This window comes from Streptomyces sp. PH9007 (assembly GCF_059813725.1).
On record NZ_CM187440.1, the window covers coordinates 284512 to 342182 of the forward strand.

The 57671-nt window shown below is 75.1% G+C and carries 20 protein-coding genes and 2 pseudogenes (2 of these 22 only partly in view); 13 read left to right on the top strand and 9 right to left on the bottom strand.

Annotation, left to right across the window (positions count from 1 at the left end):
* Positions 1–2264 carry the 3' portion of a helix-turn-helix transcriptional regulator gene (locus tag ACTFAP_RS01240; RefSeq protein WP_451749253.1) on the top strand. 562 nt of this gene lie to the left of the window's left edge, so only the last 2264 of its 2826 coding nucleotides appear in the window; the start codon falls outside the window, past its left edge; it ends in the stop codon at positions 2262–2264.
* Positions 2265–2303: 39 nt separating this feature from the next.
* Here ACTFAP_RS01240 and ACTFAP_RS01245 read toward each other — a convergent pair.
* From ACTFAP_RS01245 to ACTFAP_RS01260, 4 genes and pseudogenes are all read right to left on the bottom strand, one after another.
* Positions 2304–19889, bottom strand: a pseudogene (locus ACTFAP_RS01245) (type I polyketide synthase); the annotation flags it as partial.
* Between the two features lie 194 nt (positions 19890–20083).
* Positions 20084–20509 (bottom strand): hypothetical protein, encoded by a 426-nt coding sequence (locus tag ACTFAP_RS01250; protein WP_500467998.1) that lies wholly within the window; start codon positions 20507–20509, stop codon positions 20084–20086.
* 133 nt (positions 20510–20642) lie between these two features.
* On the bottom strand, positions 20643–21842 hold the full coding sequence (locus ACTFAP_RS01255; protein ID WP_400011220.1) for an FAD-dependent oxidoreductase: 1200 nt from the start codon (positions 21840–21842) through the stop codon (positions 20643–20645).
* A gap of 53 nt (positions 21843–21895) precedes the next feature.
* Positions 21896–38632: pseudogene (locus ACTFAP_RS01260) on the bottom strand (SDR family NAD(P)-dependent oxidoreductase); the annotation flags it as partial.
* 343 nt (positions 38633–38975) lie between these two features.
* On the opposite strand from ACTFAP_RS01260, the gene ACTFAP_RS01265 reads away from it, so the two are divergent.
* Positions 38976–39809, top strand: coding sequence for an SAM-dependent methyltransferase (locus tag ACTFAP_RS01265; RefSeq protein WP_400011224.1), 834 nt, complete (start codon positions 38976–38978; stop codon positions 39807–39809).
* Between the two features lie 36 nt (positions 39810–39845).
* A complete protein-coding gene (locus ACTFAP_RS01270; RefSeq protein WP_495683167.1) occupies positions 39846–41030 on the top strand; it encodes a cytochrome P450 in 1185 nt (394 codons plus the stop codon).
* Positions 41031–41079: 49 nt separating this feature from the next.
* On the opposite strand, the gene ACTFAP_RS01275 is transcribed toward ACTFAP_RS01270, so the two are convergent.
* Positions 41080–41601 (bottom strand): hypothetical protein, encoded by a 522-nt coding sequence (locus tag ACTFAP_RS01275; RefSeq protein WP_495683168.1) that lies wholly within the window; start codon positions 41599–41601, stop codon positions 41080–41082.
* 434 nt (positions 41602–42035) lie between these two features.
* Here ACTFAP_RS01275 and dpgA point away from each other — a divergent pair, with 434 nt between their 5' ends.
* From dpgA to ACTFAP_RS01320, 9 genes are read left to right on the top strand one after another with little or no spacing between them, the layout of a single operon-like run.
* Positions 42036–43073: a 3,5-dihydroxyphenylacetyl-CoA synthase DpgA gene (gene dpgA / locus ACTFAP_RS01280; RefSeq protein WP_495685043.1), complete on the top strand. Its 1038-nt coding sequence runs from the start codon at positions 42036–42038 to the stop codon at positions 43071–43073.
* 27 nt (positions 43074–43100) lie between these two features.
* Entirely contained in the window at positions 43101–43772 is a 672-nt protein-coding gene (gene dpgB / locus ACTFAP_RS01285) for an enoyl-CoA-hydratase DpgB (RefSeq protein WP_400011226.1), read from the top strand.
* Complete coding sequence (gene dpgC, locus ACTFAP_RS01290) at positions 43769–45106, top strand: (3,5-dihydroxyphenyl)acetyl-CoA 1,2-dioxygenase DpgC (RefSeq protein ID WP_500467999.1); 1338 nt, start codon at positions 43769–43771, stop codon at positions 45104–45106. Before dpgB ends, dpgC begins: the two co-directional genes overlap by 4 nt.
* A complete protein-coding gene (locus tag ACTFAP_RS01295) occupies positions 45103–46749 on the top strand; it encodes a thiamine pyrophosphate-binding protein (protein WP_500468000.1) in 1647 nt (548 codons plus the stop codon). Before dpgC ends, ACTFAP_RS01295 begins: the two co-directional genes overlap by 4 nt.
* 15 nt (positions 46750–46764) lie before the next feature.
* Positions 46765–48225, top strand: coding sequence for a benzaldehyde dehydrogenase (locus ACTFAP_RS01300; protein ID WP_500468001.1), 1461 nt, complete (start codon positions 46765–46767; stop codon positions 48223–48225).
* 23 nt (positions 48226–48248) lie between these two features.
* The gene (locus ACTFAP_RS01305; protein WP_390115283.1) at positions 48249–48680 is read left to right on the top strand and encodes a DoxX family protein; all 432 of its coding nucleotides are present in this window, start codon (positions 48249–48251) and stop codon (positions 48678–48680) included.
* Positions 48681–48719: 39 nt separating this feature from the next.
* Positions 48720–49088, top strand: coding sequence for a DoxX family protein (locus tag ACTFAP_RS01310; RefSeq protein ID WP_390115282.1), 369 nt, complete (start codon positions 48720–48722; stop codon positions 49086–49088).
* 53 nt (positions 49089–49141) lie between these two features.
* Complete coding sequence (locus ACTFAP_RS01315) at positions 49142–50590, top strand: FAD-binding oxidoreductase (protein WP_500468002.1); 1449 nt, start codon at positions 49142–49144, stop codon at positions 50588–50590.
* A 16-nt stretch (positions 50591–50606) separates the two neighbouring features.
* Positions 50607–52100, top strand: coding sequence for a class I SAM-dependent methyltransferase (locus ACTFAP_RS01320; RefSeq protein ID WP_500468003.1), 1494 nt, complete (start codon positions 50607–50609; stop codon positions 52098–52100).
* Between the two features lie 71 nt (positions 52101–52171).
* On the opposite strand, the gene ACTFAP_RS01325 is transcribed toward ACTFAP_RS01320, so the two are convergent.
* The 3 genes from ACTFAP_RS01325 to ACTFAP_RS01335 form a co-directional block, all read right to left on the bottom strand.
* Positions 52172–53440 (bottom strand): MFS transporter, encoded by a 1269-nt coding sequence (locus tag ACTFAP_RS01325; RefSeq protein ID WP_495683176.1) that lies wholly within the window; start codon positions 53438–53440, stop codon positions 52172–52174.
* A 66-nt stretch (positions 53441–53506) separates the two neighbouring features.
* A complete protein-coding gene (locus ACTFAP_RS01330) occupies positions 53507–54214 on the bottom strand; it encodes a FadR/GntR family transcriptional regulator (protein ID WP_262834075.1) in 708 nt (235 codons plus the stop codon).
* A gap of 159 nt (positions 54215–54373) precedes the next feature.
* Positions 54374–55615 carry an MFS transporter gene (locus ACTFAP_RS01335; RefSeq protein WP_495683177.1) on the bottom strand — a complete coding sequence of 414 codons (1242 nt, stop codon included), beginning with the start codon at positions 55613–55615 and terminating at the stop codon, positions 54374–54376.
* A 571-nt stretch (positions 55616–56186) separates the two neighbouring features.
* On the opposite strand from ACTFAP_RS01335, the gene ACTFAP_RS01340 reads away from it, so the two are divergent.
* Positions 56187–57353, top strand: coding sequence for a galactose-1-epimerase (locus tag ACTFAP_RS01340; RefSeq protein ID WP_495683178.1), 1167 nt, complete (start codon positions 56187–56189; stop codon positions 57351–57353).
* A gap of 196 nt (positions 57354–57549) precedes the next feature.
* Here ACTFAP_RS01340 and ACTFAP_RS01345 read toward each other — a convergent pair whose 3' ends face one another.
* A protein-coding gene (locus ACTFAP_RS01345; protein WP_436981923.1) for a response regulator transcription factor crosses the window boundary here: on the bottom strand, positions 57550–57671 show its 3' end. The gene runs 481 nt beyond the window's last position; only the last 122 of its 603 coding nucleotides appear in the window; its start codon lies beyond the right edge, outside the window; the stop codon is at positions 57550–57552.

A 57671-nucleotide genomic window follows, 5' to 3' on the forward strand; every position in this document is an offset into this window, starting at 1 on the left:
AGGTCCTGCGCCAGCCGCTGTGGAAACAGATCCGGCTCACCCCGATGCCGCTCGGCGACGTGGCGGCCATGCTGGAGCGCCGGCTCGGCGACAGCACGGCGGCCGGCGCCTGGTACGACATCAGCCGCGGCAATCCGCTGCTGCTGCGGGCCCTGATGGACGATCACAGCGCGGCCTGCGGCGCCGGCCGGCGCAGCCCGGAACCCGTGGTCGGCCAGTCGTTCGCCGAGGCCATGTCGGCCTGTCTGCACCGCTGCGGCCCGGAGCTGGCCGAGGTCGCCCGGGCCACGGCGGTCCTGGGCGACCGGGCGACCACCGACCTGGTGGCGGATCTGCTGGGCACCCCGGCCGAGACCGTCGGACCGTGGATCGGCGCGCTGGAGTCGGCCGGCGTGCTCGCCGAGGGCCGGTTCAGCCATCCCGCCGGGCGCGCCGCCGTCCTCGCCCCGCTCACCCCGCGCGACTCCGCCCGGCTCCATCTGCGCGCCGCCGAACGTCTCTACTACGCCGGGGCCGCGCCGACCGCGGTGGCCGAGGTCCTGCTGTCCGCGCACGAGGACGAACTGCCCCGGTGGAGCGGCATCCTGCTGCGGGAGGCCGGCCACCAGGCCCTGCTGGAGGGCCGCGTCGACCGCGTCGCGGAGTACCTGGAGCTGGCGCACCGCACCGCCTCCGCGCCACGGGACCGGGTCGCCGTGCTCAACCTGCTCGCATCCGCCCACTGGCGCAGTTCCCCGGCCGGAAGCGCACGGCACGTCGACCGGCTGCTGGACGCCGCCCGCGAGGACTCCTTCGACGGGAACATCTCCCTGATGGTCGGCTATCTGCTCTGGCAGAAACGCTTCTCCGACGCGGAGACCCTGCTGAACCGGGTGGCCCCGCCCGGCCGGGAGATCCCCGTACGCACCCGGGTGCAGCTGAAACTGCTGCGGCTGCGCCTCGCCTACCACAGCCCCGGACTGCTGGGCCAGCTCTCCCCCACGGTGCTCCCCACCGAGCTGGGCACCGAGGAGCCGGGGCTGGAGATCAGCATGTCCCCCCAGCTCCAGGCGATCCGGGCGCTGGAGGTGGTGCTGGCGGGCGGCAACCCCGACGAGGCGGCCGAGCACGCCGAGCACGTCCTGCAGAACTGCGGTCTCGACGACGGCACCGACGACATGCTGCTCACCATGCTGGCCGTGCTGGTCGACGTGGACCGTGCCCCGGCCGCATTGCCGTGGTGCGAGGCCCTGATGGCCGAGGCGGAATCCCGCCGGGCCTGGGCGTGGCTGGCACTCCTGCTGGACATCCGGGCCGGCATCGCGCTGCGGATGGCCGACTTCCCGGCCGCCGCCGAGTTCGCGCGCCGCGCGCTGGCCACCCTGCCCATCGAGCACTGGACCCTCTTCCCCGTCGGTCCGCTGGTGACGCAGCTGCACGCCTACACCGCGATGGGCCGGCACACCGAGGTGGCCGCCCTGCTGATGCAGCCCGTCCCCGAGGACAGCATCCAGACCACCTCCGGCCTCCAGTACTGGCACGCCAAGGGCCTGTACCACCTGTCGACCAACCGGACGCACGCCGCGATGACCACCTTCCGCGCCTGCGGCGAGCTGTCGGTCGCCTGGAAGCTGGACATCCCCGCGCTGCTGCCCTGGCGCAGTGGACTGGCCCACACCCTGCTGCACGCGGGCCAGACCGAGCAGGCCAGGACGCTGCTGCGCGAGCAGCTCGGCAAGGCGCACCGCCAGCACTCCCGGGTGCGCGGGGTGTCGCTGCGGCTGCTGGCGCACACCGTCGAACTGAGTGAACGGCCGCGGCTGCTCAAGGAGTCCATCGAGCAGTTGCAGAGCTGCCGCGCGCTGCTCGACCAGGCGCACGCGCTGGTGGACCTGTCCCATGTGCTGCACCGTCTTGGCGATGTGGAACGGTCCCGGCTGACGGTGCGGCGCGCCTGGCTGCTGGCCAACAAGTGCCAGGCCAAACTCGTCAGCAACCGGCGGCCGTTCCTGGCCCCGGACGACGCGCGCCAGGCCATCGCCGACGACGCGGTGGACGAATCGGCGTCCGTTCTCAGTGAGGCCGAGCAGCGGGTGGCGGCCCTGGCGTCGCGGGGCGACAAGAACCAGGAGATCGCCCGCAAGCTGTCGATCACCGTGAGCACCGTCGAGCAGCACCTCACCCGGGTCTACCGCAAGCTCAAGGTGCACCGCCGCACCGAACTGCCCGGCGCGCTGGAGATGCTGGCCGTGGATCACACGCTCAGCGCGGTCGGCTCGTACTGATCGCCGGTACGGCGCCGACCGCGCCCGCCTCCCCCCTCCTCACCCCTGGCCGTACGCGTCGTCCAGGAAGGACAGCACCTCGTCCACGTCGACCCCGGTGCCGGCGTCGGTCCCCTCGGTATCGGGGCCGGGCCGGGCCGGCCGCTCGGCGTCGCGCCAGCGGGCGAGGAGTTCCTCCATGCGGGCGGCGATCGCGGCCCGTTCGGTGCCGGGTTCCAGGGCGGCGAGCCCGGCGCCCAGCCGGTCGAACTCGGCCGCCATGCCGTCGGTGCCGAGGCCGTCCGCGAGGTGCTCGGCGAGGGCGGCCGGCGTCGGATGGTCGAAGACCACCGTGCTCGTGAGCGGCAGTCCGGTCTCCTCGGCGAGCCGGGTGCGCAGTTCGACGGCGGAGAGCGAGTCGACGCCGAGTTCGAGGAAGCCGCGTTCGGTGTCGATGGCCGCGCCCGGGGCGTGTCCCAGGACGGCGGCGAGATGGCCGGCCACGCTCGCCAGCAGCGCCGCCGTCCGCTCGGCCCGCGGCAGCGCGGCGAACCGGTGCGGACGCGGGGTGTCGGCGGCCCCCGCCGCGGCGTTCGCCGCCCGGCGCGGCTTGGGCGGGGCCAGCTGCCGCAGAACGGCGGGCACCTGCTCGGCCCCGGCGCGCAGCGCGGCCGGGTCCAGCGCCACCGGGACGAGCAGCGGCTCCGGGTCGCCGAGCGCGGCGTCGAACAGCGCGAGCCCGTCGGCGGCGGACAGGGGCAGCACCCCGCGCCGGGCCATCCGGCGCAGGTCCACCTCGGTGAGCCGGCCGGCCATGCCGCCGTCCACCGACCACAGGCCCCAGGCCAGGGAGGTGGCGGGCAGGCCCTGCGCCCGGCGGTGCTGGGCCAGCGCGTCCAGGAACGCGTTGGCCGCGGCGTAGTTGCCCTGGGCCGGGCCGCCGATGACGCCGGAGCCGGAGGAGTACAGGACGAACGCGCCGAGTTCGGGACCGGTCAGCTCGTGCAGATGCGTGGCGGCGTCCACCTTGGCCCGCAGGACCCGGTCGACCTGCTGCTCGGTGAGCGAGGTGATGACCGCGTCGTCGTTGACGCCGGCCACGTGGACCACGGCGGTGACGCGGTGGGCGGCCAGGAGATCGGCCACGGACCGGCGGTCGGCCAGGTCGGCAGCCACCAGGGTCACCGAGGCGCCGAGGCGGGTGAGGCCGGCCACCAGGGTCTCGGCGCCGGGCGCGTCCGCGCCGCGCCGGCTGACCAGCAGCAGGTCGCGCACGCCGTGTTCGGTCACCAGGTGACGGGCCAGGAGGGTACCCAGGCCGCCGGTGGCGCCGCTGACCAGGACGGTGCCTGCCCACGGGTTGGCGCCGTTCGCGGTCGCGGTGCCGGGCGAGGACGGGGCGGGCGGCCGGTGCCGGACCAGCCGGGGCACGTGCCAGGCCGTCCCCCGCAGGGCGAGTTGCGGCTCGCCGGTGGCGAGCAGCGCGGGCACGGCCTCCTCCCCCGCCCCTTCGGGCAGGTCGGCGATGACGATCCGCTCGGGGTGCTCGGCCTGGGCGGTCCGCACCAGGCCCCACGCGGTCGCGGCGGCGGGGTCGGCCCCGGCGGCGGCCCCGCTGGTCAGCACGGTGAGCCGGGTCGGCGCGAGGACGTCCTGCGCCAGCCAGCCCTGGAGCATCCCCAGCAGGTGGGTGGTGGTGGCGCGGGCGGCCTCGGCGAGCGGCACCCCGGACGGGGGTGTGGCCCGGACCACGAGCGCGTCGGGGGCGGGGGCCCCGGCCCGTACGGCGGCGGCCAGTTCAGCGATGTCCTCGCGGTCGCGGGCGGTCGCGAGCGTCGGGGACACGCTGCCCGCGGGCGGGGTGGCTCCGGCGCCGGGCAGCGGGACCCAGTCCAGGCGCAGCATGGCGTCCCGGACGGGGTCGCGGTGCGTGGCGTAGTCGGCGTGGTCCACCGGTTCCGCGGCCACGTTCGCGGAGGCCACCGGCGCGCCCGCGGTGTCCGCGAGAAGCAGGTCGACGGTGCCGTCGTCCCGGGGGGTGGCGGTGATCCGCACGGTGGTGGCGCCGGTGGCGTACAGGCGCACCGCGCGCCAGCGGACCGGGAGTCCTGCGCCGGTCAGCTGGGTGGCGGCGGTGAGCAGCGCGGGGTGCAGGCCGTAGCCGTCGGGGGCGGTCTCCGGCGGCAGGACGGCTTCGGCGTACCGCGTCCCGTCGTCGTCCCGCCACACGGCACGCAGGGCGCGGAAGGCCGGTCCCGCGGTGATGCCGGCGGCGGTGAGGTCCTCGTACGCGCTCTCCACCGGCTGCGGTTCCGCGTGCGGGGGCCATACGGATCCGGCGGCGGGTTCCGGCGCGGCCGTGCCGCGCAGCACGCCGGAGGCGTGGCGGGTCCACGGCCCGTCGGCGACGCGGGCGTTGATCTCCACGTCCCGTGCGCTGTCCCGGTCGGGCCCGACCTGGACCTGGACGGTGGCCGTGGCGTTCTCGGGCAGGATCAGCGGGGCGTGCACGGTGAGTTCGTCCAGCGTGTCGCGGTCTGCCTCCAGGCCGCCGCGCAGCGCCAGTTCGGCCAGGGCCGACGGCGGGACGGTGACCACGCCGAGCACGGTGTGGTCGGCGAGCCACGGATGGCTGCCGGTGGCGAGCGTGCCGGTGAGCAGCACGCTGTCGCCGCCGCCGGGCCGCAGCGCCGCGGAGACGATGTCGTGGCCGGTCGCCTCCAGTCCCGCGGCGCCGAGGTCGCCGGTGCGGCGCCCGGCGGACAGCCAGTAGTGCTCGTGCTGGAAGGCGTAGGTGGGCAGGTCGACGGGGGCGCCGGCGGGCAGCACGGCGGACCAGTCGACGGCGGCGCCGTGGACGTGCAGCCGGCCCAGGGCGGTGAGGGCGGAGCGGGTCTCGGGGGTGTCCCTGCGCAGCAGGGAGGTGGCGAGGACCGGTTCACCGGCCAGGCAGTCGTCGACGGCCGCGGTCAGCGCCGCGTCGGGTCCCAGCTCCAGGAAGACGGTGCTTCCCAGCTCCCGCGCCGCGCGGATCCCGCCGGCGAACCGGACGGGTTCGCGCAGATGGCGGACCCAGTGGTCGGCCGGCGAGGCGAGGTTGGCGGCGGTCATGGGCGCCCCGGTGAGGTTGGAGATCAGCGGGATGCGCGGCGGGTGGTGCCGTACCCGGCCGGCGACGTGCCGGAACTCCCGCGTCACCGGGTCCATGAGGGCGGAGTGGAAGGCGTGGCTCACCCGCAGTGTCCGGGTGCGGTGGCCCCGGTCGCTCAGGGTGGCGGCCAGGCCGAGCACCGCCTCGCGGTTGCCGGAGACGACCACGGAGGTGGGGCCGTTGACGGCGGCGATGTCCACCGGTGCGCCGTCGTGGTCGGCGAGGGCGGCGCGTACCTCCTCCTCGGACGCCCGGACGGAGACCATCGCTCCGCCCTCGGGAAGCGCCTGCATCAGCCGGCCGCGGGCGGCGACGAGCGCCGCCGCGTCGGGCAGGGTGAGGACGCCGGCGACGTGGGCCGCGACGAGTTCGCCGATGGAGTGCCCCAGCACCTGATCGGGGGTCACCCCCCAGGACTCGACCAGCCGGAAGAGGGCGACCTCCACGGCGAACAGCACGGGCTGGGCCCAGCCGGTGGTGTCGAGCGCGGCGGCCTCGGGGGTGTCCGGGGCGGCGAACGCGATGTCGCGCAGCGGACGGTCCAGGTGCGGGTCCAGGGCGGCGCAGACCTCGTCGAAGGCGTGGGCGAAGGCGGGGTGGCGGTCGTACAGTTCGCGGCCGGCTCCGGCGCGTTGCGCGCCCTGGCCGGTGAACAGCACCGCGAGTCCGCCGCGGCGGGCCTCGCCCCGTAGCAGGGCCGGGTGGGTGCCGTCCGCCGCGAGGGCGCGGACGGCCTCCGCCAGGGTGCCGGGGTCCTCGCCGATGACGGCCGCCCGGTGGGCGAGCGCGGCCCGGCCGGTGGCCAGGGCGTGCGCGATGTCGCGGGCGGGGCCGGTGGTGGTCACGGCGGACAGCCGGGCCGCCTGGGCGCGCAGGGCGTCCGGGGTGTGGCCGGAGAGCAGCCAGGCGACCGGGCCGGGGGCGCTGTCGGCGGGCGGCTCGGGGGCCGGGTCCTGGGGGGCGGGGGCGGGCGGGGCCTGTTCGAGGATGACGTGCGCGTTGGTGCCGGAGACGCCGAAGGAGGACACCCCGGCCAGACGCGGCCGGTCCCCCGTCTCCCAGGGCCTTGCCTCGGTGAGCAGTTCGACCGCGCCGGCCGTCCAGTCCACCTCGGGCGTCGGCTCGTCCACGTGCAGGGTGGCCGGCAGCACGCCGTGCCGCATCGCCAGGACCATCTTCATGATGCCCGCCACGCCCGCGGCGGCCTGGGTGTGGCCGATGTTGGACTTGATCGAGCCGAGCCACAGCGGCTGTTCGCGGTCCTGGCCGTAGGTGGTCAGCAGCGCCTGGGCCTCGATGGGGTCGCCGAGCCGGGTGCCGGTGCCGTGCGCTTCCACCGCGTCCACCTGGGAGGGGGCGACGCCGGCCGACCTGAGCGCGTCGCGGATCACGCGTTGCTGGGAGGGCCCGTTGGGGGCGGTGAGGCCGTTGGAGGCGCCGTCCTGGTTGACGGCGCTGCCGCGTACGACGGCCAGCACCTGGTGGCCGTTGCGGCGCGCGTCGGAGAGCCGCTCCAGGACGAGGACGCCGGCGCCCTCGCCCCAGGCGGTGCCGTCGGCGGCGGCGGAGAACGCCTTGCAGCGGGCGTCCGGGGCGAGTCCGCGCTGGCGGCTGAAGTCGACGAAGGGTTCGGGGCCCGCCATCACGGTGACGCCGCCGGCCAGGGCCAGGGAGCACTCCTCGGTGCGCAGCGCCTGGGCCGCCAGGTGGAGTGCGACCAGCGAGGAGGAGCACGCGGTGTCCACGGTGACCGCGGGGCCCTCGAGACCGAGGCTGTAGGCGATGCGCCCGGAGACGACGCTGGCGGAGTTGCCGGTGCCCAGATAGCCCTGGATGTCGTCGGGCACGGTCTCCAGCCGGGCGGCGTACTGGCCGCCGTTGGTGCCGGCGAACACGCCCGTACGGCTGCCGCGTACCGACGCCGGGTCGATGCCGGCGCGCTCCAGCGCCTCCCAGGAGACCTCCAGCAGCTGCCGCTGCTGCGGGTCCATCGCCAGGGCCTCGCGCGGGGAGATCCCGAAGAACCCCGCGTCGAACCCGGCCGCCGCGTCCAGGAAGGATCCGGCCCGCACATAGGTACGGCCGGGCTTGCCGGGTTCCGGGTCGTACAGCGCGGCCACGTCCCAGCCGCGCTCCTCGGGGAAGTCGCCGACGGTGTGGCGGCCTTCGGCGACCAGGTGCCACAGGTCCTCCGGCGAGGTGACCCCGCCGGGGAAGCGGCAGCTCATGCCGACGATCACGATGGGGTCCTCGCCGGTGGCCGGTCCGGTGTCCGTCTCCCGGGTGACGACGGTGTCCGAGCCGGGTGCCAGGCCGAGCAGATGGGCGGCCAGTTCGTCAGGGGTCGGGTAGTCGAAGACGAGGGTGGCCGGGAGCGGCAGGCCGGTGGCGGTGGCCAGCCGGGAGCGCAGTTCGACGGCGGTCAGCGAGTCGAAGCCGAGGTCGCGGAAGGGCTTCCACGGTTCGACCTCGGCGGCCGAGGCGAGCGCGAGGACGGCGGCGATCTCGGCGCGCACCACCTCGCCGACGACCGCCGCGCGGGCGGCCGGGGCGCTGTCGCGCAGGCGGGACCACAGGGAGGGTTCGGCGTCCTCGGTCTCCGGCTTGGCCGCGAACGCGGCGAGCAGCGGGCTGCGGCGGGCGGCGGTGAACGCGGGCAGGAAGCGGTCCCAGTCGATGTCGCCGATGACCGTGACCGCGGCGCCGCTCTCCACGGCGCCGATCATCGCGTCCAGGGCGCGGTCGGGCCGCATGGCGATGCCGCCGTCGCGGCGCAGCCGGTCCAGGACCAGCGGGTTGTCGGCCATGCCGCCTCCCGCCCAGCCGCCCCAGGCGATGGAGGTGGCGGGCAGGCCCAGGGCCCTGCGCTGTTCGGCCAGCGCGTCCAGGTGGGCGTTGGCGGCGGCGTAGTTGCCCTGGCCGGCCCCGCCGACCGCGCCGGCGAACGCCGAGAACAGGATGAACGCCGTCAGCGGCTGACCGGCGGTCAGCTCGTGCAGATGCCGCGCGGCGTCGGCCTTGACCGGCAGGACCCGGTCGAAGGCGTCGGCGTCCAGGGACTCCAGGACACCGTCCGCGAGCACACCGGCCGTGTGCACCACCGTGGTGAGCGGGTGCTCCGCCGGGATGCCGGCCAGGACGGCGGCCAGGGCCGCGCGGTCGGAGACGTCGCAGGCGGTGAGCGTGACGGTGGCGCCGAGTTCCTCGAGTTCCCGTACGAGATCGGCCGCGCCGGGGGCGGCGGGGCCGCGGCGGCCGAGCAGGACCAGGTGGCGGGCGCCCTCGGCGGCGAGGCGGCGGGCGACGTGCGCGCCCAGCGCGCCGGTGCCGCCGGTGATCACGGCGGTGCCCTCGGGGCGCCAGGCGGTGCCGGTGTGCCGGGGCGCGCGGACCAGACGGCGGGCGAGCAGGCCCTGCTCGCGCACCGCGAGCTGGTCCTCCCCCGTGCCGCCGCCGATCGCCGCGCACACCAGGTCCCAGGCGGCGTCGCCGGGTTCGGCCGGCAGGTCGATCAGGCCGCCCCAGCGGTCGGGGTGTTCGAGCGCGGCGACCCGGCCGAGCCCCCACACCTGGGCCTGGGCAGGGTCGATGACCGGTTCCACGGCGCCCCGGGTGAGGGTCCACAGCGGCACGTCGGTGTGGCCGAGCAGGCGGGCGGTGGCGGCCAGCGAGTCCGCCGGGCGCAGGCCGGCCAGCGGCAGCAGCGAGATGACGCCCCGGGCGTCCAGCTCCGGCAGCGCGGCGGCGGTGCCGGCCGGTATCAGGACCGGGTGGGCGCCGTTGCGTCGCAGCGCGCGGGCGCAGGAGCGGGCCGTCTCGTCGTCCTGCCGCCCGTCCCCGACGACGATCGCCCAGGTGCCGTCGCGGAGGGTGCCCGGTGCGGCCACCGGTTCCCAGCTGACGGCGTAGCGCCAGGACGCGGTGGTGTCCTGCCGGGAGCGCCGCCAGCCGGTCAGGGAGGGCAGGAGTTCGCTCAGCGCGGCGCGGTTGCCGTTCAGCTGGAGCATCTCCGCCAGCCCGTCGGTGTCGAGCCGGTCGACGGCGGACCAGAACGGGTCGCTCTCGGCGGGCGTCTCGGGCCACCAGTGGCGGCTGCGCTGGAAGGCGTAGGTGGGCAGCGGCACGGTGCGGGCCGGGCGCAGCACGGCCTCGCGGTCCCAGGCGGCGCCGCGCACGTGGAGTGCGGCGAGCGCGCCCATCAGCGCCGCGGACGCGGGGCGGTCGGAGCGCTGTACGGGCACCGCCACGATGTCCTCGCGGCCGCCGTGGCCGGTGACGTGCGCGGTGAGGGAGGCGGCGGGGCCGATGTCGAGGAAGGTGCGGGCGCCGGCGGCGACGAGGGTCTCGACCGCGTCGCCGAACCGTACCGCGTGCCGCAGCTGGCCGGTCCAGTAGGCGGCGGACAGCGGCTCGTCCTCGATCCGGGCTCCGGTGACGGTGGAGATCAGCGGGATTCGGGGCCGCCCGGGTGTCAGCGCGGCGGCGGCGGCGCTGAACTCCGCCAGCACGCCGTCGGCGTGCGGGGAGTGGAAGGCGCGGTTCACCCGCAGCCGGGTGGTGCGCACGCCCCGGCGGGTCCACTCCTCGGCGACGGCGGCGACCGCGTCCGCGTCGCCGGAGACGACGGTGGCGGCCGGCCCGTTGACGGCGCCGATCACGACGGTGTCGCCCAGGCCCTCCAGGGAGGCGCGCACCTCGTCCTCGGCGGCCCGGACGGACACCATGGCGCCGCCGGACGGCATCTCCCCCATGAGCCGGCCACGGGTGGCGACCAGGGAGACGGCGTCGGGCAGGGACCACACGCCGGCGGCGTGCGCGGCGGACAGTTCGCCGATGGAGTGGCCGGCGACCCAGGCGGGGCGCACCCCCCAGTGCGTCAGCTGCCGGTACAGAGCGATGTGCACGGCGAACAGGCCGGCCTGGGTGTAGGCGGTGTGCTGGAGCAGTTCGGCGTCCGGGGTGCCCTCGGCGGCGAAGAGCACATCGCGCAGCGGACGGTCCAGATGGGGGCCGAAATGCTCGCAGATCTCGTCCAGGGCCGCGGCGAACACCGGGTGTTCGGCGTGCAGGTCGCGGCCCATGCCGGGCCGCTGGCTGCCCTGTCCGGAGAAGAGGAAGGCGGGTTCGCGCCCGGTGTCGGTGGCGAGCGCGGTGTACAGGTGCGCGGCGGGGGTGCCGTCGGCGACGGCGCGCAGACCGGTGAGGGCCTCTTCCCGGTCGCGGGCGACGATCGCCGCCCGGTGCGGCAGGCTCGCCCGGGTGGTGGCCAGGGACAGCGCGATGTCGGGGGCGGTGGCGGAGGGTCGCGCGGCGAGGTGGTCGGCGAGCCGGCCGGCCTGGGCGCGCAGTGCGGCGGGGGTGGCGCCGGACAGCACCCAGGGCAGCGGACGCGGCGGGGCGGGTTCGTGGTCGGGTGCCGCGCTGTCGGCCGGGGCGGGGGCGGCCTGTTCGAGGATGACGTGGGCGTTGGTGCCGGAGACGCCGAAGGAGGAGACACCGGCGCGCCGGGGCCGGTCGCCGCTGTCCCAGGTCCTGGCCTCGGTGAGCAGTTCGACCGCGCCGGCCGTCCAGTCGACCTCGGTGGTCGGCTCGTCCACGTGCAGGGTCTTCGGCAGCAGCCCGTGCCGCAGGGCGAGCACCATCTTCATGACCCCGGCGACCCCGGCGGCGGCCTGGGTGTGCCCAATGTTCGACTTCACCGACCCGAGCCACAGCGGGCCTTCGCGGTCCCTGCCGTAGGTGGCCAGCAGTGCCTGGGCCTCGATGGGGTCGCCCAGGACGGTGCCGGTGCCGTGCGCCTCCACGGCGTCGATGTCGGCGGCGGTGAGGCCGGCGGAGCGCAGGGCGTCGCGGATGACGCGCTGCTGGGAGGGGCCGTTGGGGGCGGTCAGGCCGTTGGAGGCGCCGTCCTGGTTGACGGCACTGCCGCGCAGCACCGCCAGCACCTCGTGGCCGTTGCGCCGCGCGTCGGAGAGCCGTTCGACCAGCAGCATGCCGACGCCCTCGCCCCAGCCGGTCCCGTCGGCGGAGGAGGAGAACGCCTTGCAGCGGCCGTCGGCGGCGAGCCCGCCCTGCCGGCTGAACTCGATGAACGCGCCGGGGGTGGACATGATGGTGACCCCGGCGACCAGCGCGGCGGTGCACTCGCCGGCCCGCAGGGACTGCGCGGCCAGGTGGAGCGCGACCAGCGAGGAGGAGCACGCGGTGTCCACGGTGACCGCGGGGCCCTCCAGGCCGAGGTAGTACGCGATCCGGCCGGACATCACGCTGACCGCGCTGCCGGTGATGAGGTAGCCCTCGCCGCCGCGCCGCGCTCCGTCCAGCAAGGTGGTGTAGTCCTGGCCGTTGCTGCCGACGAAGACGCCCATCTTCGCCCCGCGCAGCGAGGTCGGGTCGATGCCCGCGCTCTCCAGCGCCTCCCAGCCGGTCTCCAGCAGCAGGCGCTGCTGCGGGTCCATGGCCATGGCCTCGCGGGGCGAGATGCCGAACAGGCCGTGGTCGAACTCGGCGGCCTCGTAGAGGAAGGCGCCGTGCCGGGTGGAGGTGGTGCCGGAGTGGCGCGGATCGGGGTGGTACAGCTCGTCCACCCGCCAGCCGCGGTCGGTGGGGAAGCCGGCGACCGTGTCCCGTTCCTCGACGAGCAGTTGCCACAGCGCCTGGGGGTCGCTGACGCCGCCGGGGAAGCGGCAGCTCATCGCCACGATGGCGATCGGGTCGTCGTCGGCCGGCGCGGCGGGGGCGGGCGGGGCGGCGGCGCCCGAGGGGTCGGGGGTGTCGGGGGCGCCGAAGAGTTCGGTGAGCAGTTGGGCGGCGAGGGCGGTCGGCGTCGGGTGGTCGAAGACCAGGGTGGCGGGCAGCCGCAGTCCGGTGACGGTCTGCACCCGGTTGCGCAGCTGGACGGCGGTCAGCGAGTCGAAGCCGAGCGCCTTGAAGGAGATGTCGGCGCCCACGTCCTCGGGCGAGGAGTGGCCGAGCACGGTGGCCGCGGCGCTTCTGACCAGCGAGAGCGCCTCGCGGTGCCGCTCGGGGCCGGCCAGCGGGCGCAGCCGGGCGGCGAGCGCGCCGTCCTCCGGCGCGGTCGTGGCGGCGGCCCGCCGGCGGCGTACTCCGCCGAGCAGACCGTGCAGCAGGACCGGGGCGCCGCCAGACCGGTGCCGGGTGCGCAGCGCGTCCAGGTCGAGCCGTACCGGGACGACCGCCGTGTCGGTACCGGCGAGTGCGGCGTCGAACAGGGCGAGGCCGTCGTCGGAGGTCAGCGGGGCGATGCCGCCGGTGGACAGCCGGCGCAGATCACCGTCGTCCAGGTGGCCCGCCATCCGGCTGCGTTCGGCCCACAGGCCCCAGGCCAGCGCGCGGGCGGGCAGCCCCGCCGCGCGCCGCTGGTGGGCGAGGCCGTCCAGGAACGCGTTGGCCGCCGCGTAGTTGGACTGTCCCGCGGTGCCCAGGACACCGGCCAGCGAGGAGTACAGGACGAACGCGGACAGCTCGTGACCTGCGGTCAGTTCGTGCAGGTGCAGTGCGGCATCCGCCTTGACCCGCAGCACGGCCTCCAGACGCTCGGGGGTCATCGACTCGACGACGCCGTCGTCGATGGCGCCGGCCGCGTGGATGACGCCGGTGAGCGGGTGGGCGCCGGGCACGGTGGCGAGCACCTGGGCGAGGGCGTCGCGGTCGGCGACGTCGCACGCCAGGATCGCCACCTCGGCGCCGGCCGCGCCGAGTTCGGCGGCCAGGTCGGCGGCGCCGGGCGCTTCCGGGCCCTGCCGGCTGACCAGCAGCAGATGGCGCACCCCGTGCGCGGTGACCAGATGACGGGCCAGGGCGCTGCCGAGGGTGCCGGTACCGCCGGTGACCAGGACGGTGCCGTCCGCGGCGAACGCCGGCTCGCGGCTCGCGGCGGGCGGGGCGGCGTCGGCCAGCCGGGGGATGAGCGCCGCGCCGCCCCGCAGGGCCAGTTGCGGTTCGCCGGTGGCGACGGCGTCGTTGACGTCGCCGGCGGCGGCGCGGCCGTCGGTGTCGACCAGGACGAACCGGTCGGGGTGTTCGGACTGGGCGGCCCTGACGAAGCCCCAGACGGCGGCCCCGACCGGGTCGGCGGCCGGGTCGTCCCGGCCGGTGCGGACCGCGCCGCTGGTGGTGATCACCAGCCGGGTAGCGGGGTCGCGGGACTCGGCGAGCCAGCTGCGGACCGCGTCCAGCGCCCGCCGGGTGGCCTCGCGGACGGCCGCCGCTGGGTCGCCGGACGGGGCCGGCGGGAAGTCGGCGAAGGTCAGGGCTTCGGCGGCGGGGCCGTCGCCCCCGGTGGCCGGGGACCAGCGCGTGACCAGCAGCCGCCCGCCGCCGGTGGCGGCCGTGCGGGTGGCGCCGAGCCGCACGGAGCGGGCGGTGAACACCGGTGCGCCGCCCGCGTCCACGGCGGTCAGGGTGTGCTCCTGGCCGTCGCCGTCGCCACCCCCGGGAGCGGTGGCGGTGCGGGTCACGCGCAGCGCGGTGGCTCCGGTGGCGTGCAGGCGTATCCCGGACCAGGACACCGCGTCGCCGGGCAGCGCGGCCTCCAGCAGCAGCGGGTGCAGACCGTAGCCCTCGGCGGACACGCCGTCCGGCAGCGCGATCTCCTCGGCCCCGGCGCCGGCGGTGTCCGAGCCGGTCGCGCCGGGCGGCCCCGCAGGGTCGGGGTGGGCCAGCACCCCGGTGGCGTACGCGCTCCACGGTCCGTCGTCGGGCGCGGTGTGCACGGCGAACGCGCGGGTGCCCTCCCGCTCCGGACGTACCGTCACCTGGATCCGTACGCTCCCGCGCTCGGGCAGCACCGGCGGGGTGTCCAGGGTCAGGGAGCGGATCTCGGCGAGGCCGACCTCGTCACCGGCGCGCACCGCCAGTTCCACGGCGAGGGCGGACGGTACGGGTCCTGGCACCAGCCACGGGTGTTCCCGTACGCCGAGCCGGCCGGTGAGCAGCACCCCGCCGTCGCCGGCCAGTTGCACGGCGGCGCCGAGCAGGGGATGGCTGGTCGCGGTCAGGCCGAGCCCGTCGGCGTCGCCGGGGGCGGCCGGGGAGAGCAGCCAGTAGTCCTTGTGCTGGAAGGGGTAGGTGGGCAGGTCGACGGCGGAGCGGGCGGGCGGCAGCACCGCCTGCCAGTCCACGTCGAGCCCGGCGGTGTGCGCCTCGGCGGCGGCGCCGGCCAGCCGCTCCTGGCCACCGTGGTCGCGGCGCAGGGTGGCGAGCACCGCGCCGGGGACCCTGGCGTCGTCCAGGATCTCCTGGAGCGCGGGGCCCAGCACCGGGTGCGGGCTGATCTCCAGGAACGCGGTGTGCTCGGCGGCGAGCAGCGCGGTGACGGCCTGGTGGAAGCGGACCGGCTCGCGGACGTTGCGGTACCAGTAGTGGGTGTCGAGGGCGTCGCCGGCGAACCTGCCGCCGGTGACCGTGGAGTAGAACGGCACCGTGCCGGCCAGCGGCCGTACCGGCGCCAGGACCTCCAGCAGGTGCTCGCGCACCGCCTCCACCTGGGCGGAGTGTCCGGCGCCGTTGGCCCCGGTGACGCGCCGGACGCGGATGTCGTCGGCCTCCAGCGCGAGGACGAACTCCTCGACGGCATCCGCGTCGCCGGAGACGGTGACGGAGGCCGGGCCGTTGACGGCGGCGACCGACACCCGGCCCTCCCCGTCCCGCAGCCGCTCGTTCACCGCCTCCTCGGAGAGCCGGACGGCGGCCATGGCCCCGCGCGTGGTGAGCGTGGTCCAGGCCTTGCCGCGCAGGGCGACGATCCGCACCGCGTCCGGCAGCGTGAGGGCGCCGGCCACGTACGCGGCGGCGATCTCCCCCTGGCTGTGGCCGACGACGGCGGCGGGCAGCACGCCGCGCGAGCGCCACACCTCGGCGAGCGAGACCATGACGGTGAACAGCACGGGCTGGATCACATCGAGGCGCTTGAGGTCCGGTGCGCCCTCCGCGCCGGTCAGCACGTCGAGCACGGACCAGTCGGTGTACTCGGCGAAGGCATCCGCGCAGCGGTGCACGCTGTCCCGGAACACCGGGGAGGTGGCGAGGAGTTCGCGGGCCATGGCGGGCCACTGGGAGCCCTGCCCGGGGAAGACGAACACGGCGCGCCGGTCGGCGCCGGCGGTCCCGTGCGCGACGCCGGGGGCCGGGTCGCCCGCGGCCACGGAGTCCAGGTCGCGCAGCAGCGCGTCCCGGTCCTTGCCGGTGACCACGGCGCGGTACGGGAAGCGGGTGCGGGCGAGCAGGGCGTGGCCGACGTCGGCGGGCCGCGGTGCGGGGTCCGCGCGCAGGTGCGCGGCGAGCGCGGCGGCCTGGGCGCGCAGCGCGCCGGGGGTGCGTGCCGACAGCGGCCAGGCGGCGACCGCGTCCGTCTCGCCGGGGGCGGGGCCGGTTTCGGTGTCGCGGGCGGCCGGGGCGGGTTCCCGGTCCCCCTGCTCGATGATGACGTGGGCGTTGGTGCCGCTCACGCCGAAGGAGGAGACGGCGGCGCGGCGCGGCCGGTCCCCGCTCCCCCACGGTGTGGCCTCGGTGATCAGCCGTACGGTGCCGGGTGACCAGTCGACGTGCGGGGTGGGGGCGTCGGTGTGCAGGGTGGGGGGCAGCACCCCGGCCCGCATGGCGAGCACCATCTTGATGACGCCGGCCACTCCGGCGGCGGCCTGGGTGTGCCCCAGGTTGCCCTTGACGGAGCCGAGCAGCAGCGGCGGACCGGTCCGTTCGTGGCCGTAGGTGGCCAGGACGGCGTTGGCCTCGATCGGGTCGCCGAGCGGGGTTCCGGTGCCGTGTGCCTCCACGGCGTCGACCTCGGAGCCGGTGAGCCCGGCGGTGGCCAGGGCCCGCTGGATCACCCGCTGCTGTGCCGGGCCGCTCGGCGCGGTGAGTCCGTTGCTCGCGCCGTCGGAGTTGACGGCCGAGCCGCGCAGGACGGCGAGCACGCGGCGTCCTGCGCGCCGTGCCGAGGAGAGCCGTTCCAGCAGCAGGACGCCCACGCCCTCGCCCCACACGGTGCCGTCGGCGGCGGCGGCGAACGGCTTGCAGCGGTCGTCGGGGGCCAGCACCCGCTGCTGGCTGAAGTCGACGAAGACCTCCGGCGTGGACATCACCGCGACGCCGCCGGCGATGGCCAGATCGCACTCGCCGCGGCGCAGTGCCGCCGCCGCCATGTGCAGGGCGACCAGGGAGGAGGAACAGGCGGTGTCGACGGTGACCGCCGGGCCCTCCAGGCCGAGGGTGTACGCCACCCGGCCGGAGAGCACGCTGCCCGCGCTGCCGGTGCTGAGGTAGCCCTCGACCTCCTGCGGCACCTGGGTCAGCCGGGCGCCGTAGTCGTGGAACATCGCCCCGGCGAACACTCCGGTGTCGCTGCCGCGCAGCGACTCGGGGTCGATGCCGGCCCGTTCGAAGACCTCCCAGACCACTTCGAGCAGGACGCGCTGCTGCGGGTCCATCGCGAGGGCCTCGCGGGGGTTGATGCCGAAGAAGGGGGCGTCGAAGCCAGCGGCGCCGCGCAGGAATCCGGCGGCCTTGGCGTAGGTGGTGCCGGGCGTGTCGGGGTCGGGGTCGTACAGCCGGTCGAGGTCCCAGCCCCGGTCGTCGGGGAAGGGGGACATGGCGTCCCGCTCCTGGATCAGCAGCCGCCACAGGTCCTCGGGGGAGCCGACTCCGCCGCCGTAGCGGCAGTTCAGCCCGACGATGACCACCGGGTCCTCGGCGTCGTCCGCCGGCGCGGTGGCGGCCGCAGGACGGGCCGGGGTGTCGCGGCCGGGCGTGGCCGGGTCCAGGAGCGCGCGGACGTGGGCGGCGAGCGCGGCGGCGGTGGGGTGGTCGAAGGCGACGGTGGGCGGCAGCGCGCAGCCGGTCAGGGCGACGACCCGGTTGCGCAGTTCCAGGGCGATGGCCGAGCTGACACCCAGGTCCCGGAAGGCGGTGGTCTCGGGGACGCGGGCGCCGCGCGGCTGCCCCAGGACGGCGGCGGCCTCCGCCGCGATGGCCCGGCGCAGCCGTCGTTCGCGCTCGGCCGGGTCGGTGTCGGTGAACGGTTGCGCGGCGGCGCGCGGCACGGGGCGCAGCACGGCGGGGAGTTCGGCGGCCGGCGGCGCGGGCAGCTGGGCGCGGAGCGCGAGGAGTTGCGCGTCGACGGCGCCGAAGGCGGCGTCCAGGGCGTCGGCGGTGTCCTGGGCGGACAGCGGGGCGACGGCCGGGCCCCAGCTCGCGGTGCGCGGGCCGTGTCCGAGATGGACGGCGCGGTGGCCGTCGGCGAGCGCGGCGGCGACGAGGGCGGCGCGGAACGCGGCGGCGGCTGCCCGGTGGGGCGGTCCCGCGACACCGACGACCGGTGCCGCGGTGTCCAGCACGATCAGCGACCCGCCCGGGACGGGTGCGCGCAGCAGTTCCCAGGCCCGTTCGTAGTCCTGGTCGCCCGGCACGTACAGCACGGTGGCCGGGCCGGCCGGCGCCTCGTCGAGGAGGGTGGTGGCGCCGCGCCGGGCGGTGAGGTGGGCCAGGACGTCCGGGCCGGCCTCTCCGATGACCGCGACGGGGCCCTCGACGGGCCGGTGCAGGGCGGGGGCGGGCGCGGTGGGCACCAGCCGGGGCACCAGGAACGTGGAGCCGCGCAGGGCGAGCTGGGGTTCGCCGGTGGCCAGGGCGGCGCGCAGTGTGTGCTCGTCCGGGGCGGCCGCCGGTTCGATGTCCAGCAGCACGGTCCGGCCGGGGTCGGCGCTCTGTATGCCGCGTACCAGTCCCCACACGGCGGCCCCCGCGGGGTCGGGCCGTTCGGTGCCCGTGGTGGCGACGGCGCCCCGGGTCAGGACGACGTGCGGCGCCCGGTCCGCGTGCTGGCGCAGCGCGGCGTCGGTCCATTCGACCAGTTCCCGGGTGGCGGCGGGGCCGGTGGCGGCGGGCACGGTGAGGAGTTGGTACGCGGGGGCCGGCTGCGCGGGGACGGGCGGGCTCAGCGGTGACCAGTCGACGCGGCGCAGCGCGCCGTGCCGGGCGGGGCCGGTGGCGAGCAGCAGGGAAGGGGTGCCGGCGAGTGCGCGGCGGCGGACCTTGCCGGAGGAGGTGCGCGGCACGGCGGGGATCTCGTGCAGTTCCTCGGGGACCTTGTAGGCGGACAGCCGCTCACGGCACAGGGTGAGCAGCGCGGCCGGGTCGGGGCGGTCGGCGGGGTCGGTGACCAGGTAGGCGGCGACGACCTCGCCGAGTTCGTCGTGCGGGGCGCCGGTGACGGCCACGTCGATGACCCCGGGGGCGGCACGCAGCACGTCCTCGACCTCGCCGGGGTTGACGTTCTCACCGCCGCGGATCACCAGGTCCTTGGCACGGCCGGTGACGGTCAGCCGTCCCTCGGTGTCGAAGCGGGCCAGGTCGCCGGTGTGGTACCCGCCGCCGGCCAGGGCCTCGGCGGTCTCCTGGGGCCTGCCGTGGTATCCGGTCATCAAACTGGGTCCGGCGACGAGCACTTCGCCCTCTTCGCCCGCCGGCAGTTCGGCTCCGGTCCCGGTGTCGACGACCCGGACCGACAGGCCCGGCACCGGCCGTCCGCAGGTGCCGTCCCCCGCGGTGTCGCCGGGGGCCGAGGTGGTGATCGCGCCGCAGGTCTCGGTGCTGCCGTAGCTGTCGACCAGCCGTACGCCGTAGGCCCGGTGGAACGCGGCGCGCAGTTCGGCGCTCGCGACGGCGCCCGTGCACAGGCACAGCCGCAGGGAGGTGGCGGTGCCGGCGGCGGCGGTGCCGAGCAGCCGGTGGTAGAGGGTGGGCACTCCGGCGAGCACCGTGTGGGTGCCGTCGCGCAGGGCGGCGGCGATGACCTCCGTGTCGAACCCGGCCACGATGGTGGCGGAGGCTCCGGTGGCGGTGGTGCCGAGCACGCACAGGATGTGGGACAGGCTGTGGAACATCGGCAGCGGCCACATCAGCCGGTCGCTCTCGGACAGTCCGAGGACTCCGGTGTAGCACTGCTGGACGGTCCACAGGCAGGAACGCTGGGTGGAGAGCACCCCTTTGGGGCGGCCGGTGGTGCCGGAGGTGTACAGCAGCCAGGCGGTGTCGTCCAGGCCCAGGTCGTCACGGGCGGGTTCGGCGGGGTCGGTGGTGGCCAGGTCCTCGTAGGAGGGGCCGGGGACCGGGTCGGCGCCGGTCCGCTCGCCGATCAGCACGACGGCGAGATCGCGTCCGGCCAGCACCCGGGCGAACCGGGGGGCCTCGGCGGCGTCGAGCAGCAGGGCGCGGGCGCCGCTGTCGTCCAGGAAGTGGGTCAGCTCGTCCTCGGTGGCGCGCGGGTCCACGGGTACGCCGACGGCTGCGGCCCGGGTCACCGCGAGGTAGCTCTCCGCGGTTTCGGCCCGGTTGCCCGCGCACAGCACGACGCGGTCGCCGCGCGCCACACCGAGGGCGGCCAGATGTCCGGCGACGCGGGCGGTGCGCCGTTCGATCCCGGCCCAGCCGATCGCGCGCCGGGCGTCCTCGAACGCGACTGTGTCACCCAGGCGTTCGGCGTTTCGCAGCACACTTTCCGACACACCTCGAACGACCGGGTAATTCGACACGTCGCTGCCTCCCTGAACCTGCTGACGGACCGGTGATATCCGCTACGAGAATCCGGCTGGCCCGTTCCGGAAAACGCGGCCCCTAGCACCCCCTGTCCGGACAGGGGTATCCCCTGTCCGGACGGTCCCGCGGTGTCTCAGACGACTTCGGTCTTGCTGTCGAAGGGCTGCTCCCCCTTGGGCCGGGAGGTCAGCGGGTAGTCGGAGGTGATGACCTGGACGGTGCCCGGAGTGAAGGTCCAGGTGCCCGTGCTCTCGGGGACGAACTCGGCGTGCCCGCCGGTCAGCAGCACGTTCTGGCCGCCGAACACGTAGTTGTGGTTGACGAGTCCGACCGCCAGCACCTCGCCCTCGCCGGCCCCGCCGAGCACGACGGTGACCTCGCCGCGGATGTCGCCCGCGGGCCGGTCCTTGATCGTGGGGTGCAGCGTGCGCAGCAGCACCTCGACATTGAGCTTCTCACCGGCGCGGATTTCGTCCGGAGTACGGATCTCGATCTCGATCTCGGCTTCTTCCGGCTCCGGCTGCCGCGTCGAAGTGGTGAGGTACGTGAATACGCCCATCTGTCCGCCCGTCCTTGTCCGACGATTTACGAGATTGGATGCGCTGGGATGCTAACGCGGTTATTCGCGGGGGCGTAACCCCTATTCGAATCCCCTAGTACGCCCGGGCGCGGTGGAATTCGGGAGTTTCGATTCAGGAACCGGCCCGCACCGGGCCGCTGCGGCCGCCGCCGAGATAGTTGCTGCCGCTGACGATGCTGGCGCGCAGCATCGAGGTGCTCGGCAGGCCGTCCCGGGTGAACCGCAGTGCCAGCAGTGCGGGGTTGACGAAGCGCATCATGCGGGCGCGTGAGGCCACCTTGCGGGTGACGGGCACCCGGGCCCGCTCGTAGGCGCGCAGCGCTTCGACGGGGTCGCCGGCCCGGGCGAGGGTGCGGGTGAGGACCCACACGTCCTCCAGCGCCTGGTTGACTCCCATCCCGATGCGCGCCGGTACGGCGTGTGCCGCGTCGCCGATCAGGGTCACCGGGCCGCTGCCCCAGCGCGACTGGATGCGGTGCACGGTGTGCGGGGCCACCGCGATCTCCTCCTCCTCGATGGCCGCGAGGGTCTCCCGTACGGGCCCGGCCCAGTCGCCGAACCGCGCGCGCAGGGTGGCCAGCCGGGTGCCGGGGGCGCCCGCGTCGGGGTGGCCGCGGCCGTCGGCCACCCCCAGGTGCTGCGGCCCGCCGCGCCAGCGCATCTCGAACGCCCAGTGCGTCAGCCCGTCGCCGACCCGGTGCACCACGAACAGGCCGGCGCCCGGCCCGTAGTAGGTGAGCGCCGCGTGTTCGTCGCCCAGATCGATGGGGGCGCGGGTGGCGCCGTGCCACGAGGAGAGCCCGGTGGGGGTGGGGCTGTCGCCGAACAGCTGGGCGCGCACGGCGGAGCGGTATCCGTCGGCGCCGAGCAGCAGGTCGCCGCGTACGGTCGTTCCGTCGGTGAACTCGGCGAGCACGCCGCCGGTGCGCGGATGGTCGACGCGGGTCAGCCGCTTGTCGAAGTGGACGGTTCCGGAGGGGAGTTGTCCGGCGACGCGGTGCATGAGCGCGCCGCGCATCAGGGCGGTGCCGCAGGAGCCGAACTCGGCCGCCAGCGCCGCGGTGTCGCAGCGCATCAGGCGGCGCCCGCGGTGCGACCAGATGTCCATCCGGTCGATGCGCTGCCCCAGGCCGTCGGTGTCCACGCCCAGGTCCCGCAGGATGGCGGTGCCGTTGTGCCACACCATGACGCCGTTGCCGCCGGCCCGCAGCCGGGGGGCGCTTTCGAAGACCTCCACCTCGTGGCCGGCGGAGGTGAGTGCGAACGCGGTCACCATTCCGCTCACCCCGGCCCCGATGACGATGATTCTCACTGCTCTCCTCTCGTCGCCCGAGCGTTCAGGCGTGCGTCGAGCCAGTCGCGGACGGTGTCCGCCGAGGCGTCGCAGTCCTCGCCCAGCATCGTGAAGTGCGATCCGGGTACGTCCCGCGTCTCGGCGGCGGGTTCCCACTCGGCACGCCAGTCGGGGTGCTGCCGTGGGAGATCGGGGGTGTAGGGGGTGAGCGCGCGCAGCAGCAGGACGGGCGCGGCGACCGGGCTGGGATCCCAGTGCCGGAATGCCTGGAGGTAGCGGCCCATCGCGGTCAGCCGGGTGTCGTTGCGCAGTTCCAGGGCGTTCTCGCGGGCGGCGACGACATCGGTGAGGGTGGTCTCCAGCCAGGGCTTGCGCCGGATGACGGCGGGCGCGTAACTGTCGGCCAGCACCACCGCGAGGGCGGTCGTCCCCAGTTGCTCGACGCGTTCGGCGACGGCGTGCGCGAGCATGCCCGACGCGGACCAGCCGACCAGCGCGAACGGCCGTCCGGCCGCCGTGCGCAGCACCGCCCGCGCGTGCGCCTCGACGAGCGCGGCGAGATCGCGCGGCAGTGGTTCGTCCGCCCGGTAGCCGGGGTGGGGCAGGGCGAGGACCTCGTGCCGGCCGGCGAACCGCGCGGCCAGCGGGACGAACTCGTGCGGCCCGGCGACCGCGCTGAAGGACGGGAAGCAGATCAGGACGGCGTCCTCGCCCTCGGCGAGGCGCACCGGCTCGGGCACCGGCGGATCGTCGGCGGTGAAGGTGTCCCGCAGCCCGGCGGCGGCCTCCAGCAGGACGGTCGCCTCCTGGAACCGTCCTGCCGCGCACGCCTCCCAGTACAGCGCGCCGATCGCGCCGCCGGCGGATGGCGGGTCCGGGGACTCCGTGCCGGCCAGGTGGGCGGCCAGGTGGGCGGCGAGGGCGGCGGTGGTGGAGTGGTCGAACACGGCGGTGGGGGCCAGCTCCACGCCGGTCGCGGCGGACAGCCGGCGCCGCAGTTCGGTGGCGCCCAGCGAGGTGAGGCCCTGGGCGAGGAAGTCCCGGTGATCGGGTGGGGTGTCCAGGTCGAGCACGGCGCCGAGCGCGGTCTCCACCAGCCGGGTCAGTTCGGCCGTCCGCCCGGCCGGGGGCAGGGCGCGCAGCCGGGCGCCGTCGTCGGTGACGGCGGTCGCCCGGTGCGGGCGCGGAAGCGGGGCCCGCTCGCGGGGTGCGGCCGGTGCCCGGTCACCGGCCCCTGGGTCGGCCGGGGGCGGTGCCGGGGCCAGGACGATCTCCGCGGCGGCCACCGGGTTGCCGGCCGGGTCCGCCAGGAGCAGCCGCAGTCGCCCGTCCACCGGGGTGGCGTACGCCCGTACGGCGGTCGCCCCGGTCGCGAAGACCGTCAGGGAGCGCCATGCGGTGGGCTGGAGCGGGGTGTCGGCGCCGAGGGCGTGCCAGGTGGCCTCCAGCAGCGCCGGGTGGACGGTGAAGCCGGCGACGGAGGTCTCCTCGGGCAGGGCGAGTTCGGCCCATGCCTCGCCGTCCTGCTGCCAGACCGCGCGCAGCACGTCGAAAACGCCTTCGGCGGTCAGCCCCGCGTCCCGGGCCCGTTCGCGCAGCGCGGCGGCGTCGACCGGCTCTCCGGCCGGCGGCCACGGCCCGGCGGCGGGCGGCGCGTCGGCGCCCCGGGACAGCGTGCCGGTGGCGTACCGGACCCACCGGTCGCCGGTCCTGGCGTCGACGGTGACCGTACGCCGGTCCGCCGTCCGCGGGCCGACCCGCACCTGGAGCCGGACGCCCGCGTCGGGCAGCGGCAGCGGGGCGCTGATCTCGAAGGATGCGAGCCGGTCGCAGCCGGCCTCCTCCCCGGCGCGCAGCGCGAGTTCGGCGAGCACCGCGGTGGCCACGACGGGGGTGCCGTGCAGCCGGTGGCCGGCCAGCCAGCGCTGCGTACCGCCGCCGAGGACGCCGGTGAGCACCGTGCCGTCACCGTCGGCGAGTTCGACGGCCGCGCCGAGCAGCGGGTGGCCCGCCGGGTCGAGGCCGAGGGCGGCCGGGGCGCCCGCGCCCGTGACCCGCTGGGCGTCCAGCCAGTACCGCCGGCGCCGGAACGCGTAGGTGGGCAGCGGTACGGTGCCCGCGCCGCGGAAGACGGCCCGCCAGTCGACGGCGACGCCCCGGGTGTACAGGGTGCCCAGCGCGGCGGCGGCCGTGTCGGGCTCGGGGCGGTCGGCGCGCAGGAACGGGACGAACTCGGCGCCGCCGGAGGAGCTGTCCCGGCTCATGGCGGTGAGCACCGCGTCGGGGCCCAGTTCCAGGAAGGTGGTGGCGCCGGCCGCCTCCAGCGACCGCAGCCCGTCGAGGAAGCGGACGGCGCTGCGCGCGTGCCGCACCCAGTGTTCCGGGGAGGCGACCTCGGCGTCGGTCAGCGGTGCCCCGGTGACCATCGAGGTGAGCGGGATCCGCGGGGTCCGCGGGTCGAGGGTGCGCACGATCGCGCGGAACTCGTCGAGCATGCCGTCCACGTGCGGGGAGTGGAAGGCGCGGCTGACGGCGAGCCGCTTGGTGCGGCGCCCCTTGGCCTGCCAGCAGGCGGCGAGTTGGGTGACCGTGTCCTCGTCACCGGCGATGACCACGGCGCTCGGACCGTTGACGGCGGCGAGCGAGACGCGGCCGGCGAGCGGCACCAGATCGGGCACCATCTCGTGTTCGCCGGCCTCCACCGCGACCATGGCGCCCGGTGGCAGGGACTGCATCAGCCGGCCGCGCGCGGTGACCAGCAGCGCCGCGTCGGGCAGGGACAGCGCGCCGGCGACGTGGGCCGCGGCGATCTCGCCGACCGAGTGGCCCGCGACGTGGTCGGGCAGCACGCCCCACGCCTCCAGCAGCCGGAAGAGCGCGACCTCGACCGCGAACAGCGCGGGCTGCGCGTAGGTGGTCTCCTCCAGCAGGTCCCCGCGGTCGCCCAGCACGACCTCGGCCAGGGGGTGTTCCAGGTGCGCGTCGAGTGCGGCCGCGACGGTGTCGAAGGCGTCCGCGTAGGCGGGGTGCGCGGCGTGCAGGGCGGCGCCCATGCCGGCCCGGTGGGAGCCCTGGCCGGTGAACAGGTATGCCAGGCCGCCCTGGTGCGGAACGGCGGTTCCCTCGTGCCGTCCGTCCGCGATCGCGGCCAGCCCGTCGAGCAGCCGGTCGTGGTCGGCCGCGACCAGGAAGGCGCGGTGCCCGAAGGCCGAGCGGGTGGTGGCCAGGGAGTGGGCCACATCGGTGAGCACGAGGGCCGGCCGGTCGGTGAGGCGGCGGTGCAGCCGCCCGGCCTGCTCGCGCAGCGCCTCGGGGGACTTCGCCGACAGCAGGAACGGGGCGGGCCCGGTGCTTCCGGCGCCTTCGCGGTCCCCGGTGCCTTCACGGTCCTGGGCGCCGGCGGGTTCGGTGCCGGGTGCGGACGCGGGGTCGGGCGTGTGCGGTTCCTCCAGGATGACGTGGGCGTTGGTGCCGGAGATACCGAACGAGGAGACACCGGCGCGCCGGGGCCGCTCCCCCGGCTCCCAGGTCCTGGCCTCGGTGAGCAGTTCGACCGCGCCGGCCGTCCAGTCGACCTCGGCACTCGGCTCGTCCACGTGCAGGGTCCTGGGAAGCAGCCCGTGCCGCATCGCCAGGATCACCTTCATGACCCCGGCCACCCCGGCGGCGGCCTGGGTGTGCCCGATGTTCGACTTCACCGAGCCGAGCAGCAGCGGGCGTTCGCGGTCCCTGCCGTACGTGGCGAGGATCGCCTGGGCCTCGATCGGGTCGCCCAGCGAGGTGCCGGTGCCGTGCGCCTCCACCGTGTCGATGTCGGCGGCCGTCAGACCGGCCGCGCCCAGGGCGTCGCGGATGACGCGCTGCTGGGAGGGACCGTTCGGCGCGGTCAGGCCGTTGGAGGCCCCGTCCTGGTTCACCGCGCTGCCGCGCAGCACCGCCAGCACCTGGTGGCCGTTGCGGCGCGCGTCGGACAGCCGCTCCAGGACGAGGACACCGACGCCCTCGGAGGCGCCCATGCCGTCCGCCGAGGACGAGAACGCCTTGCAGCGCCCGTCCGGGGACAGTCCGCGCTGACGGCTGAACTCCACGAAGAAACCCGGGGTGCTCATGACGGTGACCCCGCTGGCGAGCGCCAGGGAGCACTCGCCGCCGCGCAGCGCCTGCGCCGCGAGGTGCAGGGCCACCAGGGACGACGAGCACGCGGTGTCGACGGTCAGGGCCGGCCCCTCGAAGCCGAAGGCGTAGGAGATCCGGCCGGACATCACGCTCCCGGCGTTGCCGGTCATGAGATGGCCTTCCAGGCCGTCCGGGGCGCCCGCCAGCGCGGCGGTGTAGTCCTGGCCGACGTACCCGGCGAACACGCCGGTGCGGCTGCCCCGGAGCGCGGCCGGGTCGATGCCCGCGCTCTCCATCGCCTCCCAGGACGCTTCGAGCATGAGCCGCTGCTGCGGGTCCATCGCCACCGCCTCGCGCGGGGAGATCCCGAAGAAGGCGGGGTCGAACTCGGCGGCGTCCCGCAGGAAGTTGCCGTGCCGGGTGTAGGAGGTGCCGGTGTGCGCGGGGTCGGGGTGGAAGATCCCGTCCAGGTCCCAGCCACGGTCGGCGGGGAACTCCGAGACGGTGTCCGCCTCCTCGATCAGCAGCCGCCACAGGTCCTCGGGGCTGCGGACTCCGCCGGGCAGGCGGCAGCTCATGCCGACCACGACGACCGGGTCGTCGTCGGCGGGGGCCTCGCGGCGGAGCACGGGAGCGGCGGTGCGGTGCCCGGCGCCGAAGAGGGTCTCGGACAGATGGTCCGCCAGCGCGGCGGGGGTCGGGTGGTCGAAGACGAGGGTGGACGGCAGGCGCAGACCGGTGGCGGTCGCGACGCGGTTGCGCAGTTCCACGGCGGTGAGCGAGTCGAAGCCGATCTCGCGGAAGGCCCGGGCGTCGTCGACCGCGCCCGGGTCGCCGTGGCCGAGCACCGCCGCCGCGTCCGCCCGCACCAGGTCCAGGAGCGCCTTGTGCCGGGCCGGGGCGGGCAGGGCGGCGAGCCGGTCGGCGAGGGAGGACGGGCCGCCGGCGTGGGCGGCGGCGCGGCGCGTACGGGGCTGGACGAGTGAGCGGAACAGGTGCGGGACCCCGTGGTCCGTACCGCGTTCCCGCAGCCGGGCGAGGTCGAGCCGGATGGGCACCAGCCGCGCGTCGGCGCCGCGCAGCGCGGCGTCGAACAGGGCCAGCCCCTCGCGGTCGCCGAGTGCGCCGCCGCCACCGCCCGCCATCCGGGCGACGTCGGTCCCGGAGAGGGCGCTGGTGAGTCCGCTGCGGGACTGCCACAGGCCCCAGGCGAGGGAGACGCCGGCCAGCCCCGCGCGGACGCGGCGTTCCGCGAGGGCGTCGAGGAAGGCGTTGGCCGCCGCGTAGTTGGCCTGTCCGGCGCCGCCGAGGACACCGGCGGCGGAGGAGAACAGGACGAACATCTCCACGTCGCCCGCCAGTTCGTGCAGGTGGGTCGCCGCGTCCGCCTTGGCCCCCAGCACCCGCTGGATCTGTTCGTCCGTCAGGGACTCCACCAGGCCGTCGTCCAGCACACCGGCCGCGTGGACGACGCCGGTCAGCGGGTGTTCCCCCGGGATGTCCGCCAGCACGGCCGCCAGTGCGGTCCGGTCGGCCGCGTCACAGGCCACCACGGTGGCGTGCGCGCCGAGTTCGCGCAGCTCCTGGCTCAACGCCGCGGCGCCCGGGGCGTCCGGCCCGCCGCGGCTGAGCAACAGCAGGTGGCGTACGCCGTGCTCGGTGACCAGGTGCCGGGCAACCAGGGCGCCGAGCACCCCGGTGCCGCCGGTGATGAGCACCGTGCCGCCGGGGCGCGGCGCCCTGGGGAGGCTGAGGGCGACCTTGCCGATGTACCGGGCCTGGCTCATGTGCCGCAGCGCGCCGGGGGCGCGGCGGGCGTCCCAGGCCGTCACCGGCAGCCGGTGCAGCACTCCGCGCCCGAACAGTTCCAGGATCTCCCGGAGGATCTCCTGGATACGGTCCGGTCCGGCCTCGGCCAGGTCGAACGCCCGGTACGCGACGCCCCGGGGGGACTTCCGGATGTCGGTCTTGCCCATCTCGACGAACCGGCCGCCCTCGCGCAGCAGCCGCAGTGAGGCGTCCACGAACTCACCCGCGAGCGAGTTGAGCACCACGTCGACGCCCCGCCCGCCGGACACCTCGGCGAACCGCTCCTCGAAGGCGAGGTCCCGGGAGGAGGCCACGTGATCGGCGGCGACGCCGAGCGAGCGCACCACCTCCGCCTTGTGCGGTGCGGCGGTGCCGTACACCTCGGCGCCCCAGGCGCGGGCCAGCTGCACGGCCGCCATGCCGACCCCGCCGGCGGCGGCGTGCACCAGTACCGACTCGCCGGCCGACAGGCCCGCCAGGTCGCGCAGCGCGTACATCGCGGTGCAGAAGACGGCCGGGGTGGTGGCGGCCTCGGCGAAGGACCAGCCCTCGGGGACCGGGACCACCAGCCGCCGGTCCACCGCCACGGTGGTGCCGAGGCCGCCGGTGAACAGGCCCATCACCCGGTCGCCCGGGGCGAGATCGGTGACCTGGCCGCCGACGGCGGTGACCACGCCGGCGCCTTCGCCGCCGAGCTGGGCCTCGCCCGGGTACATGCCCAGGGAGAGCAGCACGTCGCGGAAGTTCAGACCGATGGACCGCACGGCGATCCGGATCTCGTCGGGTCCCGGCTCGGGCGCCTCGACGGCGACGGCGCGCAGGCCGTCGAGGGAGCCGCTGCCGTCCGCCACCACACGCCAGTGCCCCTCGGGGACGGCGAGGCCCTCCGGTGCCGCCCGGGTCAGCCGGGGCACCGACACCTCGCCCCGCAGGGCGCGGATCTCGGGCTCGCCGGTGGCGACCAGGATGTCCAGGGGGACGGTGCCGTCGCTGTCCACCAGCACGAACCGGTCGGGGTGCTCGGCGGCCGCGGCGCGGACGAAGCCCCACACGGCCGCCCGTACCGGATCGGCGGTGCCGATCGCGCCCGGGGTGAGGACGACGAGGCGGGTGTGGGCGAGCGGGTCGGAGGCCAGGACGTCGCGGAGGACGGCGTGCAGCGCGGCGAGCCGGGTGCGGACCGCCTCGGGGGCGGCTTCGCCGGCCGGTTCCGGGCAGGGCCACACCAGGAGATCGGGGGCGCGCTCCCCGGCGGCGGAGACGCTGTCGACGCGTTCGCCGGGCAGCCCGCCCGGATCGCCGAGCACCGCCCACCGCGCGGCGGGGGCCCCGGTCCCGGGGAGGGACAGCGGGGACCAGTCCACCCGGAACAGGGAGTCGGGCGCGGGATGCGCGGTGGTCTGTTGGAGGGGCCGCAGGACGAGGGTGTCGACGTCCAGGACGGGGGCACCGCTGGCGTCCGCCGCGTGCAGCGACACCGCGTCCGGTCCGGCGGGGGCGAGCCGTACCCGCAGCGCCGTCGCGCCCTCGGCGCGCAGTGCCACACCACGCCAGGCGAACGGCAGCCTCGCGAGCTGATCGCCTACCAGGCCGCCCACGCCCAGGGCGTGCAGCGCGGCGTCCAGCAGCGCCGGATGGAGCGTGAACCCGGTGGATTCGGCGGTGTCGAGCGCGACCTCCGCGAACACTTCGTCGCCGCGCCGCCAGGCCGCCCGCAGGCCGCGGAAGGCGGGGCCGTAGCCGAACCCGGCGTCGGCGAGCGTGTCGTAGAGGCCGTCCAGGGGCAGTTCCGCCGCCTCGGCGGGCGGCCACTGGGCGAGGTCGTGGTCCGGGTCGCCGGCCGGGGACGGGTCGGCGGGGGCCAGGGTGCCCGAGGCGTGCAGGGTCCAGGAGAGGTCCCGCTCGTGCTGGGCGTGGACGCGCAGGGCCCGCCGTCCTGCGGGGCCCGGCGCGTCGACGGTGAGCTGGAGCCGTACGGCCCCGGTCTCGGGGATGACCAGCGGTGCGTGCAGGGTGAGTTCGTCGATGCGTCCGCAGCCGGCCTCGTCGCCGGCCCGGACCGCGAGTTCGACGAACGCGGTGCCCGGCAGCAGTACGGTGCCGCCCACCGCGTGGTCGGCCAGCCACGGGTGCGAGCGCAGCGACAGCCGGCCGGACAGCACCACGCCGTCACCGCCGGCGAGCGGCACGGCGGCGCCCAGCAGCGGGTGCGCGGTGGGGGTGAGGCCGACGGACTCGACGTCGGTGGCCGTCCCGGTGCTCTCCAGCCAGTAACGCTGCCGCTGGAAGGGGTAGGTGGGCAGGTCGACGATGCGTCCGCCGGGGATGACGGTGTCCCAGTCGACGGCCACGCCGCGCGCCCAGGCGTCTCCGGCGGAGGTGAGGAAGCGGCGCCAGTCGCCCTCGTCGCGGCGCAGCGTCCCGACCGCCACGGCCTTCCCGTCGGCGGTCTCCTCGACCGCCGTGGTCAGCACCGGGTGCGGGCTGACCTCGATGAACGCGCCGAATCCCTCGCCGGTCAGGGTGCGTACGGCGTCGGCCAGGCCGACCGGCTCGCGCAGGTTGTGGAACCAGTAGTCGGCGGTCAGCTCCGCGGTGTCGGTCCATCCGCCGTCCGCGGTGGAGTAGAACGGCACCGGGGAGCTGCTGGGCTCGATGTCGCGCAGGGCGGCGAGCAGTTCGTCGCGGACCACGTCGACCTGCGGTGAGTGGGAGGCGTAGTCCACCGGGATGCGGCGGGCCCGGACGCCGGCCCGGTCACAGTCGGCCAGGAAGGCTTCCAGGGCGCTGGTCTCGCCGGAGACGACGACGGAGGAGGGCCCGTTGACCGCGGCGACCGACAGCCGGCCCGCGCGGCGGTCGATCAGCTCGCGCACCTCGTCCAGGGGGCGGAAGACCGAGGCCATGCCGCCGGTTCCGGAGAGCGCGACCAGCAGCCGGGAGCGTTCCACCACCACCCGTACCGCGTCGGGCAGCGAGAGTCCACCGGCCACGCACGCCGCCGCGATCTCGCCCTGGGAGTGGCCGATCACGGCGGAGGGTGTCACCCCGACCGACCGCCAGACCTCGGCCAGCGACACCATCACCGCGAACAGCACCGGCTGCACCACATCGACGCGGACGAGCATCTCGGGGCTGCGCAGCGCCTGCGGCAGGGACCATCCGGCGGCCTCCTCCAGCAGGCGTTCGCATGCGGCCATCCGCTCGGCGAACACCGGCGAGGACTCCAGCAGGTCCAGCGCCATGCCCACCCACTGCGACCCCTGGCCGGGGAAGACGAACGCCACCTTCGTCACACTGCGCGCGGCCTCGGCGGGTGCCTCGGCCCGGGCCAGGGCGTCCAGCAGTTCGCCCGGCGCGGAGCCGACGACGACCAGGCGGTGGCCCAGCGCCGAACGGGTTTCGTGCAGCGAGCGGGCGACGTCGGCGGGCGCCAGTTCCCCGGCGTGTGCGGCGAGTTGCCGGGCCTGGTCGAGGAGCGCGGCGCCCGAGCGGGCGGACAGCGTCCACGGCACCACGGGGTCCGCGTCGCCGGTCGCGGGTTCCTCGGAGGGTTCCGGGGCAAGCGGCTCTGGCGCCTGTTCCAGGATGATGTGGGCGTTGGTGCCGGAGATGCCGAACCCGGAGACGCCGGCCCGCCGGGGGCGGCCCCCGACGTCCCAGGGCTGTGCCTCGGTGAGCAGTTCGACGGCGCCCGCCGTCCAGTCGACCTCGGTGGTCGGTTCGTCGGCGTGCAGCGTCTTCGGCAGGGTGCCGTGCTGGAGGGCGAGCACCATCTTCATGACGCCGGCCACGCCGGCGGCGGCCTGGGTGTGGCCCAGATTGGACTTCACCGACCCCAGCCACAGGGGGTGTTCCGGGTCGCGGTCGCTGCCGTAGGTGGCGAGGATGGCCTGGGCCTCGATGGGGTCGCCGAGCCGGGTGCCGGTGCCGTGCGCCTCCACCGCGTCCACCTCGGAGGCGGCCACCCCGGCGGAGGCGAGGGCGTCCCGGATGACGCGCTGCTGGGAGGGGCCGTTCGGTGCGGACAGGCCGTTGGAGGCGCCGTCCTGGTTCACCGCGCTGCCGCGCACCACCGCGAGTACCCGGTGGCCGTTGCGGCGGGCGTCCGACAACCGCTCCAGCACCAGCACGCCGACGCCCTCGGCGGCGCCCATGCCGTCCGCCGAGGCCGAGAATGCCTTGCAGCGGCCGTCCTTGGCCAGGCCGCGCTGGCGGCTGAACTCCACGAAGAACCCGGGGGTGGACATGACGGTGACACCGCCCGCCAGGGCGAGGGTGCACTCGCCGCCGCGCAGCGCCTGGGCCGCCAGGTGGAGCGCCACGAGCGAGGAGGAACACGCCGTGTCCACCGTCAGCGCGGGGCCTTCGAGGCCGAGGGAGTAGGCGACCCGCCCGGAGACCACGCTGGCGGCGTTGCCAGTGACCAGATGCCCCTCGGCGGACGCGGGGGCTCCGGAGAACTGGGCGTAGTCGTGTCCCGACAGGCCCGCGAACACGCCGGTACGGCTGCCGCGCAGCGCGAGGGGGTCGATGCCGGCGCGTTCGACCGCTTCCCAGGAGGTCTCCAGCAGCAGCCGCTGCTGCGGGTCGATGGCCACGGCCTCACGCGGGGAGATGCCGAAGAAGTCCGCGTCGAAGTCGGCCGCCCCGGCCATGAATCCGCCCTCGCGCACATAGGACGTGCCGGGGTGTTCGGGATCCGGGTCGTAGAGCGCGTCGATGTCCCAGCCGCGGTCGGCGGGGAAGCCGGACACGGCGTCGCCGCCGGAGGCGAGCAGGTTCCACAGGTCCTCCGGTGAGGCGACCTCGCCCGGGAACCGGCAGGCCATGCCGACGATGACCACGGGGTCCTCGTCGCTCGCGGGGGCGGTCCGCGCGGGCGGCGGTGCGTCGGCCGGTGCCTCGCCGAGCAGTTCGGCCAGCAGATGGCCGGCCAGCGCGGCCGGGTCGGGGTGGTCGAAGACCAGGGTGGAGGGCAGCCGCAGTCCGGTGGCGGTGGTGAGCCGGTTGCGCAGTTCCACGGCGGTCAGCGAGTCGAAGCCGAGTTCCTTGAACGGCCGCCGGTCATCGACGTCTCCGGTGCCGGTGTGCCCGAGTACCGAGGCGGCCTGGGCCCTTACCAGATCGAGCAGCACGGGCAGCCGGTCCTCGGCGCCGAGGCGGGCGAGCCGGCCGGTCAGCGAGGTCGGGTCGGCGACCTCGCCTGCGGCGGTACGCCGGCCACGGGCCTTGATCAGCCGGCGCAGCAGGTGGGGCGGCTCGCCGGGCAGGGCGGTGAGGTCGAGCCGTGCGGGGACGAGGGCCGGCCGGGTGGCGGAGAGCGCGGTGTCGAACAGGGCCAGGCCCTCGTCGGTGCCCAGGGCGATGGCGCCGCCGCGTGCCATGCGGGCCACGTCGCCGTCGCCGAGGTGGGCGGTGAGGCCGGTGCGCTGCTCCCACAGGCCCCAGGCGAGGGAGGTGGCGGCGAGCCCGGCGCGGGCACGGCGTTCCGCGAGGGCGTCGAGGAAGGCGTTGGCGGCGGCGTAGTTGGCCTGTCCGGCGCCGCCGAAGACACCGGCGGCGGAGGAGAACAGGATGAACGCGGCGACGTCGCCGGTGAGTTCGTGCAGGTTGACGGCGGCGTCCGCCTTGGTCCGCAGGACGCGCTGCACCTGCTGCGGGGTCAGGGTGTGGGCGAGACCGTCGTCGATGACGCCGGCCGCGTGGACGACGCCGGTGAGCGGATGCGCGTCCGGGATCTCCGCCAGCACGGCCGCAAGGGCCGTACGGTCGGCCGCGTCGCACGCCACCACCGTGGCCTCGGCGCCCCGTTCGCGCAGGGTGTCGCACAACGCGGCCGCGCCCGGGGCGTCCGGGCCGCTGCGGCTGAGCAACAGCAGGTGGCGTACCCCGTGCCCGGTCACCAGCCGCTCGGCGACCAGGGCGCCGAGCACCCCAGTGCCGCCGGTGATCAGCACCGTGCCGTCCGGGTCGAGCGGCTGCGGGATGGTGACCACGACCTTGCCGATGTGCCGGGCCTGGCTCATGTGCCGCAGCGCGTCCGGCGCCCGCCGCACGTCCCACGCCGTCACCGGCAGGGGGTGCAGCACCCCGCGCTCGAAGAGGTCGAGGATCTCCGCCAGCATCTCCTGGATGCGGTCGGGACCGGCCTCGGCGAGGTCGAACGCACGGTAGGAGACGCCTTCCGGTCCGGCCTGCCGGATGTCGTTCTTGCCCATCTCGACGAACCGGCCGCCCGCGCGCAGCAGCCGCAGCGAGGCGTCCACGAACTCCCCGGTCAGGGCGTTGAGCACCACGTCGACGCCCCGGCCGCCGGACACCTCGGCGAACCGCTCCTCGAAGGCGAGGTCCCGGGAGGAGGCGATGTGATCGGCCGGCACCCCGAGTTCCGTCACGGCGGCCCATTTCGCCGGGCTCGCCGTGCCGTACACCTCGGCACCCCAGGCGCGGGCCAGCTGCACCGCCGCCATGCCCACCCCGCCGGCCGCCGCGTGCACCAGCACCGACTCCCCCGCCGACAGACCCGCCAGATCACGCAGGCCGTACAGGGCGGTGGTGAACACCACGGGGACCGCCGCGGCGTCCGCGAAGGACCAGCCCTCGGGGACGGGCACGACCAGCCGCCGGTCGACGGTGACCGATGTGCCCAGGCCCTCGGTGAACAGGCCCATCACCCGGTCGCCCGGGGCGAGATCCGTCACCCCGTCCCCGACCGCGGCGACCACGCCGGCGCCCTCACCGCCGAGCCGGGCCTCGCCCGGGTACATGCCCAGGGACTGGAGCACGTCACGGAAGTTCAGCCCGACGGCGCGGACCCGGACCCGGATCTCGCCCGGGCCGGGTGCGGCGTCCGGTCGCGGCACGGCGCGTACCCCGTCCAGCGATCCGGAGCCGTCGGGGGCCAAGTGCCAGGGGCCCTCGGGCAGGGCCAGTTCGCCGGTGCCGGCCCGCGCCAGCCGGGGCACCTCGATCTCCCCGGCGCGGACCAGCAGTTCGGGCTCGCCGGTGGCGACGGCGCGGGCCACCGGCACCGATCCGTCGGTGTCGAGCAGGACGAAGCGGCCCGGGTGTTCGGCGTGGGCGGCGCGCACCAGTCCCCACACGGCGGCCTGGGCGAGGTCGCCGTGCGGGCCGTGCACGGCGTTCCGGGTGAGGACCACCAGGCGGGCGTCCGTCCGGCTGTCGTCGGCGAGGAACGCGCGGATCGCGGTGAGGGCGGCGTCGATCGCGTCCCGTACCCCGGCGGAGTGCGGGCACGCGAAGACCACATGGTCGGGGGCTGGGGTGTCGGGGGCGGTCAGCGGCGTCCACCGGAGGCCGAGCAGGGCGTCCGGGGTCGTCTTCCGGGCGGTGTCCGCCCGCAGTTGCCGCAGGGCCAGGGAGCCGGCCTCGATCACCGGGTGGCCCTCGCCGTCCACGGCGGTCAGGGACACGGTCTCCGGGCCCACCGCCGCCAGCCGTACCCGCAGCGCGGTGGCGTTCGTGGCGTGCACCTGTACCCCGGACCAGGAGAACGGCAGCCGGGCCTGTGCGGCGGCGGGCAGCAGATCGCTGAGGCCGAGCCCGTGCAGGGCGGCGTCCAGCAGCGCGGGGTGGACGGCGAATCCGTCCGTGGCCTGTCCTTCGGGCAGTTCGGCCTCCACGTAGAGGGCGTCCTCGTGCCGCCAGGCCGCGCGCAGCCCCCGGAAGGCGGGGCCGTAGCCGTAGCCGGCGGCGTCCAGGCGCTCGTACATCCCGTTCACCTCCAGCGGCTCGGCGCCGGGCGGCGGCCACCGGACGGGGTCGGGCGGTGTGCCGGTCCCGGCGGCGAGAGTGCCGGAGGCGTGCAGCGTCCAGGCGCCGGCGTCCTCCCGGGAGTGGATCCGCACAGTGCGCAGTCCGGCCGGGTCCGGCGCGTCGACGGTGAGCTGGAGCTGGACGGCCCCGGCCTCGGGGATGATCAGGGGTGCGTGCAGGGTGAGTTCGTCCACCCGGGCGCAGCCGGTCTCGTCCCCGGCGCGGACGGCGAGGTCGAGGAACGCGGTGCCCGGCAGCAGCACGGCGCCGCCCACCGCGTGGTCGGCCAGCCACGGGTGCGAGCGCAACGACAGCCGGCCCGAGAGAATCACGCCGTCACCACCGGCCGGGGTCAGTGCGGCCCCGAGCAGCGGGTGCCGGACGGCGTCCAGACCGGCGGTGGTGACATCGGCGGTGCCGGTGTCGGGGGCGGCCCAGAAGAACTGCCGCTGGAAGGGATAGGTGGGCAGGTCGACGATCCGTCCGCCGGGGATGGCGGCGTCCCAGTCGACGGCCACCCCACGGGACCACGCCTCGCCGGCGGAGGTGAGGAAGCGGCGCCAGTCGCCCTCGTTCCGGCGCAGCGTCCCGACGACGACGGCCCGGCCGTCCACGGTCTCCTCCACGGCCGTGGTCAGTACCGGATGCGGGCTGACCTCGATGAACGCGCCGAACCCCTCATCGGTCAACGCCCGTACGGCGTCGGCCAGACCGACCGGCTCGCGCAGATTCCGGAACCAGTAGTCGGGGCCCAGTTCGGAGGTGTCCGTCCAGCGCCCCTCCATGGTGGAGTAGAACGGCACCGGCGCACCGGCCGGTTCGATGTCCCGAAGCGCCGCCAGCAGATCATCCCGGACCACGTCGACCTGCGGTGAGTGGGAGGCGTAGTCCACGGGGATGCGGCGCGCCCGGATGCCGGCCTGTTCGCAGTCGGCCAGGAACTCCTCCAGCGCCCCCGCCTCGCCGGAGACGACGACGGACGAGGGCCCGTTGACCGCCGCGACCGACAACCGGCCCGTCCAGCGCGGGATCAGCTCGCGCACCTCATCGGCGGAACGGGAGACGGAGGCCATCCCCCCCGTGCCGGAGAGCGCGACCAGCAGCCGGGAACGTTCCACCACCACGCGTACGGCGTCGGGCAGCGCCAGCCCGCCGGCCACGCACGCGGCGGCGATCTCGCCCTGGGAGTGGCCGATCACGGCCGAGGGCACCACACCCACCGAGCGCCAGACCTCCGCCAGTGACACCATCACCGCGAACAGCACCGGCTGCACCACATCGACGCGCTCCAGCGCGGCCTCGTCCCGCAGCACCTCGAACAACGACCAGCCCGCGGACTGGCTCAACAGCCGGTCGCACTCCGCCATCCGTTCCGCGAACACCGGCGAGGACTCCAGCAGGTCCAGCGCCATGCCCACCCACTGCGACCCCTGCCCGGGGAAGACGAACGCCACCTTCGCCACGGCCCGCGCCGGGTCCGCCGGCGGCTCGACCGCCGTGAGCAGGCGGGCGAGTTCGTCCGTACCCGATCCGGCGACCACCGCGCGGTACGGCAGCGGAGCACGGGTGGACGCCAGCGACCGGGCCACGTCCACGGGCCGCTGGTCCCGCGACCGGGCGGCCAGTTGCCCGGCCTGCGCCACCAGGGCCTCGGCCGAACGCGCCGACAGGATCCACGGCACCAGCGGGGCGCCGTCGTCGACCGGGGGCTCGTCAACGGGCTCCGCCTCTTCGAGAATCACATGCGCGTTGGTGCCGGACATCCCGAACGAGGAGACGCCCGCGCGCCGCGGCCGTTCCCCCGCCTGCCACGGCTGGGCCTCGGTGAGCAACTCCACCGCTCCCGCCGACCAGTCCACATGGGTGGTCGGTCGCTCCACGTGCAGGGTGCGCGGCAACAGGCCGTGGCGCAGCGCCAGCACCATCTTCATGACCCCGGCCACCCCGGCGGCGGCCTGGGTGTGACCGAGGTTGGATTTCACCGATCCCAGCCACAACGGCCGTTCGGCGTCCCGGCCCTGGCCGTAGGTGGCGAGGATGGCCTGCGCCTCGATGGGATCGCCCAGGCTGGTGCCGGTGCCGTGCGCCTCCACGGCGTCCACCTCGGAGGCAGCCACCCCGGCCGACCTGAGGGCGTCCCGGATCACCCGCTGCTGCGAGGGGCCGTTGGGGGCGGTGAGTCCGCTGCTGGTGCCGTCCTGGTTCACCGCGCTGCCGCGTACGACCGCCAGCACCCGGTGACCGTTGCGCCGCGCGTCGGAGAGCCGCTCCAGCAGCAGCACGCCGACGCCCTCGCCCCAGCCGGTGCCGTCCGCCGAGTCGGCGAAGGCCTTGCACCGGCCGTCGAGCGACAGCCCGCGCTGCCGGCTGAACTCCAGGAAGGCGCCCGGGGTGGTCATCACGGTCACCCCGGCGGCCAGCGCCAGGGAGCACTCGCCGGTGTGCAGCGCCCGCGCCGCCAGGTGCAGCGCCACCAGCGAGGAGGAGCACGCCGTGTCCACGGTCAGCGCCGGGCCCTCCAGGCCCAGGACGTAGGAGATGCGGCCCGAGGCGACACTGGCCGCGTTGCCGGTGCCGACGTATCCCTCCAGTCCGTCCGCGGAGGCGGTGGCCACGGTCGTGTAGTCCTGGGTGTTGCTGCCGACGAAGACGCCGGTGTCGCTGCCGCGCAGGGTCGCGGGCGGGATGCCCGCGTGCTCCAGGACCTCCCAGGAGGTCTCCAGGAGCAGGCGCTGCTGGGGGTCCATCGCGACGGCCTCGCGGGGGGAGATGCCGAAGAAGTCCGCGTCGAAGCCGCCCGCGTCCCGCAGGAAGCCGCCTTCCTTCACGTAGGTGCGCCCGTGCCGGTCGGGGTCCGGGTCGAAGAGGGTGTCCAGGTCCCAGCCGCGGTCGGTGGGAAAGCCGGACACCGCGTCCCGGCCCGAGGCCAGCAGTTCCCACAGCTCCCCGGGGGAGGCCACACCGCCGGGAAACCGGCAGGCCATGCCGACGATCGCGACCGGTTCACGGACGCCCGCCTCAAGGTCGCGCACCCGTTCCCGGGTTCGCTGGAGGTCGGTCGTGACGCGCTTGAGGTATTCGACAACCTTTTCTTCACGGCTCATGTGTGTGCCACCCCAAAGGAACTCGCCGAGCACCTGCGGATGCGCCTCGATGCGCGCCTCTCCGCGAATAACAGCAATTGCCTGACGGGGCTCAACGCGGCACCCCAAAGCGACGTTATGGCCCACTGCCGACCGCCACAACCCCTAACCTGGCCCCGAATCCGGCACCGCCTTGACGATCCGGAACCGGAATCCCCTAGCATCCCCTAGCCGACCACTACCGCCCCCGACCGGCCGGAAAAATCAAGCCCGGCAAGTGCTGTCGCCCGCCTGCGGTTGTGTGATCCAGTGGCAGGCGCCAGGCTATCGCGCGCCTCGGCCCTTTATGGAAAGGACACCGACCGTGACCACAGTGCGAGCACCTATCCCGGAACAGGTCGGACTTCTCTACGACAAGCTCACCGACACCAACGTCCTGCACTTCGGCTACTGGGAGAACGCGGACGACGAGACGCCGCTGGACGAGGCGGCGGGCCGGCTGACCGATCTGGTGGCGGGCAAGCTCGGGCTGGCCCCCGGGCACGCGGTGCTCGACGTCGGCTGCGGCATCGGCACACCGGGCGTACGGGTGGCCCGCACCACCGGCACGCGGGTGACCGGGGTGACCATCAGCCGTACCCAGGTCGACCGCGCCAACGAACTGGCGGCGGCCGAGGGGCTGTCCGACCGGGCGACGTTCCAGCACGCCGACGCGATGGATCTGCCGTTCCCGGCGGAGTCCTTCGACGCCGCGTTCGCGCTGGAGTCGATCATCCACATGGACCGGGTCAAGGCGCTGCGCTCGATCCGCGACGTGCTGCGCCCGGGCGCGGCCCTGGCCCTCACCGACGTGTTCCAGCGCGCCGAACCGGCCCCGGGCAAGCCGTCGCTGATGACCCAGATGGTCGACATCTGGATGATGAGCGACCCGGTGAGGTTCGACGACTACCCGGCGCTGCTCGCCGAGGCCGGCCTGGAACTCGTCGAGCTGACCGATGTGACGGAGACGGTGCTGCGCCGCACGCTGCTGCTGGTGGCGGAGCAGATGCGGGCCCAGGATCTGAGCCACATCCCCGACGAGATCGTGGCGAGCTTCCCCGAGGAGGAGCGCCGGCGGCTGCTGTCGTTCCCCGACGAGCTGGCCGCGTCGGAGGAGTTGGGCTGTCTGGTGCTCGTCGCGCGGCGGCCGGCGGAGTAGCCCGGTGCGGCGCGGACGGAAGAGGGGAGCGGTGGCATGACACGAGCCGTGTCGTGGGCGGCGTCCGATCAGGACGAGGAACTGGCCCGGCTGCGGAAACTGCGGGACGAGTCGCCGGTGTGGCAGGACCCGGACACCGGGATCTGGCATGTGACGCGGTACGCGGATGTGGACGCCGCGCTCAGCGACTACGGGCGGCTCGCCTCGGACGTCAGTCCGGTCTTCCCCGAGGCCCCGCCGGTGCTCGACGGGCACATCGGGGCCATGGATCCGCCCCGGCACCGGCGGCTGCGCGGTCTGGTGAGCCGGGCCTTCACCGCCCGGTCGATCGCGCGGCTGGAGCCGCGGGTGGCGGAGCTGGCCGCAGGGCTGCTCGACCAGGCCGGTGACGGGGACGAGATCGAGCTGGTCGGGGCGCTGGCGCATCCGCTGCCGATGATCGTCATCGCGGAGCTGCTCGGCGTTCCGGTGGCCGACCGGGACCGGTTCGCGGTGTGGGCGGACGTCCTGTTCCAGCAGGGCGCGTTCGACCCCTCGGACGAGGAGCGGATGGCGGCGTCGGCCGCGAACATGCGCACCTTCCACTCCTATCTGTCGGAGCTGGTGGCCGAGCGGCGCAAGGAGCCGCGCGAGGACCTGGTGTCGGAGCTGGCCAGGGCGCAGGAGGGCGACGAGAGTCTCGGCGACGCGGAGATCACCGGCTTCGCCACGTTCCTGCTGCTGGCCGGACACATCACCTCCACGCTGGTGATCGCCAATACGCTGCTGGTTCTCGACGAGTCGCCGCTGTTGCAGGACGCGCTGCGGGCCGACCCGGAGCTGGTGCCGGCGGCGCTGGAGGAGATCGTGCGGTACCGCACCCCGATCAGGGCGGCACCGCGGCTGGCCACGGTGGACATCGACTACGACGGCACGGTGGTGCCGGCCGGCAGTCTGGTGTACCTGTCGCTGGAGTCCGCCAACCATGACGAGCGGGTTTTCGAGGATCCGGACCGCTGCCTCCCGCGGCGCTCCCCCAATCCGCACCTCAGTTTCGGCCGGGGCCTGCACTTCTGCCTCGGCGCGCCGCTGGCGCGGTTGGAGACGGCGGTGGCGACGCGGCTGCTGCTGAGCCGGTTCAGCTCGTTGCGCGTGGTGCCGGGGGCCGTTCCCGAGCGGCATGTCGAGCCGCATCTGAACGGCGTCCGGTCGCTGCGGGTGGCGGTCGAGCGGGCCACGTGACGCCGGCGGGCGTCAGGTGGTGCGAGGGCACCACCTGACGCCCGTTCGGTCAGATGACCACGGTCAGCGCGGCCACCTGGGTGGTGCCCCTCGGGGTGCACACCAGGTGCTCGTTCTGGGCGTTGATGGTTTCGAAGGCGCCGGGCCGGAAGGTCCACAGGCCCTTGGCGTCGGCGGTGAAGGTGGCCCGCGCACCGCTGAGGGTGAGCGGGTCCCCGGCGGGCGGCACGACCGGGTTGGTCAGCCCGGTCGCGGTGACGGTGCCGCTGCCGGCGCCGCCGGCGACGACCTGGATCGCGCCGTTGAGGCTGTTCGGCGGCAGGCCCTCGGGGGCCGGGCTGTGGGTGGTCACCTTCGCGTCGACGTGTATGGAGCCGCCGGGCCTGACGTGGTACGGAGCGGTCAGGGTGATGATGAAGTTGGCGTCGGCCTCACCGTAGGGCTCTTCGACGCAGTGGTATTCGACGTCCACGGCCACGGTGGTCCTGGGGCTGTCCGCCTGTGCGGGAGCAGCGCCCACAAGCGCCAGGGTCGCGGCGCCGGCGACCGCGGCGATTGTCGTGCGTAGCATCGGTTGTGCCTTCCTCGTTTCGGTCTCCACCAGTTGGCTTCCACGGGAAAATGGAAGGTGAGCTTCCGGAAGAAATTGGTGGTAATGCATTCGATCCCCGTTCAATCGTGGAATCTAGGCTGCCGACCGCTGGGCCTGTAAACCCCTACCCACCCCTCAATTCCCCCTAGGGCTCCCCAGCCGCTCACATTAATTGTGAGTCCTTTACTTAACCCCGCCCCGCATGCGGAGTACAGTCCGATCCGAACCACCCGGGTCCAACGTCGTTGCCCGCACTCGCTTTTCAGGTGATCCTCTCCGCTTTTCGAACCCGACGACATCACTACGGGAGCAGGCAGATGACCCAGACGACGACCGCGGAATTCGTTCCGGCCGTCGGCGCGCGTCCGCTGACCAGGACCGACACAGCGCCCCCGTCCACCACCACCCCGCGGATGGTGGGCGTGGGCACGGCGGTGCCACCGACGTCGTACTCCCAGCGGGAGTTGCTCGACGCGTTCCGGGTGACCGACCCGAAGATCCGGAGCGTCTTCCTCAACGGCTCCATCGAGCGGCGGCACCTGACCCTGCCGCCCCGGGCGCCGGACGGCACCATGCTGATCGAGTCGCAGGGCGAACTGCTGCGCAAACACCGCACCCAGGGCCTGGACATGGCGGCCCGGGCGCTGGGCGCGGCCCTGGAGAAGGCGGGCGCCGGCCTGGCCGATGTACGCCATCTGTGCTGTGTGACCTCCACCGGTTTCCTCACTCCGGGCTTCAGCGCCCTCCTGGTGCGCGAACTCGGCCTGCGGGAGGACACCGTCCGGCTGGATGTCGTCGGCATGGGCTGCAACGCCGGTCTCAACGGCCTCAGTTCCACCACCGGGTGGGCGCGTTCGCACCCCGGGGAGCTGGCCGTGATGGTGTGTGCCGAGGCGTGCTCGGCCGCCTACGTCTTCGACGGCACCATGCGGACCTCGGTGGTCAACAGCCTCTTCGGCGACGGCGCGGCGGCGGTCGCGGTGCTGGCCGGTGACGAGGACCCCCGGCCGGGGCCCGCGGTGCTGCGCGCCACCAGTCACATCATCACCGACGCGCTCGACGCGATGCGGTTCGACTGGGACGACGACCAGGGCCGGTTCAGCTTCTTCCTCGACCGGGACGTGCCCTACGTGGTGGGCGCGCACGCCGAACGGGTGGTGGACCGGCTGCTGGCGGGCACCGGCCTGCGCCGCGGCGACATCGGCCACTGGACGGTGCACTCCGGCGGGAAGAAGGTCATCGACGCGGTCATGGTCAACCTCGGCCTGACCCGCCACGACGTGCGGCACACCACCGGTGTGCTGCGCGACTACGGAAATCTGTCGAGCGGTTCCTTCCTGTTCTCCTACGCGCGTCTGCTGGACGAAGGAGTGGTACGGCCGGGTGACCACGGCGTCTTCATGACCATGGGCCCGGGCTCGACCATCGAGGCCGCACTGGTGCGCTACTGAGAGAGCGAGGGTGGAATGGCGTTCCCCATGAGTGAGAAGCGACCCGGGCAGGCAGCCCTGCCCACCGTCGGCAGCGACCGGACCCTGACCCCCGGTCTCATCGCCGAGCTGGCCGAGGTCTGCGACCGCGCCGAGGACGCGGGCGGCAGCACGCCCGTGGTGCTGCGGGTCGGGGCCGGCACGCCCGGCGGCGGCGCGGCCTGGCCCGGCACCTCGAAGATCTATCTGGTGAACAAGTGGGAGGGCGTCCTGCGGCGCCTGGAACGCCTGGGCACGGCCGTGATCGCCGTCGCCGAGGGCCACTGCACCGGACCCGCGCTGGAGGTGCTGCTGGCGTCCGACTACCGCATCGGCACCCCCGGCACGACGATCGCCGTGTACGAGCACTCCGCCACCCCGTGGCCCGGCATGGCGCTCCACCGGCTGGCCAACCAGCTGGGGGTGACCAGGGCGCGGTCCCTGGTGCTGTTCGGCTCCACGCTGGCGGCACCGCAGGCCGCGTCGGCCGGGCTGCTCGACGAGATCGCCGAGGACACCGACGCGGCGGTGGCGGCGGCCCGGCGGATCGCGGGCGGGCTGTCCGGCAGTGAACTCGCGCTGCGCCGACGCCTGTTGCTCGACGCCCCCAGCACCACGTTCGAGGACGCCCTGGGCGCCCATCTGGCGGCGTGCGACCGCACGCTGCGGAGGGCCTCATGACGGAGTTTCCCCCGGCTCCGCGGGTCACCGGTGATCTGCGGGCCGACGCGGCGGCGCTGCAGGCGCACGCCGGCCGCGCCGATGACCTGATCGCCGCCCTGCCCCCGAAGCCCGAACGGTCCCCCGCCGCACAGGAGTCGGCCGCCGTCGCGCACCGTTCCGCCCGGTTCGCCCGGCAGCGGTTCCTGCGCGCACACGCCGCCGCCGTGCACGCGCGGGCGGCCGACGGCGGAACCGGGCACCCCGCGCAGCTCGTGCGGACGGCCGCGCACGCCTTCCCCGGTCTGGTGCCCACCGAGGCGCAGCTCGACGGTGAACTCGGCCGCCGCCAGGCCGACAAAGAGGGCCGGGAGGTGGACCAGGGCATCTTCTTCCACGAGGTGCTCCGGCTCCCCGGCCCCGGGCGGCGGATCCTGGAGGCCGCCCTGCGGCCGACCCCCCGGGCACACGAGCTGCTGCCCGCCTTCGCCGCCGGCGGCTCCGTGGATTTGGGCACCGTACGGGTGGACCGCCGCGACGGCGTCGCCCACGTGACGATCCGCAACATCCACTGCCTCAACGCCGAGGACAACGCGCTCGCCGCGGACCTGGAGACGGCGGTCGACCTGGTGCTGCTGGACGACGCCAGCGGCGTCGGCGTCCTGCGCGGCGCGCGGATGACGCACCCGAAGTACGCCGGGCGCCGGGTCTTCAGCGCGGGCATCAACCTCAAGGAACTGCACGCGGGCCGGATCTCGTACGTGGACTTCCTGCTGGGGCGCGAGCTGGGCCTGGTCAACAAGTTGTGCCGCGGCGTGCTGCGCGAGGAGACCGAGGACACCTGGCCGCACGCGGCCCTCGCCAAGCCGTGGCTGGGCGCCGTGGACACCTTAGCCATCGGCGGCGGCATGCAGATCACCCTCGTCCTGGACCGGGTCCTCGCCGCGTCCGACGCGTACTTCAGCCTGCCCGCCGCGAAGGAGGGCATCGTGCCCGGCGCGGGCAATCTGCGGCTGCGCCGGCTGGCCGGCGGGCGGCTGGCCCGGCAGATCGTGCTGTGGGGCCGGCGGATCGCCGCCACTGACCCCGAGGGAGCGCTGTTCGCCGACGCCGTCCTCGCACCGGACGAACTGGACGCGGCCGTCCGGCACGAGGCGCCCCTGCTGGCCGGCGCCGCGGTCACCGCGAACCGGCGGATGCTGGTGGCGGCCGAGGAGCCGCTGGACGCGTTCCGTTCCTACGCCGCGGAGTTCGCGCTCGCCCAGGCGCTGCGGCTGTACAGCGAGGATGTGCTGACGAAGGTCGGCCGGTTCGCCACCGGCGAGCGCGACACGGCGGCGGCGGGCGCCCGATGAAGCCCGTGGAGGCGCTGCTGCGGGTGCTGCGCGAGGAGGGCGTCAGCAAGGTGTTCGGCAACCCCGGCACCACCGAACTGCCCTTCCTGGACGCCGTGGTGGGCGCACCCGACCTGGAGTACGTGCTGGGCGTGCACGAGGGCGCGGTGGTCGCGCTGGCCGACGGGTACGCCCGGGCCACCCGGCGCCCCGCCTTCGTCAGCCTGCATGTGGCGGCAGGCCTCGCCAACGGCCTCGCCGGGCTGCTCAACGCCTCCCGCTCCCGTACCCCGCTGGTGGTGACCGCCGGTCAGCAGGACCGCCGGCATCTGGCGCAGGACCCGATGCTCTCCGGCGACCTGGTCGGCCTGGCCCGGTCCGCCGTCAAGCACACCTTCGACGTACGGCACGCCCACGATCTGCCGCTGGCGCTGCGCCGGGCGTTCGCGCTCGCGGTACGGCCGCCGGCCGGCCCGGTGTTCCTGTCGATCCCGATGGACCTGCTGGCCGAGGACACCGACGTCGAGCTGCCCGCCAGGTCCGCTCCCCCGCCGCCCTCGGTGGCCGGCGGCGTCCCCAGGGCGGCCGGACTGCTGGCCGCCGCGTCCCGCCCGGCCGTGGTCGCGGGCGACGGGGTGGGCAGGGACGGCGCGGTCGCCGAACTGGTCGCGGTCGCCGAGGCGCTGGGCGCCACCGTCTTCCACCAGCCGATGCACGACCGGATGGACTTCCCCGGCACCCACCCGCTGCACGCCGGGGCGCTCGCCCCCACCCACGCGGCCATCCGGGAGGCGCTGGCCCCGCACGACGTGGTGCTGATCGCCGGCTGCCACGCGTTCATGGCGCACCACTACACCCCGGGCCCGGCCATCCCGGGGTCCACCAGCGTGGTCCAGCTGGACAGCGACCCGGACGAGATCGGCCGCAACTTCGCCGTCGCCCAGGGGATGGTCGGCGATCTGCCCGCCACCCTCGCGGAGCTCGCCCGGGAGCTGACCGGCCGGGTCCCCGCGGCGGCCGGGCGCGCGCGGGAGGCGGGGCGGCGGCACGCCGAACGGCGCGCGGCCCACCGCTCCGCCGCGCTCGCCGCGGTCGCCAAGGCCCCGATGGACGCGCGCGCCGCCGCGCTGGCGGTGGCCGACGCGCTGCCCCCGGAGGCGATCCTGCTGGAGGAGGCCATCACCACCGGCGTGGCGCTGCGCCCACTCCTGCGGCTGGAACGGCCGGACGCCTTCGTGCACACGGTGGGCGGCGGCCTGGGCGCGGGCATCGGGATGGCGGTGGGCACCGCGCTGGGCAGCCCCGGCCGGCCCGTGGTGGCGCTGCTCGGCGACGGGTGCGCGCTGTTCGGGCTCCAGGGGCTGTGGAACGCGGCGCGCCTGGGACTGCCGGTGACCTTCGTCATCGCCAGCAACGGGGAGTACCGCACGCTGAAGGAGACCCTCGACGGCTGGGGCAGCCGGGCGACGGCCGCCCGCCACTACCCGGGGCTCGATCTGGCGCCGCCCCACCTGGACTTCACCGTGGCCGCCGCGTTCTTCGGCGTGGACGCGCTGCGGGTGACCGACCGTGACGAGCTGGCCGAGGTGGTGGCGGGAGCCGCGCACCGCACCGGCCCGCTGCTGGTGGATGTGCCGGTCCTCGGCCACACGCCGCCGGCCTGAACAGGCTGGAGACCCATGGGCAAGGTGTTCGAACCCGACGATGTGGCGGGCCGGATCTTCGACGGCACGTGGCGGGAGGCCGGCGGCGGACCGCTGGAGGTGACCGAGCCGGCCACCGGCGCACGGCTGGCCGTGGTGGGCAACGCCACCGCCGCGGACGTACGCACCGCGGTCGCGGCGGCCTCGGCCGCGCAGCCGGCGTGGGCGGAGCGCCCCGCCGGCGAACGGGCGGCCGTGCTGCGCCGTGCCGCGCTGGTCCTGGAGGACGGTGCCGGGGAGGTCGCCCGGTGGCTGATCAGGGAGGGCGGCGCGACCCGGGCCAAGGCGGAGTTCGAGATCCGCTCGGTGCTGGACGAACTGTGGACGGCGGCGTCGCTGCCCACCGGCCCGCACGGGGTGCTGCTGCCCCCCGACGACGGCGCGCGCAGCGAGGGCAGGCGGCTGCCGGTCGGCGTGGTCGGGGTGATCAGCCCGTGGAACTTCCCCCTGGTGCTGTCCCTGCGCGCGGTCGCCCCCGCGCTCGCCCTGGGCAACGCGGTGGTGCTCAAACCCGACCCGCGCACGGCGGTCTCCGGCGGCGTGGTGCCCGCGTGGATCTTCCAGGAGGCCGGGCTGCCCCCGGGGCTGCTGCACGTGCTGCCGGGCGGGCCGGAGGCCGGCGCCGCGCTGACCGCCGACCCGGGCACGGACATGATCGCGTTCACCGGATCGACCGCGGTCGGCCGCGAGGTCGGCGCCACCGCCGGGCGGCTGCTCAAGCGGGTGTCGCTGGAACTGGGCGGCAACAACGCGCTGATCGTGCTGGAGGACGCCGATGTGGAGGCGGCCAGTTCGGCCGGGGCCTTCGGCTCGTTCCTGCACCAGGGCCAGGTGTGCATGACGACCGGCCGGCACATCGTCGTCGCGTCGGTGGCCGAGGAGTACGTGGAACGGCTGGTGCGGCGGGCACGGGCGCTGCGCGTCGGTGACCCGGCGACCGAGGACGTCGCGCTGGGGCCGGTGATCGACGCCGGCCAACTGCGCCGGATCGACTCCCTGGTGCGCGCCTCGGTGGCGGCCGGGGCCGAGGTGCGGTGCGGCGGCACCCACGAGGGCCTCTTCTACCGGCCGACCGTGCTGACCGGGGTGACCCGCGAGATGCCGGTCTTCCGCGAGGAGATCTTCGGTCCGGTCGCACCGGTGATCGTCGTCGCGGACGAGGAGGAGGCGCTGGCCGTCGCCCGGGACAGCGAACATGGGCTCGTGGCCGCCGTGCACACCGGTTCCGCCGAGCGCGGCCGGGCGCTGGCCGACCGGTTGCCCACCGGCATCGTGCACGTCAACGGGCAGACGGTGAACGACAACGCGCACGTCCCGTTCGGCGGGCGCGGGGCCTCGGGGAACGGCACCCGGTTCGGTGCCGGGCACAGCTGGGACGCCTTCACCGAGTGGCAGTGGCTGACCGTGCGGGAGACCGCGCCCGTGTACCCGTTCTAGGTTTCGACGAAGGAGTGCTGATCGTGGAGAGAGTACGTGAGGTGTCCCTGCTGCTGGCCCGGGTGCTGGTGGGGATCGTGTTCATCGCGCACGGCAAGCTGAAACTGGAGAACTCCGAGATGGGCCCCGCCGCGTTCGAGGCGATGGACATCCCGCTGCCCACCCTGGCGTTCTGGTTCACCTCGCTGGCCGAGGTCATCGGCGGCGCGGCGTTCATCGTCGGCCTGGCCCTGCCCGCCGTCGGCGCGCTGTTCGGCCTGGTGACGCTCGGGGCGCTGTACTTCGTGCACCGTTCGAACGGCTTCTGGGCCGAGGGCGGCGGCTACGAGTACGTGCTGGTGCTGGCGTTCGTGTCGGTGGCGCTGGGCGTCACCGCCCACCGGTGGTCGCTCGACGAACTGATCGCCGCCCGCCGCGACCGTACCCGGGCCACGCCCGTACCGGTCCGTCACTGACGGGGCGGCGGGAACGGTGAACGGTCCGGGAGGGTCGCGATGAACGTGGTGCTGTGGGTGGTGTCCGGCGGGCTGGCCCTGCTGTATGTCGTCGCCGGGACGATCAAGGTGGTGCTCCGGCGCGAGCGGATGCTCGCCCACGAGAACCTGGCGTGGATGAACGACTTCTCGGCCGGCGCCGTGCGGACGATCGCGTCGCTGGAGGTGCTGGGCGGACTCGGCCTCGTCCTGCCGCAGGCGACCGGGATCGCGCCGGTGCTGACCCCGCTGGCCGCCACCGGGCTGGCCCTGCTGCAGCTGGGCGCCGCGCTGGTGCACCGGGGCCGGGGCGAGTACCGCTCCATTCCGCCCAACCTCGTCCTGGCCGCGCTGGCGGCGTTCGTGGCGATCGGCCGCTTCGCCGGCTGAGCCGGCCGGCGCGCGGCGACGCCCGCGTCACTACGGAGGGAGACACGCACACCATGGCAACCGAGGGAGCGACCGTGGACTGGGAAGCCCTTGACGCACGGCTGGCCGGCGAGGTGGTGCTGCCCGGCGCCCCCGCCTACGAGTCGGCACGGCAGCTCCAGCACTCCGAGTTCGACGCGGTACGGCCCCGGGCCGTCGTCCGCTGCGCCACGGAGGGGGACGTCCGGGCGGCGGTGGACTTCGCGCGGGAGAACGGCCTGCCGCTGACGCCGCGCAGTGGCCGCCACTCGTTCACCGGCTGGTCCACCACGACCGGGCTGGTCCTGGACCTGGAACGGCTCGACCGGGTCACACCGACCGGTGCCGCCACCGTGCTCCTGGGCCCCGGCGCCCAGTCGGTGGACGTGGTGGAGGCGCTCGCGCCGCACGGCCTGCAGGTGGCCACCGGGATCTGTCCCACGGTGTGCGCCGGCGGCTATCTGTCCGGCGGCGGGATCGGCTTCCAGGCGCGCGCGTTCGGGGTGGCCAGCGACCGGCTGGTCTCGGCCCGGGTGGTGCTCGCGGACGGCCGGGCGGTGCGCTGTTCGGCCGAGGAGGAGCCCGAGCTGTTCTGGGCGCTGCGCGGCGGCGGTGGCGGCAACTTCGGGGTGGTCACCGAGTTCGAGGTGCGCCCCACCACGGTGCCGGTGATGACCAACTTCACCGCGATGTGGGGCTGGGACCAGGCCCTGGACGTGATGGACGCCTGGCCGCGGTGGCTGGCCGGTGCCCCGCGCGGGATCGGCGCGGAGGTGGGCGTCTTCCTGCCGGACGCCGCCCCGTCCGCGACTCCGGTGCTGATGATGGTCGGCGCCCACCACGGGCCGCGCGCCGAGGCCGAGAAGGCCCTCGGGGAGTTGTTCGCCGCGTCGGGCGCCGCCCCGCAGGCGCTGGACCTGCAGGACGAACTGCCGTACGCGGCGGCCATGATGCGGCTCTACCGGACCGAGGGGATGTCACCGCGGCAGCGCCGCCGGGCCGGTGACAACCCGGAGGCGGTGCTGCCGCGCCAGGGTTTCGTCCGCGAACGGCACCGGATGATGACCGAGGCGCTGCCCCGTGACGCGCTGGCCGCCGCGCTCACGGCGTTCGACACCGACCGGTGTTCCGGACAGCTGCGGTACTTCGCGTTCACCGCGCTCGGCGGGGCCGTCAACGAGACGCCCGCGGACGCGACCGCCTATGTGCACCGCGACACGCAGTTGCTGGCCAAGTTCACGCTCGGCGGTGACGAGCCGCCGGCCGACGCGGCGGCCGAGGCCGGGGCGCGGGCCTGGGTGGACCGCGGCTTCGACCTGATCGATCCGCACTCCAACGGCCACTGCTACATCAACACCCCGGACCCCGACCTGACGGACTGGCAGTGGGCCTACTACGGGACGAATTACCCGCGGCTGGTGGAGGCGAAGCGGACGTACGATCCGCACGGCCTCTTCCGCTTCCCGCAGGGCATCGGCGGCTGACCGGAGGGATCCATCCATGCTCGTGCGACAGCTCGACGCCCTGCTGCACGGCCCCGCCGACGGTCTTCCCCGGGCGCTGCGCGACCTGTTCGCCGCGCTCCCGGGAGACGACCCGACGGCGGACGGCGGAGCGGGGGACGGCGGGGCCGCGGACGCCGCGGCCGTGCTGACCGGGGCGCTGCCCACCCTGCCCGCCGCCCGGCAGCCGCACGTGGTGCTCGCGCTCGGGCTGCTCGCGGACGGCGAGGACCCGGACGTCCTGGCGGTGCTGGGGAAGGCGGTGCCGGAGTATCTGGCGCTGCTGCCCGGCGCCGGCCGGCCGCTGTCGCGGGCGCTGCTCCATCTCCTCGGGCACTTCCCCGAGCACCGCGCACGCATCGTGCAGGCGTGCCGGGACGCCGGCGTGGGCCCGGGCGAGATGAGCCGGCTGGAACGTGCGCTGGCGGACCTGGACCCCGCCGCGCCGGTGATCGGCCGGGTGTGGCCGGCGCCGCTGGCCTGGCCGCTGAGCGCGCGGGAGCGCGCCGGGCACCTGGAGTGGGCGCGCTCGCTGCCCGCCACGGCGGTGGCCGCGGCCTGGCACAACGACACCCGTACGCTGCACGCCTACGCGGGGGCGAGGGCGCTGTGGGCCGCCGAGTCCGGCCGGGACGCGCCCGCGACCGCGTCGGAGCCCACGCCCCCCGCACCGTCGGCCGCACCCGTCCCGCGCCCGGCGGCGGGCTCAGGACCGGCCGGCTGGGACCGCTTCGCCGGCACCCTGTGCTGCCCGCACTGCCGCTCACCGCTGGCCGCCGAGGGCGGTGCTGCCCGCTGCACCGGCTGCGCAGCCGTGTACGACGCACGCCGCCGGGGTCATCTGGATCTGGGCGCCGACAGCGGGCCGGGCGAGGCCATGGCCCGGGTGGCGGCGGCGCACTACGAGAGCGCGCTGCGCCCGGCCGTCCTGCGGCTGACCGGCGGGAACTGGGACGGCGCCCTCACCCCGGACGACGAGGACCGCTACCTGAGGGCGTCGGTCCGGCCGGCGCCGGGGCCGATCGTGGACGTCGGCTGCGGTCCGGGCCGCTGGACGGCCGTGCTCGCGGCGGCGTTCGGCCAGGACCGCGTCATCGCCCTGGACAGTTCCCCCGCGATGCTCGACCGGGTCGGCGCGCTGCTCCCGGACGTCCTGCGGCTCCGGGGCGACGCGCTGCGTCTTCCGTTCACGGACGCGAGCGTGGGCGCGGTGAACTGCTGGAACACGCTGCAGGCGCTGCCGGACCCGGCCCTGGCCATCACGGAGGCCGCCCGCTGTCTGCGCCCCGGCGGCACCTTCACCCTGCTGACCTTCCGCCCCTCGCCGGACCCGGTGTACGCCCACTTCCAGCGCCGGCTGACGGTGGCCACCTTCGACCCCGGCGAGGTGATCTCCTGGCTCACGGCCGCCGGCCTGACGGTCACCGACACGACCACCCCCGGCACCCTGCTCCTCCTGACCGCCACCCGGAACCCCGACCGGACCCGCTGACGGGCCGGCCCGATCGGCTCAGGGGCGACACGGGCCCGGACCTACGGTGGCGGGCCGGTCCGGCGGGCGGGTCAGATCCGGCGGTCGCGGCCCGCGCCCAGGGCCAGCAGCATCAGACCGCAGCACACCAGCAGCAGGGCGGTCAGCGGCACGGTCCAGCCGCCGGTCGCCTGGTGCAGGGCGCCCAGGACGAAGGGGCCGAGCGAGGCCAGCAGGTAGCCCCAGGTCTGGGACATCCCCGAGAGCCGGGCGGCGGTGTGCGCGTCCCGGGTGCGCAGCACGATCAGCGTGAGCGCGAGCCCCAGCGTGCCGCCCTGGCCGATGCCCAGCAGTACGGCCCACAGCCAGGCGCCGCCCACCGGGTTGATCAGCAGACCCGCCACGCCCGCGGCCATCAGGCCCGCCGTGACGGCGCCCAGTGCCCGCTGGCGCCGCATGCGCCCGGCCAGCACCGGCACCAGGAGCGAGCCGCTCATCTGCACCAGGGTGCTGAAGGCGAAGACCAGGCCGGCCTCCCCCTTGTCCATGCCGTGGTCGCTCAGCACCGTGGGCAGCCACGCGATCACCACATAGGCGACCAGGGACTGACCCCCCATGAACAGGGTGATCTGCCAGGCCAGCGGCAGGGAGGTCAGGCGCGGTCCGGGGCGCGGCGCCGGATGCCGCCCGGCCGCCGCCGCGGGGGTCCCGCCCTTGCGGGCGAGCACGACATGGGGCAGCCACAGCAGGGCGGAGAGCCCGGCCAGCAGCGACCAGGAGACGAACGGCCCCTGCCAGCCACCGAGCGCCCGCTCCAGCGGTACGGCGGTGGCCGAGGACACCGTCGCGCCCAGGATCATGGTCGTGGAGTACAGCGCCGTCATGGGCGCGACGTGGTCGGGGAAGTCGCGCTTGATGAGCCCCGGCATCAGCACGTTGAGCAGCGCGATCGCCGTGCCGACCAGGATCCCGCCGGCGAACAGCGCGATCACGGGGGGCGCGACGCGTACCAGGATTCCCCCGCACAGCAGCACCAGCGCCCCGAACAGCACCGCCTCCGTCCCGCGGCGGGCGGCCAGCCTCGGGGCCACGAGTGACCCCAGTCCCATGAAGATCAGTGGCACGGTGGTGACCAGCCCCCCGGCGGTGGCCGACAGCCCGAAGTGGTCCCCGATGTCGGTAAGCAGCGGGGAGACTCCGGCCACGGCCACCCGCATGTTGAGCGCCGCGAGCACGATGCCCAGCAGCACCAGTCCGCGGTGCGGGAGCGCCGGCCGCCGCGTGGGCCGGAGGGCCGGTGGCGGGGCGGGGAGGTCCTGTCCGGCATCGATCAGGGGTATGCCGGGCCGTGCTTGTGACAACGTGCGTCACCTTTCCGTTCTGCGGGTTGCTGTCGGTACTGCCCCGGTCGGGGGCCACCGGGCCGGTCAGTCGTCGGCCAGCAATTCCTCGACCTGCCGGAGCGGTCGCTCCAGCAGTGCCCGGGACGCCGCTTCCGCCGCCGCGGGGTCTCCGCAGGCGATGGCGTCCAGCAGCGCCCGGTGATCGGCGTGGTTCACCCGCGCCATCTCCCGGTCCGCGAGGGAGGCCACCAGTGCCTCGCGCACGCTCGCGGCGAACCAGTCGTACAGCGCGGTCAGGGCGGTGTTCCGGGCCGCGTCGACGATGGCGCGGTGGAATGCCACGTCGTGGTCGGCGTACAGCTCGGTGTCCCCCGCGCCGGGGCCGTTCTCCTGCCGCAGGAGCAGTTGGGCGTCCAGGGCGGAGCGCATCCGCTCCAGGTCGGCGGGCTCGCGGCGCAGTGCGGCGAGCCGGGCGGCCTCGGCCTCCAGCGCGGTCCGCAGCTCCAGGACGTCCCGGATCGAGGACCGCTGGACGGCGCGCAGCGCGGACGCCGGGTCCGTGACGGAGACCACGAACGTCCCCTCTCCCTGGCGGGAGCGGAGCATCCCCGAGTGGACCAGGACGCGGACGGCCTCGCGGACCGTGTTCCGGCCGACCTGGAGGGTCTCGGCGAGCGCGTGCTCGGTGGGCAGCCGGTCCCCGACCGCCCACTCGCCGGAGGTCAGCTGCGCCCGCAGTTGTTCGACGACCGTGTCCACCAGCGACTGCCGTCCTGCGGCGTGCAGTGCCATGAGCGCCCCTCATCCAGACCGATCAGCTTCTTGCCCAGTCATCCTACAACCGGATATCCCGAAAACTGAAAGGGGATGGCAGGTGGACGGACCGGGGCACGACGGTGGACGTCGCGGGGCGGCCGGTCGCCGTGCGCGCCCCGGAGCGTCTCTTCGCCCTCAGTCAGGATCCGGAACGGAACCGTGCACCCTGAGCCGGTCCCGCAGAGCGGCGAGGGTGAGCAGCGCGAACAGCGTGCCCGCCATCGGGACCAGGAATCCGGCACCGTCCCACAGCCGGTCCTCCAGTTGTCCGGCCGTGGTGACGGCGATCGCCTGTCCGAGCGCGACCGCCCCGGTCAGCCAGGTGAAGGCCTCCGTACGCGCCCCGCCGGCGACCATGTCGCCGACCAGGGTGTATCCGGTGATGAGGGCGGGGGCGATGCACACGCCCACCAGGAGACCGAGGCCCGCCAGGACGAGGACGGAGTCCGTCGTCCACAGGCAGGACGCCGTGAGCGCCAGTGCCGCGTAGGCGCCGAGCAGGCGGTGCCGGGGGGCGGCCCTCCAGATGATCGCGCCGCACACGATGCCCGCGATCATGTTCCCGCCGGCGAAGACGCCGTAGAGGACACCGTTGAGCCCGGGCCGGCCGATGGATTCGGTGAACGCGGCGAGGGACACCTGCATGCCACCGAAGACCGATCCGATGCCGAGGAACGCGACCACCAGGACCTGCACCCCCGGCACCCGGATGGCACTACCCCGTGCCGCTCGGGCCCGCCGCGCGCGGACCACCGGTGGCTGCGTGCGCCGCTGCGCCGCGAACAGCAGTCCGCCGACCAGGGTCAGCGAGGCCTCCGCGACGAGGCCGGCGGCGGGTGTCACACCGGTGCACAGGGCGGTGGCGAGCAGCGGGCCGACGACGAACGTGAACTCGTCGGTGACGGATTCGAAGGCCGCCGCGGTGGGCGCCAGCGGCGAGTTCTTGAGCCGGACACTCCAGCGGGCCCGCACCATGGGGCCGATCTGGGGGACGCTGGCCCCGGTCGGTACGGCCACCGCGAACAGCGCCCACAGGGGTGCGTGGGACAGGGCGAGCCAGGTCAGGGTCAGTCCCGACAGCGCGTGGACCAGGACGCTGGGGACCAGGACCGCGCCCTGGCCGTACCGGTCGGTCAGCCGGCCCGCGAGGGGCGCGCACACCGCCATGGCCACCCCGGTGGTGGCCGCGACGGCGCCCGCGGCGCCGTAGGAGCCGGTGGTGTGCTGCACGAGCAGCACGATGGACAGGGTGAGCATGCCGAACGGCTGGCGTGCCGCGAAACCCGGCAGCAGGAACGTCCAGGCACCGCGCGTACGCAGCAGTTGTCCGTATCCGGGGCGGGGGGAGGTCGACGTCGGTGCGACCGTGGCTACCACGGCCCTTGCCTTTCTGCGGCCTGGTAGCGCGCCCGTGGCGGCGCCGAGAGCTGTCCTCTTGCGCTGAACTGCGGTAGATACCGGAGCTCGTCGAAGGGAGCATCCGGCCGCCATACGGTCGCGCCAGCTCTGCGTCAGGCAGAGGTGGTTCTGATCGGTGATCGTCAGCCTACCCGACCGCCCGGGGCCGGACCGGGGCCGTCCCCCGCCGTTCGGGCAGGCGGGAGGGGGTGCCGATGGCACCGGCGGGGTGTTGCGGCGAACACCGATCGCCGTCGACCCGGCACCGGTCACCGGGCACGGACGCTCCGACGGGGGGCGTGGTCATGGGGGCGGCCTGGGGCGCGCCGGGCAGCCGGGCCCGGATGGCTGCGGCTGCGCCGGGCCCCCTGACGCCTCGGCCGCCCCCACCCTCTTGACGGGGCATCGTCACGTCACTACGTTCGCCCCGGATTTCGAACTGCGTACGAGATTCTGGACAGGCACGGCGTGACAGCCGCTCCCGAGTTCGCGGCGAGGTGCGCGCCGTTCCGTCGAACGCCTCGTCACCTTCAAGGGAGCCGCACCCGACATGAGTCCCGACAGACGCACCGTTCTCACCTCGGCCGCCGCCGGGGTCGCCGCCACCGCCGCCGGGGTCGCCCAGGCCGGCACCGCCCGGGCCGCCGGCCGGGACCGACCGGGCGACGCCGCCCCGCGCCGGGAGACCTTCGGGCGGCTGCCCGACGGCACCCGGATCGACCGCTGGACCCTCGCCCGCGGCGGCACGCGGCTCGGCGTGCTCAGCTACGGCGGCATCGTGCAGACGCTCGAGGTACCCGACCGGCACGGGCGCGGCGCCAACGTCTCCTTGGGCTTCGCCACTCTGGAGCCGTACCTGAGCGCCACCACCTACTTCGGCGCGCTGATCGGCCGCTACGGCAACCGCATCGCCGAGGGCCGTTTCACGCTCGACGGGCGCACCCACCAACTCCCGCGCAACGACGGCCCCAACAGCCTGCACGGTGGTGACGCCGGATTCGACAAGCGGGTGTGGGACATCACCGCCACCGGACCGGCCGCCCTCGCCCTGCGCCGGGTGAGCCCGGACGGCGAGATGGGGTACCCCGGTGCCCTGGACGTGACCGTCACCTACACCCTCACCGACGACGGGGACTTCCGGATCGACTACCACGCCTCGACCGACGCCCCCACCGTCGTCAACCTGACCCAGCACACCTACTTCAACCTCAGCGGCGAGGGCAGCGGATCCATCCTCGACCACCGGCTGGAACTCGCCGCCTCCCGCTACACCCCCGTCGGCGCCACGCTCATACCGACGGGCGAACTCGCCCGCGTCGCCGGGACCCCGTTCGACTTCCGGCAGCGCAAGCCGGTGGGCCGGGACATCCGCACCGCCCACCCGCAACTGCGGTACGGGCAGGGCTACGACCACAACTTTGTGCTCGACAAGGGCATCACCTCCCGTCCCGGCCCCGCCGCCACCCTGCACGACCCCGCCTCCGGGCGCTCGATGTCCGTCCACACCACCGAGCCCGGCGTGCAGTTCTACAGCGGGAACTTCCTGGACGGCACGTTGAGCGGCACCACCGACCGCTTCTACCGGCAGAGCGACGGCCTGTGCCTGGAGACCCAGCACTTCCCCGACTCCCCCAACCGGCCGGACTTCCCCAGCACCGTGCTGCGCCCCGGTGCCACCTACCGCTCCACGACCGTGTACTCCTTCGGGGCCCGCTGAGCCGGCCGGCCCGAACGGCGAGGACCCGCGGTCGCGGAATCACCGCCGAACCGACGGCATCCACAGGCGTCCCGCGACCGGTCCGCCCCCACCCTCCCGGTGCACGCGGTCGCCTTCCCGCGCGGGCCGGGCGGATGCTCCCCGGGGTTCTTCGGGCACCGCCGTGTGCCCGAAGAACCCCCGGGGCACCGCCCCGTCACAGCCAGTCGTGTTCGCGCGCGTACCGCGCCGCCTCGTGCCGGGTCCTGGTCTGGGTCTTCTGCATCGCGTGCGAGAGGTAGTTGCGCACGGTGCCCTGCGCGAGGTGGAGCCGGGCGG

What these genes read in the sequence shown, in the direction of transcription:
- ACTFAP_RS01250 (WP_500467998.1), bottom strand. Translation starts at nt 20,509, where the DNA reads ATGGGCGTATTCACGTACCTCACCACTTCGACGCGGCAGCCGGAGCCG.
- ACTFAP_RS01315 (WP_500468002.1), top strand. Translation starts at nt 49,142, where the DNA reads ATGGCAACCGAGGGAGCGACCGTGGACTGGGAAGCCCTTGACGCACGG.
- dpgB (WP_400011226.1), top strand. Translation starts at nt 43,101, where the DNA reads ATGAGTGAGAAGCGACCCGGGCAGGCAGCCCTGCCCACCGTCGGCAGC.
- dpgA (WP_495685043.1), top strand. Translation starts at nt 42,036, where the DNA reads ATGGTGGGCGTGGGCACGGCGGTGCCACCGACGTCGTACTCCCAGCGG.
- ACTFAP_RS01270 (WP_495683167.1), top strand. Translation starts at nt 39,846, where the DNA reads ATGACACGAGCCGTGTCGTGGGCGGCGTCCGATCAGGACGAGGAACTG.
- ACTFAP_RS01320 (WP_500468003.1), top strand. Translation starts at nt 50,607, where the DNA reads ATGCTCGTGCGACAGCTCGACGCCCTGCTGCACGGCCCCGCCGACGGT.
- ACTFAP_RS01330 (WP_262834075.1), bottom strand. Translation starts at nt 54,214, where the DNA reads ATGGCACTGCACGCCGCAGGACGGCAGTCGCTGGTGGACACGGTCGTC.
- ACTFAP_RS01300 (WP_500468001.1), top strand. Translation starts at nt 46,765, where the DNA reads ATGGGCAAGGTGTTCGAACCCGACGATGTGGCGGGCCGGATCTTCGAC.
- ACTFAP_RS01295 (WP_500468000.1), top strand. Translation starts at nt 45,103, where the DNA reads ATGAAGCCCGTGGAGGCGCTGCTGCGGGTGCTGCGCGAGGAGGGCGTC.
- ACTFAP_RS01275 (WP_495683168.1), bottom strand. Translation starts at nt 41,601, where the DNA reads ATGCTACGCACGACAATCGCCGCGGTCGCCGGCGCCGCGACCCTGGCG.
- dpgC (WP_500467999.1), top strand. Translation starts at nt 43,769, where the DNA reads ATGACGGAGTTTCCCCCGGCTCCGCGGGTCACCGGTGATCTGCGGGCC.
- ACTFAP_RS01310 (WP_390115282.1), top strand. Translation starts at nt 48,720, where the DNA reads ATGAACGTGGTGCTGTGGGTGGTGTCCGGCGGGCTGGCCCTGCTGTAT.
- ACTFAP_RS01340 (WP_495683178.1), top strand. Translation starts at nt 56,187, where the DNA reads ATGAGTCCCGACAGACGCACCGTTCTCACCTCGGCCGCCGCCGGGGTC.